The 55,132-nt window shown below is 68.8% G+C and carries 57 protein-coding genes; 41 read left to right on the forward strand and 16 right to left on the reverse strand.

Translation table 11 applies throughout. The annotated features are described in order from the left end of the window. Positions 1–215: 215 nt before the first annotated feature. The 6 genes from AAFN86_RS26730 to AAFN86_RS26755 form a co-directional block, all read right to left on the reverse strand. Positions 216–605 (reverse strand): hypothetical protein, encoded by a 390-nt coding sequence (locus tag AAFN86_RS26730; protein ID WP_347546670.1) that lies wholly within the window; start codon positions 603–605, stop codon positions 216–218. Continuing rightward, entirely contained in the window at positions 602–1,954 is a 1,353-nt protein-coding gene (locus AAFN86_RS26735; protein WP_347546671.1) for a recombinase family protein, read from the reverse strand. The genes AAFN86_RS26730 and AAFN86_RS26735 overlap by 4 nt, the downstream gene beginning before the upstream one ends. After that, a complete protein-coding gene (locus AAFN86_RS26740) occupies positions 1,951–2,469 on the reverse strand; it encodes a DUF2924 domain-containing protein (RefSeq protein WP_347546672.1) in 519 nt (172 codons plus the stop codon). Before AAFN86_RS26740 ends, AAFN86_RS26735 begins: the two co-directional genes overlap by 4 nt. Positions 2,470–2,707: 238 nt before the next feature. Next, entirely contained in the window at positions 2,708–3,478 is a 771-nt protein-coding gene (locus AAFN86_RS26745) for a hypothetical protein (RefSeq protein WP_347546673.1), read from the reverse strand. A 2-nt stretch (positions 3,479–3,480) separates the two neighbouring features. Continuing rightward, positions 3,481–3,762, reverse strand: coding sequence for a helix-turn-helix transcriptional regulator (locus AAFN86_RS26750; protein WP_198370151.1), 282 nt, complete (start codon positions 3,760–3,762; stop codon positions 3,481–3,483). Beyond that, a complete protein-coding gene (locus AAFN86_RS26755; RefSeq protein ID WP_347546674.1) occupies positions 3,759–4,490 on the reverse strand; it encodes a hypothetical protein in 732 nt (243 codons plus the stop codon). The genes AAFN86_RS26750 and AAFN86_RS26755 overlap by 4 nt, the downstream gene beginning before the upstream one ends. A 288-nt stretch (positions 4,491–4,778) precedes the next feature. Between AAFN86_RS26755 and AAFN86_RS26760 the strand changes: the two genes are divergently transcribed. The 12 genes from AAFN86_RS26760 (at position 4,779) to AAFN86_RS26815 (ending at position 14,854) form a co-directional block, all read left to right on the forward strand. Then, a complete protein-coding gene (locus AAFN86_RS26760) occupies positions 4,779–5,411 on the forward strand; it encodes a sigma factor (protein WP_347546675.1) in 633 nt (210 codons plus the stop codon). Next, positions 5,404–5,811: a hypothetical protein gene (locus AAFN86_RS26765; RefSeq protein ID WP_347546676.1), complete on the forward strand. Its 408-nt coding sequence runs from the start codon at positions 5,404–5,406 to the stop codon at positions 5,809–5,811. Before AAFN86_RS26760 ends, AAFN86_RS26765 begins: the two co-directional genes overlap by 8 nt. Continuing rightward, complete coding sequence (locus AAFN86_RS26770; RefSeq protein ID WP_347546677.1) at positions 5,811–6,347, forward strand: hypothetical protein; 537 nt, start codon at positions 5,811–5,813, stop codon at positions 6,345–6,347. Before AAFN86_RS26765 ends, AAFN86_RS26770 begins: the two co-directional genes overlap by 1 nt. Further along, complete coding sequence (locus tag AAFN86_RS26775; protein ID WP_347546678.1) at positions 6,347–7,186, forward strand: ATP-binding protein; 840 nt, start codon at positions 6,347–6,349, stop codon at positions 7,184–7,186. The genes AAFN86_RS26770 and AAFN86_RS26775 overlap by 1 nt, the downstream gene beginning before the upstream one ends. Before the next feature lie 80 nt (positions 7,187–7,266). Continuing rightward, positions 7,267–7,935, forward strand: coding sequence for a hypothetical protein (locus AAFN86_RS26780; protein ID WP_347546679.1), 669 nt, complete (start codon positions 7,267–7,269; stop codon positions 7,933–7,935). A gap of 7 nt (positions 7,936–7,942) precedes the next feature. Beyond that, the gene (locus AAFN86_RS26785; RefSeq protein WP_347546680.1) at positions 7,943–8,401 is read left to right on the forward strand and encodes a DUF6511 domain-containing protein; all 459 of its coding nucleotides are present in this window, start codon (positions 7,943–7,945) and stop codon (positions 8,399–8,401) included. Between the two features lie 8 nt (positions 8,402–8,409). Beyond that, the gene (locus tag AAFN86_RS26790; RefSeq protein ID WP_347546681.1) at positions 8,410–9,183 is read left to right on the forward strand and encodes a hypothetical protein; all 774 of its coding nucleotides are present in this window, start codon (positions 8,410–8,412) and stop codon (positions 9,181–9,183) included. Beyond that, positions 9,180–10,472, forward strand: coding sequence for a DEAD/DEAH box helicase (locus tag AAFN86_RS26795; RefSeq protein ID WP_347546682.1), 1,293 nt, complete (start codon positions 9,180–9,182; stop codon positions 10,470–10,472). The genes AAFN86_RS26790 and AAFN86_RS26795 overlap by 4 nt, the downstream gene beginning before the upstream one ends. After that, the gene (locus tag AAFN86_RS26800; RefSeq protein ID WP_347546683.1) at positions 10,465–13,398 is read left to right on the forward strand and encodes a toprim domain-containing protein; all 2,934 of its coding nucleotides are present in this window, start codon (positions 10,465–10,467) and stop codon (positions 13,396–13,398) included. The genes AAFN86_RS26795 and AAFN86_RS26800 overlap by 8 nt, the downstream gene beginning before the upstream one ends. A gap of 127 nt (positions 13,399–13,525) precedes the next feature. Next, a complete protein-coding gene (locus tag AAFN86_RS26805; protein ID WP_347546684.1) occupies positions 13,526–14,074 on the forward strand; it encodes a hypothetical protein in 549 nt (182 codons plus the stop codon). Beyond that, on the forward strand, positions 14,071–14,301 hold the full coding sequence (locus tag AAFN86_RS26810; protein WP_347546685.1) for a hypothetical protein: 231 nt from the start codon (positions 14,071–14,073) through the stop codon (positions 14,299–14,301). The genes AAFN86_RS26805 and AAFN86_RS26810 overlap by 4 nt, the downstream gene beginning before the upstream one ends. After that, the gene (locus tag AAFN86_RS26815; RefSeq protein ID WP_347546686.1) at positions 14,291–14,854 is read left to right on the forward strand and encodes a DUF6456 domain-containing protein; all 564 of its coding nucleotides are present in this window, start codon (positions 14,291–14,293) and stop codon (positions 14,852–14,854) included. Before AAFN86_RS26810 ends, AAFN86_RS26815 begins: the two co-directional genes overlap by 11 nt. On the opposite strand, the gene AAFN86_RS26820 is transcribed toward AAFN86_RS26815, so the two are convergent. Then, entirely contained in the window at positions 14,835–16,073 is a 1,239-nt protein-coding gene (locus AAFN86_RS26820) for a hypothetical protein (protein ID WP_347546687.1), read from the reverse strand. The two genes, AAFN86_RS26815 and AAFN86_RS26820, sit on opposite strands and share 20 nt — an antisense overlap. A gap of 339 nt (positions 16,074–16,412) precedes the next feature. On the opposite strand from AAFN86_RS26820, the gene AAFN86_RS26825 reads away from it, so the two are divergent. Both AAFN86_RS26825 and AAFN86_RS26830 read left to right on the forward strand, forming a co-directional pair. Next, a complete protein-coding gene (locus AAFN86_RS26825) occupies positions 16,413–17,882 on the forward strand; it encodes a site-specific DNA-methyltransferase (protein WP_347546688.1) in 1,470 nt (489 codons plus the stop codon). A 16-nt stretch (positions 17,883–17,898) separates the two neighbouring features. Next, on the forward strand, positions 17,899–19,137 hold the full coding sequence (locus AAFN86_RS26830; RefSeq protein ID WP_347546689.1) for a DNA methyltransferase: 1,239 nt from the start codon (positions 17,899–17,901) through the stop codon (positions 19,135–19,137). A 655-nt stretch (positions 19,138–19,792) separates the two neighbouring features. Here the strand turns inward: AAFN86_RS26830 and AAFN86_RS26835 are convergent. Further along, complete coding sequence (locus AAFN86_RS26835) at positions 19,793–20,680, reverse strand: DUF3489 domain-containing protein (RefSeq protein ID WP_347546690.1); 888 nt, start codon at positions 20,678–20,680, stop codon at positions 19,793–19,795. Positions 20,681–20,855: 175 nt separating this feature from the next. Here AAFN86_RS26835 and AAFN86_RS26840 point away from each other — a divergent pair, with 175 nt between their 5' ends. From AAFN86_RS26840 to AAFN86_RS26865, 6 genes are read left to right on the forward strand one after another with little or no spacing between them, the layout of a single operon-like run. Further along, positions 20,856–21,434, forward strand: a complete 579-nt coding sequence (locus AAFN86_RS26840; protein WP_347546691.1) for an elements of external origin — start codon at positions 20,856–20,858, stop codon at positions 21,432–21,434. Further along, positions 21,434–23,392, forward strand: coding sequence for a phage terminase large subunit family protein (locus tag AAFN86_RS26845; RefSeq protein ID WP_347546692.1), 1,959 nt, complete (start codon positions 21,434–21,436; stop codon positions 23,390–23,392). Before AAFN86_RS26840 ends, AAFN86_RS26845 begins: the two co-directional genes overlap by 1 nt. Positions 23,393–23,406: 14 nt before the next feature. Then, positions 23,407–23,760 carry a hypothetical protein gene (locus AAFN86_RS26850; protein ID WP_347546693.1) on the forward strand — a complete coding sequence of 118 codons (354 nt, stop codon included), beginning with the start codon at positions 23,407–23,409 and terminating at the stop codon, positions 23,758–23,760. Next, on the forward strand, positions 23,757–24,362 hold the full coding sequence (locus tag AAFN86_RS26855; protein ID WP_347546694.1) for a hypothetical protein: 606 nt from the start codon (positions 23,757–23,759) through the stop codon (positions 24,360–24,362). Before AAFN86_RS26850 ends, AAFN86_RS26855 begins: the two co-directional genes overlap by 4 nt. Next, positions 24,362–24,598 (forward strand): phage head-tail joining protein, encoded by a 237-nt coding sequence (locus AAFN86_RS26860; protein WP_347546695.1) that lies wholly within the window; start codon positions 24,362–24,364, stop codon positions 24,596–24,598. The genes AAFN86_RS26855 and AAFN86_RS26860 overlap by 1 nt, the downstream gene beginning before the upstream one ends. Then, positions 24,598–26,043 carry a phage portal protein gene (locus tag AAFN86_RS26865; RefSeq protein ID WP_347546696.1) on the forward strand — a complete coding sequence of 482 codons (1,446 nt, stop codon included), beginning with the start codon at positions 24,598–24,600 and terminating at the stop codon, positions 26,041–26,043. The genes AAFN86_RS26860 and AAFN86_RS26865 overlap by 1 nt, the downstream gene beginning before the upstream one ends. Positions 26,044–26,068: 25 nt before the next feature. On the opposite strand, the gene AAFN86_RS26870 is transcribed toward AAFN86_RS26865, so the two are convergent. Then, positions 26,069–26,971 (reverse strand): hypothetical protein, encoded by a 903-nt coding sequence (locus AAFN86_RS26870; RefSeq protein ID WP_347546697.1) that lies wholly within the window; start codon positions 26,969–26,971, stop codon positions 26,069–26,071. 165 nt (positions 26,972–27,136) lie between these two features. On the opposite strand from AAFN86_RS26870, the gene AAFN86_RS26875 reads away from it, so the two are divergent. From AAFN86_RS26875 to AAFN86_RS26920, 10 genes are all read left to right on the forward strand, one after another. Beyond that, entirely contained in the window at positions 27,137–29,242 is a 2,106-nt protein-coding gene (locus tag AAFN86_RS26875) for a prohead protease/major capsid protein fusion protein (RefSeq protein WP_347546698.1), read from the forward strand. Between the two features lie 89 nt (positions 29,243–29,331). Beyond that, on the forward strand, positions 29,332–29,682 hold the full coding sequence (locus tag AAFN86_RS26880) for a DUF2190 family protein (RefSeq protein WP_347546699.1): 351 nt from the start codon (positions 29,332–29,334) through the stop codon (positions 29,680–29,682). Continuing rightward, complete coding sequence (locus AAFN86_RS26885; protein WP_347546700.1) at positions 29,682–30,080, forward strand: M15 family metallopeptidase; 399 nt, start codon at positions 29,682–29,684, stop codon at positions 30,078–30,080. Before AAFN86_RS26880 ends, AAFN86_RS26885 begins: the two co-directional genes overlap by 1 nt. Further along, the gene (locus AAFN86_RS26890; RefSeq protein WP_347546701.1) at positions 30,080–30,469 is read left to right on the forward strand and encodes a hypothetical protein; all 390 of its coding nucleotides are present in this window, start codon (positions 30,080–30,082) and stop codon (positions 30,467–30,469) included. The genes AAFN86_RS26885 and AAFN86_RS26890 overlap by 1 nt, the downstream gene beginning before the upstream one ends. Continuing rightward, entirely contained in the window at positions 30,447–30,635 is a 189-nt protein-coding gene (locus AAFN86_RS26895) for a hypothetical protein (RefSeq protein WP_347546702.1), read from the forward strand. Before AAFN86_RS26890 ends, AAFN86_RS26895 begins: the two co-directional genes overlap by 23 nt. After that, on the forward strand, positions 30,632–30,940 hold the full coding sequence (locus AAFN86_RS26900) for a hypothetical protein (RefSeq protein WP_347546703.1): 309 nt from the start codon (positions 30,632–30,634) through the stop codon (positions 30,938–30,940). Before AAFN86_RS26895 ends, AAFN86_RS26900 begins: the two co-directional genes overlap by 4 nt. Before the next feature lie 9 nt (positions 30,941–30,949). After that, positions 30,950–31,270, forward strand: coding sequence for a phage holin family protein (locus tag AAFN86_RS26905; RefSeq protein ID WP_347546704.1), 321 nt, complete (start codon positions 30,950–30,952; stop codon positions 31,268–31,270). After that, on the forward strand, positions 31,267–31,995 hold the full coding sequence (locus AAFN86_RS26910) for a DUF6441 family protein (RefSeq protein ID WP_347546705.1): 729 nt from the start codon (positions 31,267–31,269) through the stop codon (positions 31,993–31,995). Before AAFN86_RS26905 ends, AAFN86_RS26910 begins: the two co-directional genes overlap by 4 nt. A 2-nt stretch (positions 31,996–31,997) precedes the next feature. Then, positions 31,998–32,438, forward strand: coding sequence for a hypothetical protein (locus AAFN86_RS26915; protein ID WP_347546706.1), 441 nt, complete (start codon positions 31,998–32,000; stop codon positions 32,436–32,438). Between the two features lie 34 nt (positions 32,439–32,472). Beyond that, positions 32,473–33,429, forward strand: coding sequence for a phage tail tube protein (locus AAFN86_RS26920; RefSeq protein WP_347546707.1), 957 nt, complete (start codon positions 32,473–32,475; stop codon positions 33,427–33,429). Between the two features lie 86 nt (positions 33,430–33,515). On the opposite strand, the gene AAFN86_RS26925 is transcribed toward AAFN86_RS26920, so the two are convergent. Next, on the reverse strand, positions 33,516–33,959 hold the full coding sequence (locus tag AAFN86_RS26925; RefSeq protein ID WP_347546708.1) for a hypothetical protein: 444 nt from the start codon (positions 33,957–33,959) through the stop codon (positions 33,516–33,518). After that, positions 33,959–34,408: a hypothetical protein gene (locus AAFN86_RS26930; protein ID WP_347546709.1), complete on the reverse strand. Its 450-nt coding sequence runs from the start codon at positions 34,406–34,408 to the stop codon at positions 33,959–33,961. Before AAFN86_RS26930 ends, AAFN86_RS26925 begins: the two co-directional genes overlap by 1 nt. 118 nt (positions 34,409–34,526) lie before the next feature. Here AAFN86_RS26930 and AAFN86_RS26935 point away from each other — a divergent pair, with 118 nt between their 5' ends. After that, positions 34,527–34,904 (forward strand): hypothetical protein, encoded by a 378-nt coding sequence (locus tag AAFN86_RS26935; RefSeq protein ID WP_347546710.1) that lies wholly within the window; start codon positions 34,527–34,529, stop codon positions 34,902–34,904. A gap of 164 nt (positions 34,905–35,068) precedes the next feature. Next, on the forward strand, positions 35,069–35,215 hold the full coding sequence (locus AAFN86_RS26940; RefSeq protein WP_347546711.1) for a hypothetical protein: 147 nt from the start codon (positions 35,069–35,071) through the stop codon (positions 35,213–35,215). 67 nt (positions 35,216–35,282) lie between these two features. Here the strand turns inward: AAFN86_RS26940 and AAFN86_RS26945 are convergent, their stop codons facing one another. Further along, complete coding sequence (locus AAFN86_RS26945) at positions 35,283–35,927, reverse strand: EcsC family protein (protein ID WP_347546712.1); 645 nt, start codon at positions 35,925–35,927, stop codon at positions 35,283–35,285. Positions 35,928–36,012: 85 nt separating this feature from the next. Here AAFN86_RS26945 and AAFN86_RS26950 point away from each other — a divergent pair, with 85 nt between their 5' ends. Genes AAFN86_RS26950 through AAFN86_RS26980 form a run of 7 tightly spaced genes read left to right on the forward strand, consistent with a single transcriptional unit; the run spans position 36,013 to position 44,286 of the window. Then, positions 36,013–38,181, forward strand: a complete 2,169-nt coding sequence (locus AAFN86_RS26950; protein ID WP_347546713.1) for a tape measure protein — start codon at positions 36,013–36,015, stop codon at positions 38,179–38,181. A 15-nt stretch (positions 38,182–38,196) separates the two neighbouring features. Next, positions 38,197–38,886: a hypothetical protein gene (locus tag AAFN86_RS26955; RefSeq protein ID WP_347546714.1), complete on the forward strand. Its 690-nt coding sequence runs from the start codon at positions 38,197–38,199 to the stop codon at positions 38,884–38,886. Beyond that, positions 38,883–39,491, forward strand: coding sequence for a hypothetical protein (locus AAFN86_RS26960; RefSeq protein WP_347546715.1), 609 nt, complete (start codon positions 38,883–38,885; stop codon positions 39,489–39,491). The genes AAFN86_RS26955 and AAFN86_RS26960 overlap by 4 nt, the downstream gene beginning before the upstream one ends. Next, positions 39,488–40,066: a hypothetical protein gene (locus AAFN86_RS26965; RefSeq protein WP_347546716.1), complete on the forward strand. Its 579-nt coding sequence runs from the start codon at positions 39,488–39,490 to the stop codon at positions 40,064–40,066. The genes AAFN86_RS26960 and AAFN86_RS26965 overlap by 4 nt, the downstream gene beginning before the upstream one ends. Beyond that, entirely contained in the window at positions 40,066–40,419 is a 354-nt protein-coding gene (locus AAFN86_RS26970; RefSeq protein ID WP_347546717.1) for a DUF6950 family protein, read from the forward strand. The genes AAFN86_RS26965 and AAFN86_RS26970 overlap by 1 nt, the downstream gene beginning before the upstream one ends. Positions 40,420–40,440: 21 nt before the next feature. Further along, a complete protein-coding gene (locus AAFN86_RS26975; RefSeq protein ID WP_347546718.1) occupies positions 40,441–42,447 on the forward strand; it encodes a phage tail protein in 2,007 nt (668 codons plus the stop codon). A gap of 12 nt (positions 42,448–42,459) precedes the next feature. Continuing rightward, positions 42,460–44,286 (forward strand): hypothetical protein, encoded by a 1,827-nt coding sequence (locus AAFN86_RS26980; RefSeq protein ID WP_347546719.1) that lies wholly within the window; start codon positions 42,460–42,462, stop codon positions 44,284–44,286. Between the two features lie 96 nt (positions 44,287–44,382). Here AAFN86_RS26980 and AAFN86_RS26985 read toward each other — a convergent pair whose 3' ends face one another. Genes AAFN86_RS26985 through AAFN86_RS27000 form a run of 4 tightly spaced genes read right to left on the reverse strand, consistent with a single transcriptional unit; the run spans position 44,383 to position 50,853 of the window. Next, positions 44,383–46,293, reverse strand: coding sequence for a caspase family protein (locus AAFN86_RS26985; RefSeq protein ID WP_347546720.1), 1,911 nt, complete (start codon positions 46,291–46,293; stop codon positions 44,383–44,385). A 26-nt stretch (positions 46,294–46,319) separates the two neighbouring features. Then, positions 46,320–48,236 (reverse strand): C1 family peptidase, encoded by a 1,917-nt coding sequence (locus AAFN86_RS26990; RefSeq protein ID WP_347546721.1) that lies wholly within the window; start codon positions 48,234–48,236, stop codon positions 46,320–46,322. Further along, the gene (locus AAFN86_RS26995; RefSeq protein ID WP_347546722.1) at positions 48,233–49,480 is read right to left on the reverse strand and encodes a hypothetical protein; all 1,248 of its coding nucleotides are present in this window, start codon (positions 49,478–49,480) and stop codon (positions 48,233–48,235) included. Before AAFN86_RS26995 ends, AAFN86_RS26990 begins: the two co-directional genes overlap by 4 nt. After that, complete coding sequence (locus AAFN86_RS27000; protein WP_347546723.1) at positions 49,480–50,853, reverse strand: N-acetylmuramoyl-L-alanine amidase; 1,374 nt, start codon at positions 50,851–50,853, stop codon at positions 49,480–49,482. Before AAFN86_RS27000 ends, AAFN86_RS26995 begins: the two co-directional genes overlap by 1 nt. A gap of 232 nt (positions 50,854–51,085) precedes the next feature. Between AAFN86_RS27000 and AAFN86_RS27005 the strand changes: the two genes are divergently transcribed. After that, positions 51,086–54,028 carry a hypothetical protein gene (locus AAFN86_RS27005; RefSeq protein WP_347546724.1) on the forward strand — a complete coding sequence of 981 codons (2,943 nt, stop codon included), beginning with the start codon at positions 51,086–51,088 and terminating at the stop codon, positions 54,026–54,028. Beyond that, positions 54,025–54,531 (forward strand): hypothetical protein, encoded by a 507-nt coding sequence (locus AAFN86_RS27010; RefSeq protein WP_347546725.1) that lies wholly within the window; start codon positions 54,025–54,027, stop codon positions 54,529–54,531. The genes AAFN86_RS27005 and AAFN86_RS27010 overlap by 4 nt, the downstream gene beginning before the upstream one ends. The last annotated feature ends 601 nt before the right edge of the window (positions 54,532–55,132 follow it).

Below are 55,132 nucleotides of genomic sequence, written 5' to 3' on the forward strand. Positions count from 1 at the left end.
CATCCGCGCCCACGCCGCGTCATCCAGGATCAACCGATCCAGCACGCCCATCCGCCGCCTCCAAAAGGCAGCTTTGAATCATGCTTCCATCAGCCAGGGAATCCCTAGAGTCCACATGACCTAACGCTAGAACCGCCCATTTTTGCTCCAATGCCTTGCCGGATTGATCGCTAGGACTAGGAAGGGCGCCACGCGGGCAACCACCGGTGGCGCCCTTACGCGCGCGCCAGAAGCTCCTTCTGGTGTTCCCAGTCACTAGGAAGCAGCTGCACCACGTCCGGAGGAGCCAGACTATGCCTAGCGCGACCGTTAAGGAGCTCCTCGACAATTTGCGGCGCGAGAAGCGTCAGCCTAAGCAGACTGCCCAGATATCCCCGCTCGATCTTCTCCGCCGCGGCCATCTCGGTGATCGAGCCATACCGTCCGTCATCGAGCAGCCGCTGATACCGAAACGCGCGCGCCAGCGCTTTCACCAGCGCCGGGTCGGCGCGCGTTGGGATGGGATCCTCGCCGTCGCCACGGACCGGCGTGACCACCGTCTTCCGCCCCGGCCGCCGCCGGATCTTGAGCGGCACCCGCACCGTGATGCTGGTCGCGGCGGTCATGCTACGTCCCTCAGCGTTTCGGGCGCGATCGCCGTGAGGTCGCGGACCAAACCGGCCAGCCCCTCAACGCGGAGCCGAATGTCGGCGCCGGTGGGTCCAACCACCACGCGCTCCACCAGCGCCCGTACGATCCGCGCCTGCTCCGCCGGGAACAGTTCCTCCCACAGGGGATCGAGCCGGTGCAGGGCATCCTGTACCTCGCGCTCGGTCAGGTCCGGCGCCTCGCGTCGTGCTGCGAGCCAGGTGCCGATCACGATCTCCGGCTGTCGCAGCAAGGCACGAACCTGGCTGATCACCGCGCCTTCGATCTGCGCCGCCGACACGCGCCGCACGATGCTGTCGTCGCGCTGGGCGTCGCACTTCAGCACCCGCTGCGCGACATAGTAGCGGTAGAGCCTGCCATTCTTCACGGCATGCGTCGGCGACATCGCACGGCCGTCAATCCCAAAGATCAGCCCCTTCAGCAGCGCCGGCGCGTGCTGTCGGTTCTGCGCGGCGCGGGCGCGCGGACTGACCTGCAGGATGGCGTTCGCCCGGTCCCACAGATCGCGCGGCACGATCGCCTCGTGCTCGCCACGAAAGACGTTCCCCTTGTGTGTGATCTCGCCGATGTAGGTCCGCAGGTTCAGCGCCTTGTAGACGTCACCCTTATTGAGCAGCCGGCACGACTTGCTGGTGATGCCCTCCGCCTGCAGTCGGCGCACTGTCTCGACGCCGGAGCCCGTCTCGATGAACAACTCGAACACCCGCCGCACCCGCGCGGCTTCGGTCTCGTTCACCACCAGCTTGCGGTTGGCGACGTCGTACCCGAGCGGCACCTTCCCGCCCATCCACATGCCGCGCGCCTTCGAGGCAGCGACCTTGTCACGGATACGCTCTCCGATCACCTCGCGCTCGAACTGCGCGAAGGAGAGCAGGATGTTCAGCGTCAGCCGGCCCATGCTGGTCGTGGTGTTGAAGGATTGCGTGACCGAGACGAAGGTGACGCCGTGCGCTTCCATGGTCTCCACCAGCTTGGCGAAATCCATCAGGGAGCGGGACAGTCGGTCGATCTTGTAGACCACGATGACGTCGACCAGGCCCTGCTCGATATCGGCCAGCAGGCGTTTGAGCGCGGGGCGCTCCAGCGTGCCGCCGGAGAACCCGCCATCGTCGTAGCGGTCGCGCACCAGCAGCCAGCCCTCGGCCCGCTGGCTGGTGATGTAAGCCTCACAGGCATCGCGTTGTGCGTCGAGGGTGTTGAACTCCTTGTCGAGCCCCTCGTCCGTGCTCTTGCGCGTGTAGACCGCACAGCGGAGCTTCTTCGTGGTCGCCGGCATCACCTCACCGGCGGGCGCTTTCCGCCTCATGCGCCACCGCCCGGCTGGCGCAACCCGAAGAATGCCCAGCCATTCCAGCGCGTGCCGGTGATGTGCCGCGCGATGGCGGAGAGGGACCGGTAGGGCCGCCCCTCATACTCGAAGTCATCGGCGCGGACGGTGACGACATGCTGCACGCCGTCATGCTCGCGGATCAGCCGCGTGCCAGGCAGCGGGCGGCTGTCGGCGCGGATGCGGCGTAACACCACGTTCCCGCCGTCCAAGTGCTCGCCCAGCGCCTCGAGGCGCGCCCGTGTCTCCGGCTTCAGGCCACCATAGGCGAGTTCCTGGATGCGATAGGCGAGCCGGCTGGTGATGTAGCTGCGGCTGAATGGGGGCGGTTCCTTCCCGAACAGTTCCCGCCACTGCTGCTTCAGCTGGGCGATCGGTGCCGTCTTGAGGGCAGCCAGTCGCGGTAGCACCTGCGCCGGTGGGACCTTCGGGATGGTGGGCGCCGGCGGCGCAGCATCGTGCTGCCTCGCCTTCGCGGTCGATCGTCTGGTCATGCGACTCCCTTTCTCCTGGGGTTCGCATGACGGCGCTGCCTGGCGGTCGAGTGTAGGCGAACGTCTCCATGCTCCTCGACCTGGGCGGCATCCCGCGCGAGATCCTCGGCAGCGCGGCTGCGCAGCCGCACCAGGCCGCGGGCGAGGATGTCGCAGACCTCGCGGAGGTGGGGCGGGAGGTAGGCGTTGGTGGTCGGCAGGGGCATCGTGATCCAGCACGCATTGTCCTGCCTCCCCTTTACGTATTCGCGCGACCGTTCTTCCCATGGGCCGGCGCAGGTCCGCGGCGGCGTGGCGGCGGTGGCACCGCGCTACGAGGATCGTCGCCGCGGAGACGATGGTAGAACCGGCTGACTCGCTGCTTCACCGCGCTCTCGCTCGGGACGTTCTCCGGCCCGTAGGTGGTCGAGAACCAATCCATCATCCGCCGCACCAGGGGTGCCTGCGTCTCAGGTAGGCCCTCGTCATGGGCGATTGCACCGAGCTCACAGAGACACTCTTCCCAATCGTGCCGAGCCGGCGCGCCGCGCGCCGCTGGCGTCGGCCATGCAGGAGGGGGCACGGGGGCTGATGGCAGCGGCTCACTGGCCTGACCGAGATCATGCTCCATCTCGAAGCGTTCCAGCTCGTCATGCCGAACGACCAGCTGGGCCCGCTTCACGAGCAACGCGTGGTGCTCGCCGGCGTCGTCGATCGGCTCCAGCAACTGGCCGGCCGGGCTCAGAAAGCGCGCGATCTGGCCCGCACCATTCTGCAGGACCGCATAGGCATCGATGCGCGACAGATCGATGGGACCGACCTGGTGCTGGCGCCCCTTCGGCTCGACCCGGATCCGGCCATCCGCGGCCTGATGCGTGTCGCTCACCTCCATCAGTAGCGCCGCAACGGGCAGGGACAGACTGAGCTCGCCCTCCAGCACGTAGGCGGAGATGTCGTCGGCATCCATGGCCCACCGCGCATAAATCTCCCGCAGCGTGTAGTAGGGTTTTCGCCGGTTTGTCTTGGCCACGATCACCTCCGCTCGATCGCGCGCAGGCGCCGATAGGCCCGCACCACCTTCGCCATGTCCTGCCGCATGTCCGGCGGCAGGCGCCGGGCCTCGACGTACAAGTCGTCCATCTGCACACCGAGGATGGCCGCCGCGCGTTCGATGAGCTGGTCGCGTGGCGGGCTCTCCAGGTCCCGCTCGATGCGCGACCAGTAGGCGGCGGAGATGCCGAGACGCTCGGCCATGTCGGTCAGACCGATGCTGAGCTCGGTCCGCCGCTCGCGCAGGATGCTGCCGAAGCTCACAGCCGGCCTCCCTCGATCAGGCGGTAGCGCTGCAGGCGCACGACAATGAACCGGTCGGACACGCCGAAATCGCCCGCCAGCGCGGAGATGACGCCGCCCACTGCCTCCGGTGCCGTCTGGCGTGCCAGAACCCGGGAGCCGACACGGCCATGATGAGGCGCATGGACCATGCGCAGCCGTTCGGCGCGCGCATGGGCCACCAGGCGCAGATGCAATGGGACCGGCGGCACCAGCAGGGCTCCCATGAACTCATTGGCACGACGCTCCTCGCGCACGGTGGCACCATCGAAGCTGTGCGGCCCGGCGCTGACGGACCGGTAGTGCCGCGCCGGATGGCGCGCGGCCGCGGGGACGTCGAACACGACATGCCCCAGCTCATGCGCCACGGTGCTCAGCATCAGGTCCGGGCGATTGGCCAGGAGCGCCGTGTTGACCGAGACGAGGGCGATGCCCGGCGCGGTCGGATCCGTCTCGCAGATGCCGAGCACGGGCTGGCGGTCCTCGTCATGGACAGCGTGGGCGAAGTCCCAATGCACGTCCACGCGATGTCGATTGACCTCCAGCCGCGTGGCGGCGGCGACCAGGTCCTTCGGGTCGAGCGCCCAAGGACTGTCGCGCCGCGCGACCGCCTGACGCAGTTGCGCCGCGACCGCCCAGACGGTCCCGGCAGCCAGGGGGCGGGGCGCGTTCGATGAGGGGTCATGCGGGTAGGACAGGGAAACCGACATGGGCGGGGGCCTCTGGTGTTTGCGCGTCTGCGTAACGCGATGTTCTGTTTATGTTCCACTGCGCGACTGAGTCCAGCGTCCTGTCCTGAGGCCGGTCAATAAATGGCCGAAACGGTGTCCGTCACCTGATGGGTGGGCCGTAACCTACTGAACTAGAACGCTGTGGTGGCGGTCAGGAAATCCCGGCAATTCCTGACCAGGAATACCTACCCGTTGCAGGCTGACTGCCCTCCTATCCGCGTGGCCCCCTCCCGCCGTCGCCATCACCCGGCGCCGGAGGAGGATCAAATGACCGCGCAACGTGCCAATGCGCCCCCACAGCTACTCTCGTGGGAGGCGCCCGAGCTTCGGGGCGCCCTGGCCACCGCCACCATCCAGGCGGCGCGCGCCGCCCGGCGCCAGCACCTGCATCGCGCTGACCGCGACGACTTGCGGCAGGACATCCTGGTCGCGCTGCTGGAACGGCGGGAGCAGTTTGATCCGGCGCGGGGTGCATGGAGCACCTTTGCCGGCGTCGTCGCCCGCACGGTCGTCGCCGACCAGATGCGTGCGCGGCAACGGCAGCGGGTCACCTGCCTGCCGCTCGACCTCGACCTGTTCCCGACAGGGGCGTCGGTCACGCAGCAGGACTGCGCCGATGCGGACCTGACCCTCGATCTGCGGCGGGTCGCGGCGGAGTTGCCCCTGCAGCCGGCCGCCTTGCTGCGGCTGCTCGCGACGCTGGGCGACGTCGCTGCCGCACAGCGCACCGACGCGCGCTCCTGCACCGCCTTCTACCGCGCCGTCGCCGACCTGCGCTGCTGGCTGCGGGCGTTGGGCATGCGCCCGGCTGCTCCCGGCGAGCGTCGGCAGCCGCCTCCGACCCGGTGGGAAAAATCGCCCCTCGTCTCCGTAGAGAAGGAGATACCGAACCATGCGTGACAGGGAGAGCCGAACGGTGCGCTTCACATCCCCCGAATTGCTGTCGAACGAGATCCTGCTGAGCATCGAGGATCTGATCGACGTCGTGCTGACCGAGAATGGGCTGTGCGACCGCTACGTCGATGCGTCGCCCGGTGAGGCGGTCGTCTATCACATCGGCCTGCTCGCCCGTGATCGCGACAAGGCCGCCACTGATCTGTCACCCGAGCGCCGCGAGGATCTCGAAGCCGTCGCGCGGCGCGTCTGGGCGATGGCGGAAGCCGGTCTCGGTCATCTCGCGCAGCGCCGCGTCGCCGAAGGGCGCTGCGCCTATCTGCTGATCGTGCGGCCGCGGCCGCTCAGCGCCCGGAGCGCGGCCGGCTACGTGCTGGCCGACCTGCTCGGCCGGGAGGCGGCGTGATGGATGTCGCCCGCCGCAACCACCCGACGATCGATGACATGCGCCTGCTGCCGATTGGCCAGGTGATCAACCTGTCGGCCGAGCATCTCGCCCTGCTGCAGGAGGAGGCGCGCTCCCGCTTGGACACCGCGAAGCGCGCGTTGGACTGGATCGAGGGCGCCATCGCCATGCGCTACGAGCAGCGTGCCATCGGTGCTCGTGCCGCGGCCGGCAAGGACACCGGCACGGTGCGCTTCATGGACGGCGCGGTCGAAATCGCCGCCGATCTCCCCAAGAAGGTCGAATGGGACCAACGGCGCCTCGCTGCCCTGGCCGAGCAGATCCGCGCCGGTGGCGAGGATCCCGAAGAGTATGTCGAGGTCAGCTTCAAGGTGGCTGAGCGCGCCTATGCCGCCTGGCCGGAGCGCATCCGCAATGCCTTCGAGCCGGCGCGGACCGTGCGCACCGGCAAGCCGACCTACCGCCTGACCATCTGCACCGAACGCGAGCTGCGCGACGGCGGCATCGCCATTCCCTTCACCGGGGGGATCGGCTGATGGCGCTGCGCATTGTTACCGCCGATGAGCGCCTCTCGCGCGCGGCCAACAAGACCACGCTGGCGCTGTTCGGCTCCAGCGGCGTCGGCAAGACCACCCAGCTCAAGACCCTGCCGCCGGCCGAGACCATCTGCATCGACCTCGAGGCGGGGATGAAGTCGGTCCAGAACTGGCCGGGGGATAGCATCCCCGTGCGCTGCTTCGAGGACGCCATCGACATCGCCTGTCTCGTCGGCGGCGTGAATCCGGCCGCCGATCCGAACGGCTTCTTCTCGGAGGGGCACTACCAGCACCTCGCCGCGGCGCATCCGGACCTGGTGCGGCTGCTCGCCGGGAAGTCGATCGTCTTCCTGGACAGCATCACCGACCTCACACGCCAGGCGATGGCCTGGGCGAAGCTGCGGCCCGAGGCCTTCTCCGAAAAGACCGGTAAGCCCGACACCCGCGGCGCCTATGGCCTGCTCGCGCGCGAGGTCATCGGTCTGCTCAAGCATCTGCAGCACGCGCCCGGCAAGACCACCATCATGGTCGGCATCCTGGAGAAGGTCACCGACGAGTTCGGCAAGGTGACCTGGCAGCCGCAGATGGAGGGCGGCAAGGCCGCGCGGGAACTGCCCGGCATCGTCGATCAGGTCGTCACCATGGGGCTGTTCGGCCGCGAGGGTGACGCCTGGCGCTACGACCCCGAGCGCGGAACGGAACGCCGGCTGGTCTGCCGCGCCGGCAATGCATTCGCGCTGCCCGCGAAGGACCGCTCCGGCCGCCTCGACGAGACCGAGCCGGCCGACCTCGCCGCCCTGCTTCGCAAGATCAACGCCCACACCAGCGCCCAGGGGTGATGCCCATGTACGACATGAACGATGCCGAGCTGCCACGTGGCTCCGACCTCATTCCCGATGGCAGCTTCGCCAAGGTGATCATGGCCATCCGCAAGGGCGGCCTCGACGGGCAGGGCGAGGTGGATCGCGGCCTCCTCAAGGCGGCGCGTAATCCCGAGAGCGACGTCCGCATGCTGGATTGCGAGTTCACGGTGGTGGTCGGGCCGCACATCCGTCGCAAGTTCTGGCAGACCTTCACCGTCGTCGGCGGCAAGGTCGACGAGCAGGGTGTCTCGATCGGCTGGAAGATCTCGAAGGGCATCTTCCGGGCGATGATCGACAGCGCGCTCGGCCTTGATCCGCAGGATATGAGCGAGGTGGCCAAGGCCAAGCGTGTGCTGCGGGGCCTGGCCGACCTGCACGGCATCACCTTTGCCGCCAAGGTCCGGGTCGAGCCTGCGAGCGACTCCCGCTACAGCGACAACAACCGGCTGGATCGGGTCGTGCTACCGGGCGAGCCGGAATACCGCCGCATCATGGATGGCGAGGCGGTGCCGGCCTCGCCCAGCCATCGAGCGGCACGCCCGGCCGCACCCGCCACGCCGGCCAGCACGCCGCCGGCCTGGGCCACGCCGCCCGCGCAGCCGGCGCCTGCCACGTCCGCCCGCAGCTGGGAGCGGGCGGCGCCTTCTGCCCCCATCCAGGCCGCACCGCCTCCCGCCGCGGCGTCCGCACCTGCTTCGAGCGGCCCGGCCTGGCTGAACGGCTGATGGCGGTATGGCCCGACGACGCTGGGCAGGGGCGCGGCCGACACCGCGCCCCGCGGCCGCAACCCTGCCACCGCTCCCCGGCTGCACGCCAGCGGACCAGGTCCGCCGCCTCACCTGCGCGCTCTGCAGCCGCGAGGCCAAGGGCTTCGGCTATGTGCATGAGCTTCGCCTCGGCATTCATCCGAAGCTGTCCTTCTGCTCGATGCGCTGCTGCGACGCCGGCTGCGCGCTGGCACGGCGGAGCGGCGGCGTGATCGACAAGACGCCGATGGAGGCGCGCGCCGTGAAGGATGCGCGCCGGCCGCTCGCTGAGGTGCTGGTGGAGCTGGACCTGATGGCGCCGTTCCACGACCGCAGCGCCGCGGAGATCGACCGCATCATCGAGGCCTGCGTCGATGGCTTCCAGACCTCGATGCAGCGGCAGGCCGCGGAGCGCGACCCGCTCGACGACCCGATTCCATTTTGAGGACGGCGATGATCCTCGACCTCAACCATCAATCTGGCCTGGTTTACGGTCGCGCCGCGTCTGTCGGTGCCGATGCCACCGCGCGCATCAACGCGCATCTCGATGCCGCGCTGGTCGCGCGGAACCGGCAGCAGCGCCCGCGCGACTATCTCGGTGGTAGCCGTGTCGGCGAGGCCTGCGCACGGAAGCTCGTCTACGAGGTGGCCCACACGCCGAAGGACGTCGGCCGCGACTTCGACGGCAGCATCCTCCGCATCTTCGACGCCGGCCATCAGTTCGAGGCGCTGTCGATCCGCTGGCTGCGGCATGCGGGCTTCGATTTGCGCGATCGCGGCGCAGATGGCGAGCAGTTCGGCTTTGCTGCGGCCGGCGGAAAACTCCGCGGCCATGCTGACGGCGTCATCGTCGCCGGGCCCGAGGTCGGCATCCGCTGGCCGTCCCTCTGGGAGCACAAGGCGCTCGGTCAGAAGTCCTGGACCGATCTGGTCAAGCGCGGCCTGCGCCTGTCGAAGCCGGTCTACTTCGCGCAGGTGCAGCTCTACATGGCCTACCTCGAACTCGAGGTCGCGCTGCTCACCGCGCTGAACCGCGACACGCTGGCGCTACACCACGAGGTGGTGCCCTTCGAGCCGGACGAGGCCCAGCGCCTCTCGGATCGCGCCGTCGACATCCTGCGCGCCGCAGAGGCCGGGGAACTGCCGCCGCGCATCGCCGTGGCACGCGATTTCTACCTCTGCCGCTTCTGTCCTTATGCCAGCCGCTGCTGGGAGACGCCCGCATGAGCTTCACCCCATCCCTCCAGCAAGCTGAGGCGATCCGCGCAATCGTGGATTGGTTCCAGAACCGCTCCCACCAGCAGCAGGTGTTTCGGCTCTTCGGCTTTGCCGGTAGCGGCAAGAGCACCGTCATCACCCACGCCATCCAGGCGCTGGGCATCGACGCGGCAACCAGCTGCGACGAAGAGCATGCTCCGCGCCGCCGCATTCTCTTCGCTGCCTTCACGGGCAAGGCGGCGCTGGTGATGACCCGCAAGGGCACGCCCGCCTCCACCATCCACTCGCTCATCTATCGCGTTTCGGAGGCGACGCCCGAGGAGATCGACCGCGTCGAACGAGATCTGCTCGACCTCCAGCGCGGTCTCGGGCGCATGGGACCCGCCGAGCGGGCTTTCGCGGAGATGCAGATCAGCAAGCTGCAGCTGCGCCTCACGGATATCCACAAGCCCACCTTCCTGCTGAACGAGCAATCGCTGGTGCGCGATGCCGACCTCATCGTGCTCGACGAGGTGTCGATGGTCGGGCCCGAGATGGCCGCCGACCTGCTGGCCTTCGGCAAGCCCATCCTCGTGCTGGGCGATCCCGGCCAGTTGCCTCCCATCAAGGGCACCGGCGCCTTCACCGAGGCGGTGCCGGACATCATGCTCACCGAGATCCACCGCCAAGCCGGCGAGAGCGCCATCATCCGCCTCGCCACCATGGCACGGCAGGGCATCGACATTCCGCCCGGCGAGCACGATGCCCATGTCTGGAAGCTGCCGCGCAATGTGGTCAGGCCAGATCAGATGCTGCGCGGCGGCCAGGTCATCTGCGGCCGCAACGACACGCGGCGCTGGCTCAATAGCCAGATCAAGCAGGCGGCCGGCTTTCCCGCGCCCTATCCCGCGGGCCAGGACGAGAAGCTCATCTGCCTCAAGAACCGGCACGACCTGGGCCTGGTCAATGGCATGTTCCTGTCGCTGGCAGAGATCCGGCACGAGAGCGAGCTCGCCTTCTCGGCCACCATCACGACCGAGGATGGCGTCGCCATTTCCGGCCGCCACCGCTTCTACAAGGGCCATTACGACGACCACGTCCGCTACGACCGGGAGCGGCTGACCCGGGACTACCGCGAGATGCGCGGGCTGGTCGAGAGCAGCTGGGGCTATGCCATCACCTGCCACAAGGCCCAGGGCAGCCAGTGGGAGAATGTCGTCGTCTATGACGACGGGCTGAGCCGCACGGCCGAGGATCGCAACCGCTGGCTCTACACCGCCATCACGCGCGCCGAGCGCGGGTTGGTGATCCTTGATTGACCTGAACGACGCGGCGCCGCCAGCACTCGCTCTCCGCTACGATCTGGACGCCATCGCGTCCAGGCTGCGCGACACGGCCCATGCTTGGGTGCCTGGGCTGTTCCCCAACGGGCGGCGCCAGGGCGATGAATGGCGTCTCGCCAACATCCAGGGCGCGCCGCCGCGGCAGTCCGGCTCCTGCGTGATCATGCTGGCCGGGGATCATGCCGGTGACTGCCACGACTTCGATGGCGCCCAGGGCGGTGGGCCGTTCAGCACGCTGGAGCATGGCACCGGCCTCACTGGCCGTATGCTGTTCGCCGAGGCTGCGGCGCGTGCCGGCTGGACGGGCGATGCACCCGTCAGGCAGGAGCCACCGCCGGCGCGCAGGCCCGAGCGCGACATGACACATGAGATTGGCTTCGTGCGGGAGCATGCGGTGCCGATCGAGGGGACGGCCGGGGAGACCTATCTGCGTGGCCGTGGCTTGGCGGTGCCGCCCGACGCCGACCTGCTGTTTCATCCCGACCTGACGAACTTCGAGACGAAGGCCGGCTATCTGGCGATGATCGGCCTGGTCCGTGATGTCGCGGGCGAGGTGATCGCGCTCCATCGCACCTATCTGCAGCAGGATGGCGAGGCGGTCCGCAAGGCCGATGTCCCCAAGCCGCGAATGATGATGGGCAAGGTCGGTGGCGGCGCGGTGCGCCTGGCGCCGATCGGCACGCATGGGGTGATCGGGCTCTGCGAGGGCATCGAGACCGGCCTCGCCGTCATGGCGGCGTGCCCCGGCCTGCCTGTCTGGGCCGCTCTCTCCACCTCTGGCCTCGAGCAGGTGCAGCTGCCGCCCGAGGCCCAGCGCGTCGTCATTCTCGCCGACCATGACACCTCCGGCGCCGGCATGCGCGCCGCGGACGCTCTGGCGGGCCGCCTCCGGCGCAACGGCATCGTCACGACCATCGCCTTGCCACCGCAGGAAGGCGACGACTTCAACGACATGTTGAGCCGGGATGGTCCGGACGCGCTGGCCGCTCTGGTGGATGCTGTCCTGCGCGCTGCCGCCACGCCTCCACCACCCGCGGAGGATGAGACCGGTCGGCACCTGCCGCTGGGCTTCCTGGAGCCGGCTGCGCCATTGCCCGTGCTGCGCGCCGATGAGGGCAATCTCCGCCGCGCCACCGATCGCGCCTGGAGCGCCATCCTCGCCTCCAATCGCACGCCCTGGCTATTCCGCCTCGGCGGCCTGCCCAGCTGGGTCACGCCGGATGATGAGGGCCGGCCAGTCGCCGCCACCGTCTCGGAGGAGCGGCTGCGCCACATGCTGGCCAAGCTGGCGGATTGGCGGAAGGTCAACGCCAAGGGCGATGCCATCCCCGCGCCGCCACCCACCGGCGTGGTGAAATCGCTCCTGGCCACCCCGGATCCCGGACTGCCCATACTTGCCGGCATCGTCACCACGCCGGTCTTCGGGCGGGGCAGCGTCCTGCTCACCGAACCTGGCTACCACCCCGACGCCCGCCTGCTCTATCGCCCGAGCGCGGGCTTTCGCCTGCCATCCATTCCCGACCGTCCCTCGGGCCAGGACATCGCTGCCGCGCGCTCACTGCTGCTGGATGACCTGTTGGGCGACTTCCCCTTCACCAGCACCGCGGAACGCGCCCATGCGCTGGCCCTGCTGCTGCTCAGCTTTCTCCGGGCCATGATCGATGGCCCAACGCCGCTGCATCTGATCGAGAAGCCCACCCCCGGCACCGGCGCCACGCTGATGGTGGATGTCATCGCCACCGTGCTGACCGGCGTCGGCGCCTCCGTCATGACCGAAGGCCGCGACGATGAGGAATGGCGCAAGCGCCTCACCGCCAAGCTGCGGCAGATCCCCTCGCTAATCCTGATCGACAATCTGCGCGAGCAGTTGGACAGCTCCGCCCTCGCCGCGGCGCTCACCGCGCCCTTCTGGGAGGATCGCATCCTCGGGCAGTCCGACATGACGCGGCTGCCCATCCGCTGCGCTTGGGTCGCGACCGGCAACAACCCCACCTTCTCGAACGAGATGGCGCGACGCCTGGTCCGCATCCGGCTCGACGCGCACACCGACCAGCCCTGGCGCCGCGACAGTTTTCGCCACCCTGACCTCATGGTTTGGGTGCGCGCCAATCGCGGCCGGCTCGTCGCTGCCTGCCTCACGCTGTGCCAGGCATGGATCAAGGCAGGCCGGCCGCGCGGTGGCCGCAGCCTTGGCAGCTACGAGATCTGGGCGCAGACGCTGAGTGGCGTGCTGGAGGTGGCCGGCATCGAGGGCTTCCTCGGCAACCTCGACGAGATGATGGCGGCGTCGGACAGCGAGGGCGGCGCGTGGCGGGCTTTCGTGCAGACCTGGTGGGATCGCTTCGGCACGGCGGAGGTCAGCGCCAGCGATCTCTTCGGGCACGCGAAGATCGCGGACCCTCCGTTGTCGCTCGGCGGCAAGGATGAAAACGCCCAGCGCATCCGCTTCGGGCTGGCGCTCAAGAAGCTCCGCGATCGTGCATTTCGCATCAGTGACCGCATGGTCCATGTCCGCCCCGCCGCCACGTCCCACAATGCGCAGCGGTGGCGTCTCACGCCGTCTCCAAAAGGCGACACCGGACAACCCTCCCCACTCTCCCCGATCACCGCACCAGAGGGGAGGGTTGAGGGCTTCCGCGGAGGGTTTGAATTCAACCCTAGTGTTGAAACGACCCAGGTAAAACCTGGCCCCGGGGAGGGTGGGGAGAGTGGGGAGGGATTTTCCAACCCACACACATGCGCACGCGCGCACACGCACATGAATGGCCCAGGGGCGGGAAAACCCTCCCCACTCTCCCCACCCTACCCAAACCCTGATTCCACCTGGGTTTCCGGCGGGGAGGGTTCAAAACCAACGCTACCAACCCTCCCCTTGCCTTCCTGGCTGTATGGCGTGCCGTGATCCGCCGTCCGCACAGCACCGGCCCGCCCAGGCCGCGATCGACTGAAAGCCGGGCAGCGACGGCGAGCTCCGCCAAGAACCGCGCCGTCGCCGCCCTCACCAGGACGATCCCCTCTCGGAGACCACCATGGCAGTTGCGACTCTCACCATGCCCGCTGCGCATGCAAGCGGCCCCCCCATCGCCCTCCCGCACGGGATTAGCCTGGCGCACCACGCAGTGCTCGCGCTCGATCTCGGCACCACCACCGGCTGGGCACTGCGGTCGCGTGACGGCGGCATCACTTCCGGCACCATGACCTTCAAGCCGACCCGGTTCGAGGGTGGTGGGATGCGCTTCCTGCGCTTCCGTGGCTGGCTGGCAGAGGTCGCCGCGCTGTCCGGCGGTGTAGCGCGGATCGTGTTCGAGGAAGTCCGCGCACATGCCGGCACCGACGCGGCGCACATTTACGGCGGCTTCCTCGGCACGTTGACCGCCTGGTGCGAGGAACACGAGGTCCCCTACGAGGGCGTCCCGGTCGGCACGATCAAGCGCTACGCCACCGGCCGCGGCAATGCCGACAAGGCGAAGATGGTCGCCGCCATCGAGGCCCGCGGCTTCGCGCCGGCCGACGACAATGAAGCCGACGCCATTGCCTTGCTGCTCTGGGCGACCGAGCCCACGGGAGGCCGCGCATGAGCATCTACGGCGCACCGCTGCCGCCCCGCTCCTGCCTCAACCGCGGCACGCGCAGCCCGACCAACGACAGCGAGGTCAACGCCATGCGCGCTGCCGCTTGGCATCGGCACGGCGTCGCGGCCCTGCCGGTCGCCGACATTACGGACGACTGGCTCCGTCAGGCCATCACCAACGAAGCCAATCGGCGCTGGGGGCGTCGCAACGGGGAGAACCATCATGGCCGGTAAGCGCAAGCTCAAGGCGTCGAAGCCGAAGCTCGACGATCGGGCGAAGCCGTCGAAGTGGCGGCTGCAGCATGGTGGATTTTCGGAACCGATCCGCGAGGCGGATCCGGAAACCGGCAGCCCGGTCCAGCATCGCCGCGCCGTGGACACACTCGGGCTGATGCTGGCCAACGGCAACATCACGCCGCAGATGCACGAGGCGGGCTGCATCTTTCGCACGCTGTTCCGCAGCGCGGCAATCGACAGCATGTCCACGTCGCAGCTGATCCGCCTGCCAGGCTCGACGGCAGACCGAATGTCCAACCGTCAGCTCGACGCGCGTCGCCGTGTGCTTGCGGCGATGGATGCGCTGGGCGGTCACGAAAGCCCGGCCGGCTCTTGCATCTGGTTCGTCGTGGGGCTGGAGATGTCGGTCCGCGAATGGGCTGCGCGTCGAGGCTGGAGCGGCAGGCCAGTGCCGCAGCCAATCGCGGGTGGCATGCTGGTGGCGGCGCTTGGCATTTTAGCGACACACTTCGGGCTGATACCGCGGGGCCTTAATCGTCGCGCACTGTAACGTAGACAGAAATGCCCAGTTTCTCCGACAGCGCCTCCGCAGCTGCCCTGCACATCGTCTCAGCATAGTAGATGTCACCAGAGCCCTTCGGACCCGGGTAATCGATCCACACCTCGCCGTCGAATGGGCCCGACGCCTTCCCGATCGTTATCAAATATTGAACGATTGGATGCGTCACGTCAGTTGTCGTCGCATGCGCGTATCCGAATCCGCTGAACGATTTTCCGTGCTCAGCAGCGAAAGCGGCGTCTGCTGTCTTCACCGCTAAACCGGCAGCGGCGATTGCGTCCTCGATGATCTTCTCGGCGTCAGTTGGCACATCCGTGATTGTGATGGGCTGCAGCAATTGTGCCTGCGCCAAGCCCTCGATTGTCTGCGCATTCAGGTTGCTGCCGCGCTCAACTGCGTCGACAACGTCCTGGAGGATAATGATATGGGACCGCTCGATCAGTTTTTTATCGAAGGGCGTATCGTAGTTGTTGGATCCAGCGAGATAGATTCCCGTAAGCTGCCGCCTGATCTCGTCAGCCTCTTCGGAGGACCAAACAATAATACAGACGCGCGTAAAAGGACGACCTCCGAGTAATCCCTTAAAAATCGGCATAGCGGGGGTCGGCCCAAGCTTACCGAAATTGTCTTTCACCCAAATCTGATCCAAATCGACATTTTGGGGAATCCAGCGCCACTCCCTCTCATGACTCCAATCTATACGTCCAGTCAGACCTACCGGGTTATGAGCGACATACCGGAACTGCTCTCGTTGCGGGAGCACCGCCTCATCAATGATACGGCACGTGGCGGTGTTTTGAACGTAGTGCACATTGCTAGTGGACAGCCCATAAATCGCCGGGCGCCCCCCGGCAGCGTAAAACTCGGATTTCAGGAACGAGATGCCGTAAGCGGACACATTGCCGGCCTTGGCTCTTTCGCGCGCGTAGGTGGCGAAAGCGTAGAGTGGCATCTCGGTTGCGCAGACGGCAGGCTGGCCGCCGTAAATCGTAGTGCGCCCTTTCCGAAACGAGTATCCGGGCATTATTCCGCCGAGCCGGATGATCGTCTTCAGAACGTCGAACGCCCGGGCGTCCCACTCAAGTTCTCCGCCAGCGTAGTGCCCGCATTCGTCCTCGTCCTCCCCCGGGAAATCCTGCTCGGCGCGCCGATCGCGAACGAAGTGCGTGAGCCAGGCGGTGTGGTCGTGACGCCTCGGATTGGTGGACAAGCTGGTCTCCGATACTTGATGATCTGGCAGTCAACCTGTGGGTACGAACCGCCGAACTGGCACCCAAGGCCGCTGTTACATTAGACCCTATGGCGGCGCGCAAATCGAGTTAGCTAAGATGGTGACACGTCGAGAAGGTGCGTCGAGCACCGCGGCTCCCGAGCCACTCGCCCGCTGATCAGCCACTGTGGCTTTCGAGCCGCGGGGTCCTTCCTGGCCCCGCTGTATGCGGGGGGCGGAAGCGCGCAAGGCGCCTAGCGTCAGCCCCGTTTTCCAGGTTGCCAGCGCTGCCAGGTTGCCAGCCGCGGCGCCTTTCATTCGAACATCACGCAGGTGCAGATGCTCCAGGCCCCATGGGCTGCGAGCGCCGTTGAGGCGCGCGCGGTCGCCTCCCTGCTGCCCTATGCCGGCAATGCGCGCACGCATTCCGCCGAGCAGGTGGCGCAGATCGCGGCCAGCATTCTCGAATTCGGCTTCGTGGCGCCGGTGCTGATCGACGAGCGCGGCGAGATCATCGCCGGCCACGGCCGGCTGCTGGCCGCGCAATCCCTCAGCCTCGAGGTCGTCCCCACCATCATCCGCGCGGGGCTGACCGACGCCCAGAAGGCCGCGTACCGCCTCGCTGACAATCGCATTGCACTGAACGCTGGCTGGGACGAGGCGCTGCTCGCCGCCGAGGTCGCCAAGCTCCACGACATGGGCGGCATCGATCTCGCTCTCACCGGCTTCGATGGCACCGAGATCGACCGGCTGCTGGCGGGACTGGAAACCGAAACTGGCAACGTTGCCACCCCGGCGGTTGCCAGCGGTGCCGAGCCTGCCGCTGGCAACCCGGCCGCCGATCCGGGGACCGATAGCGAGCCGGATCCCGCCGACGCGGACCCTGATCCGCCGCGCCAGGCGGTCACCCGCCCCGGCGATCTCTGGTTGCTCGGCGAGCACCGGCTGCTCTGCGGCGACAGTACCGATGCCACCAGCGTCGCGCGCCTGATGGGTGACGAGCGCGCGGCGCTGCTGTTCACCTCCCCGCCTTACGGCAACCAGCGTGCCTACACCACCGGCGGCGTCTCGAATTGGGACGCGCTGATGCAGGGCGTGTTCCAGCATGTCGACGTGGCCCTGCGGGGCGACGGTCAGGTGCTGGTGAACCTCGGCCTGATCCATCGCGACGGCGAGTGGCAGCCCTACTGGTCGGGCTGGCTCGACTGGATGCGCGCCCGTGGCTGGCGCCGTTTTGGGCTCTACGCCTGGGACCAGGGGCCGGGCCTGCCGGGCGACTGGAACGGTCGCCTGGCGCCGGCCTTCGAGTTGGTGTTCCACTTCAATCGCGAGGCGCGGGCGCCGAACAAGATCATCCCCTGCAAATGGGCCGGCACGCCGAACAAGGGCAGTGGGCTGCGCGCCGCCGACGGCGAGGTGAAAGCCTATACCCATGTCGGCCTGCCGGTGCAGGAGATGCGCATCCCGGACAGCGTGCTCCGCATCACCCGCCACAAGGGGCGGGGGATCGAGACGGAGCATCCGGCGGTATTCCCGGTGGCGATGCCGGAACTGCTCCTGCAGACCTATGCCAATCTCGGCGATGTGGTGTTCGAGCCCTTCACTGGCTCCGGTACGACGATCCTCGCCGGTCAGCGCACGGGCCGGAAGGTGCGGGCGATCGAGCTCGCGCCGGCCTATGTCGACCTCGCCATCGCGCGCTACCGCACGCTGTTCCCTGAGTTGAGCGTCGCGCTCGACGGCGACGGACGCGGTTACGACGCGGTTGCCGTCGAGCGCGCGGCGGAGGTCACGGCGAATGCAGCCTGATCTTCGTGTCGAGACCATGCCGGTCGCCGCCCTCGCGCCCTATGCCGCGAATGCCCGGCTGCACCCGGCCGAGCAGGTAGCGCAACTCGCCGCCTCGATCGCTGAGTTCGGCTTCAACGTGCCGGTCCTGGTGGACGATGCCGGGGTGCTGATCGCCGGGCACGGCCGGGTCCTGGCTGCAAAGGCGCTCGGGCTGCAGGAGATCCCGGCCATCCGCCTCGGCCATCTGACCGAGGCGCAGGCGCGGGCCTATCGCCTGGCGGACAACCAGCTCGCGCTGAACTCAACCTGGGACGAGAGCCTGCTGGCGGCCGAACTGCGATCACTGCGCACCGAAGAGTTCGACCTCGGGCTGATCGGCTTCGATGGGGCGATGCTGGATCGGCTGCTCGTTGACGCCGCGCCCGAGGCGCCGGCCGCGGCGGGTGGCGATCCCGACGCGCCGGCGCCGGAGCCACCGGTAGCGCCCGTCACGCGCCCCGGTGACCTCTGGCTGCTCGGCCCGCACCGGCTGCTCTGCGGTGACAGCACTTCCGCAGCGGACGTCGCGCAGCTGCTCGACGGGGCGCGGCCGCACCTGATGGTCACCGACCCGCCCTATGGGGTGAACTACGACCCGGAGTGGCGGAACGAGGCCGGCGTCTCAGCGACGATGCGTACCGGCAAGGTGGCAAACGATGATCGTGCCGACTGGCGCGCTGCCTGGTCGCTGTTCCCCGGCGACGTCGCCTATATCTGGCACGCCGGTGTGCACGCCCGCACCGTGATCGAGAGCCTCGAGGTGGCCGGCTTCGCGGTGCGCAGCCAGATCGTCTGGGCGAAGTCGCGCTTCGTGCTGGGACGGGGCGACTACCACTGGCAGCACGAGCCCTGCCTCTATGCGGTACGCAAGGGCGCGACGGGACACTGGCAAGGTGCACGCGACCAGGCGACGCTCTGGGCGATCTCCAACGGCGGCGACGAGGACGCGGCGACCGTGCACGGCACGCAGAAGCCGGTCGAATGCATGCGCCGGCCAATGGTCAACAACAGCGCGGTCGGTGATGCGATCTACGAACCGTTCTCGGGGAGCGGCAGCACCATCATCGCCGCGGAGACGATCGGGCGGCGCTGCTACGCGATGGAACTCGATCCCCGCTACGTGGACGTCGCCGTGCTGCGGTGGCAGCAAATGACGGGACGGCGAGCTTCGCTCGCAGGATCGGGCCGGGCGTTGGAGACTGTCACAGCGCCCCGTGCGATGGCTCGTGGGTGAAATTCTCTGGCGGCGCGGATGAGATCACAGAGACAGGCTTAACGAAGACAGCCATCGACAATCGTTCGGCCGGGACGTGCTCCGAGTGCATCCCTCACGTTCGCCAAGGAAAACTGCTGGCGCCAGCCAACCTCTGGGATCTCTGCGAGGAAGGTGCGGGGGTTGCTCCTGATGAGTGCATGCGCCGCGTTGACGATGGCGGCCTCGGCGGACCGTCCCCGCCCAAGCGAGAAGCCGTCGTTCAGACCGAGGGGAAAGTTTCGGCCATCAATGACGAGTTGCAGGGTGGTTTGGCCTCTTGGTGTGCGGCCTCTCACTTAGACCGAGACGGATGGAGCTGGATCCATTTGCCCCCCTGGACAGGCGAAGGCGACATACGAATCATCTGCCGAACGAATCATTGCTTCGACGGTCCCTTGAGCGAAGCCGCTCGCCCACCTGAATTGCACCGTGCCCTGCTGAGCGACCGCTGGCGCCGCAAGGGAAATGGCTGCGACGAGCACCGCACTGAACCGTAAGCGCGTGGACAGCAAGAAACGCAACGCGGACGCCAAAACGCGATGATCAACGAAAGCAGCTGACATGCAATACCTCTTGCGATGGCCGATATAGGCTGCCCTACTCGGTAGCCTACCGGAATACCGCACGCTGCCAATCAGTCTGTCACTTGGTACACAGTGTAGGACCCGCGCGCGCCTTCCTTGTTCGGGCCGACCTGGCGGACCCGCTCCAGCACTTCGACGGCGATGCCCTTCTTCTTCAGTCCCGCAAAGAACCCACGCACGGTGTGCTGCGCCCAGCCGGTTGCCTCGGCGATCTGTGCCACCGTGGCCCCCTCAGGCCGGCGGAGCATGGCGAGCACCGCCTCCTGCTTGGTTCCCCCGCGCGGCTTGCGCGGCGCGCCCGCCTCGCGTGTGGGTCGGCCCGGCTTCGTGGCCAGCGCGGCGCGCAGGGCGTCGATCGCGCTCGGCAGGTCGGCGCGCTGGTTCTCCTCGTCGTCCCAGGCATCGAGGACGCGCTGCGCGACCTCACGCAGCGTCGCTTTGCGCGCCGGGCGCGGCGTGGCAAGGGCCTGGTCCAGCAGCGCCACGTCCTCGGTCCGGGCGGGGTAGAGGGCCGCCTCGGCATTCGCTGCGGCAGGGGCCCGCGGCGGGACGTCCGCCCCGCCCGTCGGCGCCGTGTCGGCAACCGCGACGGGGCAGGCAGCCTCGTCGTCACCGTCAATGAGGCGGGGATCCACCCCCTTGCGCTCGTCGCGCGGCCGGGTGTCCTCGACCTCCTCCGCCTCGCCCTCCGGCGTGACGCCGATGGCGCGCAGACCGGCCTCGGTGATGCGTAGCAGCCGGGTCCGGCCGTCGATCTGCCAGGCGTCACGCGCGTCGGTGGCGCTCGCGTGCTCGTCACAGACGAGTTCCTGCTTGATCAGGGACTTCGCCACCGTCTGCCGCGCCGCGGCGGGAAGGCGCTCCGGCGGGATGGCCAGCCGGTCGTCGCGCTGGCTCGCCTGGCTGAGGATGATGCGCTGGGTGTCGGAGAGCGTCATCTCGGGGCTCCTGGTTCGGCACCCGATGATCCGGGTGCTACTGCCCCGAGCCCCATGCGGGGCGATGCGCCGCCGAACCTCGGCGCGTGACGCATGCTTCGCGCTGCGGCGGGGGCTGAGCCAAGCGCCATCGGCGCTGCGTTGATGGCGTTGTTCGAGGGATTTCGATCACATCATGATCGCCACCGCGCCGCCGGGCCGCGTGGCCTCGCAGCGCGAGGTGGCACGCCGCCTCGGCATCTCCCACACTGCTTTGCAGAAGGCGCAGCGAGCCGGGCGCATCGCGCCGGAAGCTGACGGCGCCTGGGACGTCGAGAAGGTCCGCGCCGGCCTCGCCGACAGCAGCGATCCCGTCCGGAAGACGGCCACGCTGGCGCCGGCTCCGCCGGCAACACCGCGCCCTCCCGCACCATCGCCCGTCGCCACAGTGGCGCCGGCGGCCGATCCGCTCCCGCGCGCAGCCCAGAACACCTTTCACGATGCGCGGACGGCGAACGAGGTCCTCAAGGCGCAGGAGCGGCGGCTGCGGCTCGACGAGCGCAAGGGCAAGCTGGTCGACAAGGCCCGCGCGCTGCTGCTCGTGCACCGCCTCGCCAAGGAGGAGCGCGACGCCATCCTCGCATGGCCGGCTCGTATCGCGGCGGAGATGGCAGCCGAGCTCGGCGTCGACGTCCATCGGCTGCAGACGATGATGGACACGCGGCTCCGCCAGCATCTGGCCGCGCGGCACGATGTCCGGGTGAGTGTCGGCTGATGGCGGGCGAGCATCTGCTGGAGGAGCTCGGCCGTTTCGACGGCGACGCCGAGATCCTGCAGGCCTGGCGTGACGGCATGGCGCCCGAGCCGGCGCTACTGGTTTCGGAATGGGCCGACCGCCACCGCCTGCTCGGCTCACGGGGCTCCGCCGAGCCGGGACCCTGGCGCACCGCGCGCACGCCCTATCTGCGCGAGATCATGGATGCCCTGTCGCCGGCCCATGCGGCGCGACGGGTGGTGTTCATGAAGGGGGCCCAGGTCGGCGGCACCGAGTGCGGCAATAACTGGATCGGCTACGTCATCCACCACGCGCCCGGGCCGATGCTCGCGGTGCAGCCGACCACCGAACTGGCGAAGCGCTTTTCCGACCAGCGCATTGACCCGCTGGTCGAGGAGACACCGGCGATCCGCGAACGGGTCGCGCCGGCGCGGTCGCGGGACAGTGGCAACCGCCAACTCAGCAAGGAGTTCCCCGGCGGCCAGCTGGTGATGACCGGGGCAAACAGCGCCGTCGGCCTGCGCTCCATGTCGGCGCGGTTCCTGTTCCTCGACGAGATCGACGCCTATCCCGGCGATGTCGAGGGCGAGGGCGATCCGATCGCGCTGGCCGAGGCCCGGGCACGCACCTTCGGCTGGCGGCGCAAGATGCTGCTGGTCTCGACGCCGACTATCGCCGGCCTGTCGCGCGTCGAACGCGAATACCTGGCGTCCGACCAGCGGCGCTATTTCGTGCCCTGCCCGCATTGCAGGGCGATGCAGTGGCTGCGCTTCGAGCGGCTGCTCTGGGATGACGGCGCGCCCGACACGGCAAGGTACCTCTGCGAGGCCTGCGACGCCCCGATCGGCGAGCAGCACAAGGCGGCGATGCTGGCCGGTGGTGCCTGGCGGGCGACCGCGGAGCCCACCGATCCCCACGCGGTCGGCTTCCACATCTCGGCGCTCTATTCGCCGCCCGGCTGGATGCCCTGGTCCGAGATCGCTCGGCTCTGGCTCGCCGCGCAAGGCGACGATCGGGCGATCAAGACGTTTCGGAACACGGTACTGGGCGAGACCTGGCAGGAGGCGGGCGAGGCACCCGACTGGCAGCGGCTCTACGATCGTCGCGAACACTGGGCCGTCGGCACCGTCCCCCTTGGCGGGCTGCTGCTGACCGCCGGCGTCGATGTGCAGCGCGACCGGCTCGAGGCCTCGATCTGGGCCTGGGGGCCGGACCGCCAATCCTGGCTGATCGAGCACCGTGTTCTGGCGGGAAACCCGTTCGAGGCAGCGGTGTGGGAGGAACTCCGGCTGCTGCTGGGAGAGACCTGGCGGCACGCCAGCGGCCACCGCCTGCCCATCGCCATGGCGGCGATCGACAGCGGTGACGGCATGACCACTGCGGAGGTCTACGCCTTCGTGCGGCGGGCCGGCGCCGGCCGCGCCATCGCGGTCAAGGGCCAGGACGGACTGCGCGCCGCGATCGGTCAGCCCGCGGCGACGGAGGTGCGGCGGAACGGGCGCAAGCTCGGTGGGCTGAAGGTCTGGCCGGTCGGCTCGTCCTTCCTGAAGGCCGAGACCTATGGCTGGCTGAAGCTCAATCGCCCGACCGAAGAGAGCGGGGATCCCTTCCCCGCCGGGTTCCTGCACCTGCCGATCCATGCGGCGGGGGAAGAATTCTGTCGGCAGCTCACCGCCGAGCAGCTGGTCGCGCGCGCTGGCCGCAACGGCTTCCGTCGGCTCGAATGGGTCAAGGCCAGGGAGCGCAACGAGGCGCTGGACTGCCGCGTCTATGCGCGTGCGGCCGCCGCCGCGCTCGGCATGGATGGCTGGGGCGAGGGACGCTGGGCGCGGATGGCCGACGCGCTGTCGCTGCCGGCCGACGAACCATTCTCCGCGGCGGCGCAGACATCGTCCGCCGGTGCACCGCCGACCCGCCCCCGCGCCTGGCTTGCCCCGCGTGGCGGCTGGCTGCGCTGAACCTGGAGATCTCCATGACCGCCATCGTCCCGGTGCGCACCAGCATCGCCGCCGGCCAAGCGCTGAGCGGACCCGTTGCCACCGTCGGCTATGGCGTCTGCCTGCTGCTGCTGCCCGCCGCCTGGACCGATGCGCCGCTCACCTTGCAGGGCTCGCTCGACGAGGGTGAGCCCACCGTTTGGGCCGATCTCTACGACCACCTGGGCAACGAGGTGGTGCTGACGGTCGCCGCCGGCCGCGCGCTCACCCTGCCACCCACGCTGCTGCTCGGGTGGCGCTGGCTGCGCCTGCGCTCCGGCCTCGCCGCCGCGCCCGTGAATCAGGCCGCGGAACGCCTGATCACCCTCGGCATCCGGCCCCTGGCATGACCGCGCTGTTCCAGCACTACCTGCCGCAGGCGCCGGCGATGCTGCCCTACGTGTCGGGGCGCTTCTACGCCTCGCAGCATGCGCGCGCGGTCGGCGGCGCGGTCGCGATGACGGCGAACCGGCTCTACTGCGTGCCCTACGTGCTGGCACGTCCCGGGCTGTTCTCGGCTATGGCTGTCAGTGTGACGACCGGCGCGGCCGGACTCCTGCGTATGGCGCTGGCCGCCGACAACGGCGCCGGCCGGCCGGGGGCGGTGATCGAGGAGCCGGTGACGGACGCCGACACCACCTCCGCCGGCAATGCGCTCTGCCCCTTCGCGCAGCCGCGCTGGATCTCGGCCGGAGTCTGGTGGCTGCTGCTGTGCTTTTCGGGGGCGCCCTCGGTGCGCGGCACCAGCACACAGGCGTTCAGCGGGGGGAACACGCTGCTGCTCGGCTCGGCTGCAGCCGACGGCGGCGCCGGTGGCGGCACCGGCAGCGAGAACGGGTTCTTCGCGGCGCTGACGCATCAGGCGGGCGTGCCAATCATGCCGAACCCGCCGAGCGGGCTGTCCTATCTGGCCAACGCAGCGACGCCGCTGCCGACGCTGCGGGCGGCCTGATGGACCCGACCGTCCTGGCCTGGGCGCTGGCGCAACCGGCCGGCAGCCGCGCGACGGTGCTGGCCGCTGCTTACACGGGCGGCACCACGCGCTTGACCTTCGACGGGCGCACCGTCGAGTACCGCTCGCTGGATGAACTCGGGCGGGCGCTGGCGGTGCTCCACGCGGCGGAGAACAGCGCCGCGCGTCGCCCCAGCGTCACCTTTGCCAGCTTCTCGCGCGAGGGAAGCAGGTGATGGGCCGTCTCCGTGATGCATGGAATGTCCTGCGCGGCTACGCCGCGGCGCAGGACCAGCGCGGCTCGGCCTGGGCGCCGTCGGGCGGCAGCGCCAATGCCGAGGTCGGCGTGGCCGCGGCGACGGTCGCCCGCCGCGCGCGCGACGCCGTCAGGAACGATCCCTATGCCAGCCGCATCGTCGACCTCTGGACCGGGAATGCGATAGGCGCCGGCATCACCACCCGCTGGCCCGAGGACGCGCATGGTCGCGCCTGGCAGCGCTGGGCGGAGAGCACCGCCTGCGACGCCGAGGGGCGGCTCGATCTCTACGGCCTGCAGGCGCTGGTGATGCGGGCGGTGGTGGAGAGCGGCGAGTGCTTCGTTCGCTTCCTGTTGGTGCCACCGTCGCCATCGAACCCGCTCGGCCTTCGCCTGCAGGTGCTGGAGGCGGACCATCTCGACACCGCGCGCAACGGCATGGTCGAGGGCGCGCCGACCATCCAGGGCATCGCGCTCGGCGAGGCCGGCGCACCGATAGGCTACTGGTTGCATCGCGTCCACCCTGGCGCGGCCTGGATCCTGCCAGGGGCGACCTGGCAGAGCAGCGAGCGCATTCCGGCATCGGAGGTGCTGCACGTCTATCGCAAGCGCCGCCCCGGCCAGCTGCGCGACGTCTCCTGGCTGGCGCCGGTGCTGCTCCGCCTGCGCGACCTCGGCGACTATGAGGCCGCCCTGCTGATGAAGGCCAAGATCGAGGCCTGCCTCGCGGCGGTGGTCACCGAGGAGGGCGACGAGGCGCTGACGGGTGCCGCTGCGGGCCTGCTCCGCGACGCGCAGGGCCGCACGGTCGAGAGCTTCGAGCCGGGCATGATCCTCTACCGCCGCGGCATGGGCTCGGTGGAGGTGGTGAACCCGTCCGGCGGCGGCAGCCACGCCGCGTTCGCGCGCCGTGCCCTCGAGGCCGCCGCCGTCGGCGCCGGTCTCACCTACGACCAGGTCTCCGGCGACCTGACGCAGGCGAACTACTCGTCGCTCCGCGCCGGCAAGATCGAGTTCCGCCGGCTCTGCGAGCAGGTGCAGTACGGCATGCTGATCCCGATGCTGGTGCGTCCCATCGCCGAGCGGTTCCACGCGCAGGGCGCGCTGCTGGGCCTCTGGGGGGCGGACATGCCGGACGGCGTCAGCCATGTCCCGCCGGCGCATGAGATGATTGATCCGCTCAAGGACACCACGGCGCTGATCGCCCAGGTGCGCGCCGGCTTCGTGCCGCAGCCCGAAGCGGCCGGGGCCTTCGGCTACGACTTCCGTGCGGCGGTGGAGATGATCCGCGAGGCGAACGCGCTGCTCGACGAGGCCGGCATCTCGCTCGACACCGATCCGCGCCGTGTGGCGAAGTCCGGCGCGGCGCAGGACGCCGCGCAGATGGCTGCGGTCGAGATCGCAGCCACCGGGGCTGCGACGTGATTTTCCGCTAGGCCACGACGCCACCTTATGCGCCGTCTTGCAGCCGTCGCGGTACGCCGTGTCGGAGCCAAGCACGGACAGTCGACACGAACTCATCTACTGGGATGTAGTTTCGGCTCGGTGCCTCCCGAGCGTAGCTGACCGCATAAAGGCGGACTGTTCCGCCAGAGGTCACGACGTCGTCTTGCAGAAGTCTCCATACAGCGCGACCCACTCCCACGTAGCCAATGGGAGATTCTTGTGAGCTATGCGCCTCGAGAATTTCTGCAGCTGTCATGCGCGAGTCCGCGTGGTCATCCTTCGTACCAGCCACTGCCCGAAGCCAACACTCCCAGCCCAGAGCATGGCGCAGCAGTCGAACCCAATACGAGGCGGCCGCCACGTCACGGTAATCGTAAGCGATCTCTTCCCAAGTGAGAGTCTGATGCGCGGGGGAGTCGGGCAAGAGCCGCCGGATGCCTTCCGCGAGCGACGCAGGTACCAGTGCAATTTGGAGAGCATCGCAGCCGCCGACAATCTCCTTGAGTGGCTCGACAACGTATTCCCGCTGGCGACGAAGCTGCTCGGCCATATTCTCGGGAGTTCCCGAGCTAAAGAGCTTCGCTTCGAGCACAAGGAGCAGCGGGTTGGGCGCATCGATTAGGATGACGACGTCAGGAGTATCGCCGGTCAGCTGCGGGAGCAGGTGACCGTGCGGTGAGTTGCGCCGCCCGCGGATCGCATCGCGGAGATCATATTCAGTGAAGAGCTGGGTGTTGGTCGAGTCGGGCATCAGGTCAGCCCTGACATCTGACCGACCGAGGCGCTGGAGCAAGCGCTGCAGCCCATCCGTGCAGATTATGCCGGGCAGTACCGTTGCCGCGTAGTAGCGCTCCTTTCGATTCAAGGGCAGCCGATCATCGCGCGCAAAGAGATCCTCTAGCGACACTGCGTGTCCTTCCAAACTCACTGCCAGGCCGGTGTAGCCCGTATGGGGACCGCCGTACCGATGAACTCTGCATTGCGCAGTGGGGCGACCCTCAGTGCTGATGCCGCAATCGCGGGCTCTCAGATCCGTCGACCCAGCGCAGCCAAGCATTAGGACCAGAATGGGATGAATGAGGCGACCGCTGTGAGCGGCGATGACGCCGTGTGCGCCGGCCCCGATGCACCGGCCGCTAGGGATTTTCCCTTGGTCGCGCAGCGTGCCATCACCGCGCCTGCCACCGTCGACCGAGCCGCCCGCACCGTCGAGGTGGTGTGGAGCACCGGCGCGCGCGCCCGCAACTTCGTCCCCGCCCTCGGCCTGATCACCGAGGAGCTGGAGATGTCGCCGAACGCGGTGCGCATGGACGCGTTGCGCTCCGGCCGCGCGCCGGTGCTCGACACCCACCGCCGCGGTGGCGCCCGCGACGTGCTCGGCCGTGTGGTTGCTGCCCGCCTCGAGCGTGGGCGCGGCTACGCCACGCTGCAGTTCAGCACCGCCGCGGACATCGAGCCCGTCTGGCAGCGCATCGCCGACGGCACGCTGCGCGCGGTCAGCGTCGGCTATCGCGTGCATCGCTACGAGCCGCGGCCCGACGCCGCCACCGGCGAGACCGTCCACCGCGCGGTGGATTGGGAGCCCTTCGAGATCTCCGTCGTGCCGGTCCCGGTGGATCGCGATGCGGCGGTGCGGGGTGAGGCGCCGCAGGGCGCGCCCGCCATCGCCATCGAGCCCGCCCTGCCTGATGAGGATTCACCCATGCCCGAGACGACGCCGGAGACCCCGGCTGCTGCCCCGTCGGCGCCGCCCTCCGCCGCGCCGTCCAACCCGCCCCAGGAGACCACGGTGACCACCACACCCAGCCCCGCGCCCAGCGCCCTGGCACCCACCCGCGCCGCACCGGACCTCGATGCGGTCCGCGCCGAGGCCCAGCGCGCCGAGCGCGAGCGCATCGCCGGCATCGACGCCGCGGTCGACGCCGCCCGCGCCTTGCTGCCGGCGGACCGCATCACCCCGGTGCGTGCCGAGGCCATCGCCCAGGGCTGGACCGGAGACCAGGCCCGCCGCGCCCTGTTCGACGCCCTGGTGGCGCAGGGGCCGCGTCCCTCCATCCCCGCCCGCCCCGAGACCGGCCCAGGCCACGATGACCCGGCGCAGATCCTCGACGCCATGGCCGAGGCTCTCGCTGCCCGCGCCATGCCTGGCTACCAGCCCCAGGGGGAGAATGGTCGCTCGGGCCGCCACGCCGAATTCATGGGCTGGCGTCCCTCGGACATGATCGGGGAGCTGCTCCGCGCCCGCGGCGAGCGGAGCGTGCCCCGCAACCCGACCCTGCTCGCCGAGCGCGCTTTCCACACCAGCTCGGACTTCCCGCTGCTGCTCGCGGCGGCCGCCAACAAGATGCTGCTCGCCGCCTACCAGCCGGCGCAGCCGACTTACCGTCAGGTCTTCCTCCGGCGCGACTTCCGCGACTTCAAGCCGCACCGGCACCTGCGCATCGGCGACTTCCCGACCCTGCTGCCGCTCGCCGAGAACGGCGAGATCCAGGTCGGCACCATGTCCGAGAGCCAGGAGATCGTCCTGCTGCAGACCTTCGCGCGGCGCATCCGCGTCACGCGGCCGATGCTGGTCAACGACGACCTCGGCGCCTTCACCGACTTCGCCGCCGCCATCGGCCGCCGCGTTGCCGAGTTCGAGAACGCCACCGCCTACAATCTGCTGAACAGCGCCAATGGCGAGGGCCCGACGCTGACCACCGGCAGCGCGCCCGTGTTCGCCACCGGTGCGGCGCGCGCCAACAAGGCCAGCACCGGCACGGTGCTCGACACCACGACCATCGGCGCTGGCCGCACCGCCGTCATGAAGCAGCGCACGCTGGACGGGCTGCCCATCTCCATGGGGCAGACCATGCGGCTGCTGGTCGGGCCGAACCTCGAGCTCGCCGCCCGCCAAGCGACGGTGGTCGTGCAGGCGAGCGAGATCGGCAAGGCGAACGTCTTTGCCGGCTTCGTGCAGCCGGTGATCGAGCCGCTGATCCAGGCGAACCGCTGGTACCTGTTCTCCGACCCGGTCGCGGCACCCGTCTATGTCTACGGCTACCTCAACGGGGCCGAGGGGCCGCAGGTCACCACCGGCCCGGTGCAGGGCGCAGACGGCGTCGAGGTCAGCGTGATCTTCGACTTCGGCGTCGGCGCCATCGACTGGCGCGGCGCCTGGTTCAACCCGGGCACCTGATCCCGCCGCTCCATTCCATTCCATCCGTAGCGCGCCAGGGCGCCGCCGGAGCTCCGGTCGGCGCCCTGGCGCTTTCAGGAGACCCTCCCATGCGCAACTGCATCCGTCCCGACGCGCGCTCCATCCCGATGGTGGTGCCCTATGCCGGGGGCATCCTCTCTGGCCAGGGCATGCTGGTCGGCGCCTTCTTTGGCGTGGCGGCGTCCGACGCCGCGCAGAATGCCAGCGTCGACTGCGAGACCCGCGGCGAGTTCGAACTCACCAAGGAGCCCGCGCTCGCCATCAGCCAGGGCGTGCGGGTGTTCTGGGACAACACCAATCGCCGCATCACTACCACCGCGACCGGCAACTTCCAGGTCGGCCTCTGCACGGTCGCGGCGCTGGCGGCCGATGCCACGGTGCGGGTGATGCTGGCCCGTGTGCCGGCCTCGGGGGCGTGATGGCCACGCTCCTGCCGCGCGACCGCGCGCGCCTTGAGGGCGTGCACCGCGACCTGGTGCGCGTCGTCGAACGGGCCCGGCTGGCGGTGCCCTTCATCGTCACGGAGGGGCTGCGCACGCGCGAGCGCCAGGCCCGGCTGGTCGCGATCGGTGCCTCGCGCACCATGAACAGCCGGCACCTCACCGGTCATGCCGTCGATCTCGCCTACTGGCTCGACGACGGCGACGGCTCGGTGGAGCAGGGCGAGATCCGCTGGGATTGGCCGCTGTACGAGCAGATCGGCACGGCGATGAAGGCCGCGGCGAAGGAGCTCGGCGTGCCGATCGTCTGGGGCGGCGACTGGGCCTCCTTTCGCGACGGGCCGCATTTCGAGCTCGACCGCAGGGCCTATCCCTGATGGGCGCGGCGATCCTTGCGCTGCTCGGCCGGCACGCGCTGCCGATTGGGATCGCGGCAGCAATCCTGCTCTCCGCCGCGGCCGCCTGGCACTTCCGGTCGCAGCGCGACGCCGCCCGCCTGGATGCCGCGACGGCCACGCGCACCGCCGAGGCCAATGCGGCGGCGCTGGTCCGCGCCACCGCCGAGCACGCCCGCCACATCGCCGCGCTGACCGGCGAGGCCGAACGCGCCCGCGCCCAGGCAGCCCGCCTCGGCGCCAATCTGGAGGCCCTCCGCCGTGATCCGAGCCACGCTGCCGGCGCTGCCCCTGTGCTGCGCGATGCTGTCGAGCGCCTGCGCGCCAACCGCGCCGCCGGAGATCCGGTTGCTGCCGCTCCGTCTCCCTGACGCGCTGCTGGTCTGCGCCGCGGCGCCGGTTCTCCCTTTCGGGGATGGCCTGACCCAGGGGCAGGTGGCGGAGCTGCTGCTGGCCTATGACGCCGCCCATGCCGACTGTGCCGGGCGGCTCGCCGCGGTGCGGCGGCTGAACCCCGCCGACGGGGGCGAGCAGTGAACGCCTTCACCGACGCGATGGCGGCCCTGGTCGCCGATCCGAACCTGGGGGCCGACGCCGTCTACCGGCAGGGCGGCAGTGGCCCACCCATCAGTCTCCGCGTCCTGCGGTCGTCACCCGACCGTGTCGCCGACGCCTTCGGCACCGAGATCCTCTCGGCCACCGACATCCTCTCCGTCGCCATCGCTGTCCTGCCCGACCTCGCCGCCGGCGACAGCTTCGTCCTCGGCCCGGATCTGCTCACCGTCACCCATGCCGAGCGCGACGCCTCCGGCACCGCCTGGCGCGTGCTCTGCCAGCGATAGGAATCCGCCATGCCGCAGAACGCCCTCACCCTGCTGGAGATCCTGCGCGACCTGCTGCTCGGCGCCGCCGCCGGCCTCGCCGGTGGCTTCGTGCGCTGGAACAACCCCGAGCGCCGGCGCTTTGGCTGGTGCCTCGCCTGGGAGGTCCCCTCCGCCGCCCTGGTCGGCAGTGCCGGCTATGCGCTCGGGGGCTTCGTCGAGCTCAACGAGTACGGCCGGTTCCTCTTTGCCTTCGTGTTCGGCTACCTCGGCCAGGCGGCGCTGCACGACCTCGCCGTCGCCATCATCCGTCATCGCACCGGCCTGCCGCCTGACGGCGGCACGCCATGAGGCTCGCCGCCAGAATCGTCGGCGATCTGCGGCAGGTGCTCGCCGCCGAGGTCCGCGCCGGCGAGCGCGCGGCGATGACAGCGATCCGCGCCGAGACCGAGCAGGTCAAAGCGGAACTGCGCCGACAGGTCACCAGCAGCTTCGGTGGCAATGCGCGTGGCATCGCCCATGCCTGGCGCTCGCAGGTGTTTCCTCGCTCGGGGCAGTCACTGCGTCCCGCTGGGCTGGTCTGGACCAAGGTGCCGAATGTCATCGACGCCTTCGAGCGCGGTGCGCTGATCCGGGCCAAGGGCGGGCGGAAATTCCTGGCGATCCCTACGGGCTTCAATGCGGCGCGGGGGCGCCGGGGACGCGGCGAGAAGGGCCTGCGGGTGACACCGGCGCAGATGGTCGCCTCCGGGCAGGGCTTTCTGCGGCCGTTCCAATCCGGGCGCGGCTTCGTGTGGTGCCTGCCGCTACGTCAGGGGGAGCAGACCGGCCGACGTCGGCGCACCCGGCTGGTCGCCGGTGGCCTGGCCGAGATCGGCACCGGCAACCGCAAGGGTCGCGAGGCCTGGGCGCGCGGCATGCTCGCCCGCGGGATGGTGCCGATGTTCCTGCTGCTGCCGCAGGTGAAGCTCGCTAAGCGGCTCGACGTGAAGGGTGCCGCCGAGCGCGGCCTGCGCCGGCTGCCGGGGCGCTTTGTCGCGGCCTGGGAACGCGAGAGCGGGAGGGCGGCGCCGTAAGCATGCGGGAGGCTGCGATCGCGGCGCTGCACAGCCGGCTGGCCACATCCTTGGCCGGCAGGAATCCGGCGCCGCTGGTGCTGCGCGGCGAGACCGTGCCGCAGCGCCTGCCGCCGGGCGGGCTGGTCCTCATCCGCGATGGCGAGACCGTCGACGAGACGGCATTCCTCTCGCCACTCGCCTGGGCGATCGAGCACCGCGCCGAGGTCGAAGTCACCGTTGGTGGCGCGACGCCGGCGGCGAGGAATGCTCTGCTCGATGCGCTGCTGGTGGACCTCGCCGCCGCTATTACCGCGGATCGCACCCTCGGCGGCGCGGTGGAGTGGGCGCAGCCCGGCGCGCCCGAGTTCGAGGACGTCGAGTTCGAGGGCGCGGCTGCGGCTAGGGCTGCCTCCATCCCCGTCGCGCTGTTCTTCACCGTCGCCGGCTCGCCGCTGGCCTGACGCTGCTTCCTCCCGCTGATCCCGGAGACACCCGATGCCCCGTGCCATCGGCGCCAATTGCCGCCTGCTCATGATTCCCGAGGCGACCTACGGCACCGCGCCATCGGGCGACTGGCTGCGCATGCCGTTCCTCTCCTGTGACCTCGGCGCCGAGCAGCCGCTGCTCGATGCCGACGTCATTGGCGTCGGCAGCAGCCGCGATCCCGCGGCGCCGTTCCTCGACACCGTCACCGTGCAGGGCCAGGCGGTGGTGCCGGTGGACCTCGTCAACATCGGCCACTGGCTGCGTCTGCTGCTCGGCCCGCCGACCACCACCGGCACTAGCCCCAATTTCATTCACAGCTTTGGCTCGGGCGCCGCCTCGCTACCTTCGAACAGCATCGAGATCGGCTATCCCGACGTGCCGAACTACGACCTCTGCACCGGCGTGCGCGCCGACACGCTGGAGATCGATTTCTCGCCGACTGGGCCTGCGACGGCGACCTTCGGGCTGATGGGGCAGGGCTCGGTGCGCGGTGCCGCAAGTTCGGGCGGCACGCCGACCAGCGCCGCATACACCGCCTTCAACAAGGCGCAGGGCGCGATCAGCCGGAACGGCTCGGCACTCGCACAGGTGACCGGGGCGCGGCTCACCTACGCCAATGGCATGGAGATGGTCCGCACCATCCGCGCCGACCGGAAGGTGGAGGGCGTCGATCCCGGCATCGCGCGCGCCACTGGCCAGATCACCGCGCGCTTCGCGGACACCGCGCTGCTGACCCAGGCGCAAAACAACGCGCCGGCCGAGTTCGCCTTCAGCTACACGATCGATGCGAACCGCAGCCTCACCTTCACGCTGCACGAGGTGTATCTGGCGCTGGCGAAGACCCCGGTCGAAGGGCCGGGCGGCGTCGAGGCGAGCTTCGAGTTCCGCGCGGCCTTCAACGCAACCGCGACGCGCATGATGACCGCAGTGCTGAAGAACCAGCAGGCAGGGGCGGAGTACGCGTGATGCTCATCACGCAGCCCTCGGGCGGGCAGCGACCATAGAGTACGTGCTTCAGAAGCCTGACCTCCGCTCGATCAGCAAGCCGGGTCTTAGTGCATAAGCGTTCCGCGCGGTGGGCGCAGCAGCCCCTCGATCTTGCGCAGTGGCTTCCGGCCGAGATCACGGGGAGGGCCCCAGGGCTTCTTCTTGGTGAACTTTGGCGACAGTCGGACGGCGGGACGCTTGAGGCCAATCTCCTCGTAGAAGTGCGCAACCATAGCAGCGACTCCTACCGCCTTCGATGCTGGCACCGTGAAATGCTGGAAGGGGAACCTCCGCGCGCGCTCGTCTGTCCACCCTGTCAATGTGCTGAAGAGCCCGCACTTGCTGACAGCGCCGCGATTGAACGTTGCGTGTGCGATCGTCGGAGCGGGGATGATCACTTGCTGGAGAGCAAGCTTCGGCAAACGCGTGCGCGCTCGCAGTTCGACCGACATCGCCGGAGGCGCTGCGGGCTTCGATTTCCTTGCTGCAATGTCGAGACGCGGAGCCATCAGTCCTTCTCTCCTTCGGTGGGATCAGCGGTTATTGGAACCAGCAGTGCGTTGCCGCTCGCTGCCGCAGCGCGAGCCGCCGCACGTAGATTGGCAGGAGCACGGCGGAGGCTCTGGTGCTGCTTCGCCTGCTGGATCACCACGTACGTGTCCATCCGGACGAGATCGAAACCGGCCCTCGCAAGGTGCATTGCCACCTCGTCTAGGAAATGTTGGCCGAGCACCGGTCGACCAGTGATCTCTCGCACGCTGGCATGTGCAAGCCGAAAGCGGCGGCCTGCTGGCTGCCCGCCGAAGGGCGTCTCGTGGAGGAAGATTAGGGCAGCCGCCGTCTGCTCCGCGTCAAGGACGACTGACCCAGTGTCGACCTTGGCAGGTGCTGCGGGAAAACGTTCGTCTTCCTTCGGTTTCGGAAGTTGCGCTGGCTGACGGGCCACCAAACTCACCATCAATGTTGATCAGGTTAATGTGAAAGGTTGATCGGATCAACATCAATGTCAACAGCCCGAGCGCAGCGCCGCTGCGCTGCTAGCCGGCGCAGATCAAGGCTAATGGATGGAGTCGCCCATGCTCACCCTCGACCTCCCGGCCGAGCCGTACTGGCTCGACCTGCCGCGCGGCGTCCGCGTGGAGATCCGACCCGTCACCACCGCCGTCATGGCGGCTGCCCAGGCCACCGCCGCGCGCCGCCTCGCCGCGATACGCATCGCCGACCCGGACCTCGACCCCGACATGTCGCGCGGCCTGTCCTTCGCCTTCCTGGTCAAGGCGCTGGCCCGCCACGCCGTGACCGCCTGGGAGGGTGTCGGCGATGCCGCCGGTAAGCCCCTGCCGCTCTCGCCCGAGGCGGTCGAGCGCCTGATGGACCTCGACGACATTGCTGCCGCCTTCTGGGACCGCGCCACCGCCCCGGTCGCCGCCGTGGCGCTGGAGGGAAACGGCTGAGGGCCCGCGCCGCCTGGCACTTCGGCCGCGGGCCCGACTACTGCCGCGGCTGCGCTGCTCTGGAGCGCGATTGCGGTTTGGCCTGCCCCTACGCCGCGCAGGCCCCCACCAGCCTCGAAGGCCACGCCTGCTGGTCTGCTGGCACGGCCTGCGCTGAGGCCACCATGGCCGGCCTGACGCTCGATACCGCCGGCGCGCTCGCCGCGGCGCGGGAACTGGGCGCTACGGGTTGGGCGGCTTCCGAGCTGCTGCTCGCCATCCGCATCGGCATGGCCGAGGGCGCCATCGATCGTCGCAATTCAAAGGCGTGACAGGACAAGTCCAGCTTAGGACTAGTTACGTTGCTAAGCGTGTGACCCTCTTCGGGAGAGTTGGTCCTCAGTCGTTCGGCTGAAGCAGCCGCTTCGCTGTCTTCCCCACAATGCGCGTGCCGATCGCATTCATGGTACCGCCCACCACTCCCCCAGCGACGGGCACGAGCTTCACGAGATTGATCGCGCCCTTTTGGCCAAACTTCGTTGCAAGGCGAAAGCCTACCGCCTTGTTGATCTGCGTTAGGACCGTGCCTGGCATTCGGCGTAAAGCGGTCTCCGCGCTCCTTGTCGCGATGGTCACGCCCACCTTGCCCAATGCCTCCTGGGCACCGCTGCCAAGAAGCGATGCATAGCAGAGAGTGCGAACACGATCCTCCTTTGGATCGAGCCCGAAGATGAGCGCGGTCGCGGCGACCATTCTCAACTGCACATACCAGAGCGCGGTCAGGTCGAGTGGTACTGTCACGGGCATGGCGAGCAAGCCCGGCAGGCCGTTAGCAAAACCGGAAAGACCGGTCTTGCCGCACTGCCAGGCGATGAGGTTGTCGACGGCCTTTGCGGGCGATTGGCCTCGCCGTTGGTAGTCCTCGGCGAGTTGGAAGCAGTTCTTCTGAATGCCGCCCAGCGTCGAATTGAGCGTGAGATCGTAACAGTAATCCAGGCTGCGGCCCACCCAGTTGGATGGGCTCTCGCCGTCGTCGTTGTCCATAGCACGGCCCCAGTACTTTAGGTCGATGCTGCAACGTGACGCTGACCGCAGCAAGCGGCATCGATTGCCTCTGTGGAGCTTGCTGATGGCCGACGCCACCCGCCGCGTCTCGGTCCGCCTGTCGCTGGACGACGCCGCCCGGGTCAAGGCCGGGCTGCGCGAGGTCGGCGAGACCGGCCAGCGCTCCCTCGACCAGATCACGGGCGGCGCCGAGCGCGCCTCCCGCTCGCTCGAACTGCTGGACGTTGCCACCCGCGGCATCCAGATCGCCGGCGTGGCAGTGGCCGCGCGTGCGCTGGTCCAGGCCGGCGACGCGCTGACGCAAAGCCTGTCCCGCCTGCAGAACGCCACCGGCTCGGTGGAGCGGGCGAGTTCGGTCTACGAGGTGCTGTACCGCAACGCGCTGCAGACCGGCGTCGCCGTCTCCGAGAGCGTCGACGCCTTCCAGCGCTTCTCGATCGCCGCGCGCGAGATCGGCGCCACCTCCGACCAGGTGGTCCGCCTCGTCGGCGGCCTGCAGCGCGTCGCCATCGTCTCCGGCGCCTCCACGCAGGAGATCTCCTCCGCCACCCTCCAGCTCGCCCAGGCCCTGGCCTCGGGTGTCCTGCAGGGCGACGAGCTGCGCTCCATCCTCGAGGCCATGCCGCTGTTGGCCGAGGGGCTGGCCAAGGAACTCGGCGTCTCGATCGGCGAACTGCGCAAGCTCGGCTCCGAGGGCAAGCTCACCGCCGAGCGGGTCTTCCCCGCCCTGCTGCGCGCGACCGAACGCCTCGGTGCGGAACTCGACCGCGCCCCGCTCTCCCTCGGCCGTGCCTTCGGGCAGCTGACGGCGTCGACGGAAAACTTCCTCGGCCAGCTCGACCGCGCCATCTGGCTGTCCAACGCATTGGCCCGGGCGCTGTCCGCTGCCGCACGCGCCGTGGACGGCGTCCGCCAGGGCGCCGGCCTGCTCAGCGAGGAGGAACGCTTTGCCGGCATGCGGCGCCAGGCCGAGGCGCTGGCGGCGCAGATCGCTCGGCTGGAAAGCCAGCAGGACGGCCGCGCCAGCCTCAGCGCGTCGGTCCGCCGCGGCAGCATCCGTCCTGGCTTGGTCGGCACCGCGGAGCAGCAGGCCGGGGTCGATCGCGCGGCCCGGCTGGAGGAGCTGCGCCGGCAGTACACGGAGCTCCAGGCCGAGATCACCCGCGGCGAGCAGGCCGCCGGCGAGCGCCAGCGGACGGAGCAGGAGACCGCCGCTGCCGCCGCGGCCGATGCCCGCGGTCGCCGCGCGACGCAGGACGTCCAGGAGCTCACCCGCGACCTCGACGACCGCTTTCGGATCAACCGGGAATACGAGGAGCGGGTCCGCCGGCTGCGCGAGGCGGAGGCCGCCGGTGGCGTCACCGCGGCTGAGCGCACCCGCCTCGAGACGCTGGCGCTGCAGGAGCGCGACGAGGCACTGCGTCGCCTCGAACCCCGCGTCGCCGCGGTCCGCCGCGCCAGCAATGAGGGCGCGCGGGAGGCGCGCGAGGCCGAGCGGGAGCTGAACGAGCTGCTGCGCGAGCGCGAGCGGCTGATCCAGAACAACGAGACCGCCTATGAGCGCTACCAGCGCCGCCTCGCCAACCTGTCCAGCCTCGTGGAACGGGCGGAACGGGCTGGCCGGGCGGTGCCCGACGAGACCATCCGGCGCGAGGCGGTCGCGGCGATGGAGGAACTGGAACAGGCTGAGGAGCGTGTGCAGCGCGGCGCGGAACGCACCTCCGACACCGTCCGCGAGTTGGGCCTGACGTTCTCCAGCGCCTTCGAGGACGCCATCGTCAAGGGCGAGAAGTTCTCCTCCGTGCTGGAGGGCCTGCTGCAGGACATCACGCGCATCCTCGCCCGCAAGGTCATCACCGAGCCGCTCGGCAATGCCGTATCGGCGGGGCTGTCGAGCATGGGCGCGGGAAGCTGGCTCGATTCCATCGGCGCCGCGATCGGCGGCCTGTTCCGCGCCGAGGGCGGGCCGGTCACCGCCGGCCAGCCCTATGTCGTCGGCGAGCGGGGCCCCGAATGGTTCGTGCCACGCCAGGCGGGGACGGTGCTGCCGAATGGCACCGCGCCGGGCGGGCCGACCATCCACACCAGCATCGCGATCGACGCGCGCGGCGCCGACGCCGGTGTCGAGGCGCGACTGCGGCTGCTCGCCGGCCAGATCGCCGGCCAGGCCTCGGCCATGACGCTGGATGCCATCCGCCGCGGCGGCGCGGCCTACGACACGGTGCGGGGATAGCGGGGAGGGGCGCGCATGACCGAATACGCCTGGCCCACCGCGCTGCGGCCGTCGCGGCTGAGCTTCTATCTGCAGCACAACACGCTGCGCTTCGTCTCGCCGGTCAGCCGCGCCACCCAGGTGCTGCGCCGCGACGGGGCGCGCTGGATCGCCGAGGCCAGCTTCGATCCGCTCAACCGCATCCAGGCCGGCGTGCTGGAGGGGCTGCTCGCCGCCCTGGCCGGATCCGCCAACACCATCCGCATTTGGGACTGGCGGCGCGAGTACCGCACCGGCGATCCGCGCAGCCAGGGGGAAGTGCCCTCCGGGCCGTACTCCTTCTCGGACGCCACCATCTTCACCGATGGCACGGGGCTGATGGTGGGCAGCGGCACGCCGTCGCTCGCGGCCGGCGCGGCGCGCGGGGCGCTGTCGCTCTCGACCCAGGGCTGGTGGCCGAACGCGGTGGCGGTCGGGGCGGGGGACCATATCGGCCTCGCCGGCCGGCTCTACATGGCGACCGAGCCGGTGGTGGCCTCCGGCACCGGCACGGCAACCATCCCGATCGCCCCGCCGCTGCGCGCCGCGGCCTCGCTCGCCGAGCCGCTGGTGCTGACCACGCCGACCGTCGCCATGCGCCTCGCCTCCGACGACGAGGGGGCGAACCCCACCCGGCCGGGGCGTTTCACCGCCATCACCATCCGCCTGGAGGAGGCGCTGCCATGAGCGAGGGCATCGCCGCCACGCCGCGCCTCTCGCCCCAGGCCGCGGCCGCCGCCACCGCGCCGGTCGCCAGCCCCGTCGTGCTCGTCGAACTCGCCTTTGCCTCCGGCCCCATCCGCGCCTGGACCGGGCGCGGCCCGCTCCATTGGGCGGGGGTGACCTACGAGGGCATGGGCACCATCGGCGCGGTCTCCGACATCGAGGAGACCGCCGAGCTCCGCGCGGTGCGCATCACGCTCACCCTCTCGCCCGTGCCGCAGGAGGTGGTGGACATCGCGCTGGCCGAGCAATCCTTCCGGCTGCGCCCGGCGCGGCTGTGGGGCGCGCTGCTCGATGCCGAGGGCGCCTTCGTCGCCGACCCTTTCCCGCTCTGGGCCGGGCTGATGGACACCATGCAGGTGGTTGACGGCGCGGAGGCCAGGATCTCGCTCACCTGCGAGAGCCGCCTCGTCGACCTCGAGCGCGCCGCGGCGTCGCTCGCCGAGCCGCTGGTGCTGACCACGCCCACTGTCGCCATGCGGCTCGCCTCCGACGACGAGGGGGCCAACCCCACCCGGCCGGGGCGCTTCACCGCCATCACCATCCGCCTCGAGGAGGCTCTCCCATGAGCGAGGGCATCACCGCCACGCCGCGGCTCTCGCCCCAGGCTGCGGCTGCCGCCACCGCGCCGGTCGCCACACCGGTGGTGCTGGTCGAGCTCGACTTCGCGTCCGGCCCCATTCGCGCCTGGACCGGGCTCGGGCCACTCCATTGGGCCGGCGTCACCTATGAGGGCATGGGCAGCATCGGCGCCGTCTCCGACATCGAGGAGACTGCCGAGCTGCGCGCCGTGCGCATCACCCTGACGCTCTCGCCGGTGCCGCAGGAGGTGGTCGATATCGCGCTCGCCGAGCAGTCCTTCCGGCTGCGCCCGGCGCGGCTGTGGGGCGCGCTGCTCGATGCCGAGGGCGCCTTCGTCGCCGACCCGTTCCCCCTCTGGGCCGGGCTGATGGACACCATGCAGGTGGTGGACGGGGCCGAGCCGCGGATCTCGCTGACCTGCGAAAGCCGCCTCGTCGACCTCGAGCGCGCCGAGGTGCGGCGCTACACCGACGCCGACCAGCAGGCCGAATATCCGGGGGACCGCTTCTTCGAGTTCGTCCCCGCCCTGCAGGAGGCGGAGATCCGGCTGCCGGCCAACTGATGGCCCGGCTGCCGGATTGGCCTTCGCGGCTGGCAGCGCTGCTCGCCGCGGCGGAGACGCGTCCCTTCGACGCCCATCGCTGGAACTGCGGGCGGTTCGCGCTGGCGGCGGTGCTGGCAATGACCGGCCGTCGGCCGGGGTGGCGCAGCCTGCCGACGCTGGAGGCCACCGCCGACAGCGCGGGCTTCCCGCGCATCCCGCCCAGTTTCGCGCGGGCGGGCGACGTCGTCCTCGCCGGCGACCCGCCGCGGCTCGGCGTCGTGGTCGAGGGCGGCCGCGCCGCCTTCGTTGGGCCGCGCGGCCTGGTCCGCATCTCTCTGACCGATTGCACCACTGCTTGGCGCATCGACTGACGCCTCGGAGGGCCGCGCCTGATGCCTGCCGCTGTCCCGCTCATCGCTGTCGCCGCTGCCGGCGTGGCCTCCGCCGCGCTCGGCGGCGGCATCATCGGCGCCGTGGTCGGCGCTGGCGCTGCCTTCATCGTCTCGGCCATCGGCCAGTCGGTCTTTCCGCAGAAGCAGAAAAAGCAGGCCAGCCTCAGCCCGCAGGCGGCGGCAATCGCCGGCTTCGACGCCGGCCAGCCGGGCGCCGGCCGCACCCAGGCCTTCCGCCAGCCGGTCACCGAGCATCAGATCGTCGTTGGCCGCTGCAAGGTGTCGGGGCCGATCGTCTTCCTGCACTCGGCGACCGACGACGAGGGCCGGGCGGACGGCTACTTCTATTCCGTCGTCGTGCTGGCGGCGCACCGGGTGCGGGCGATCGGCGAGGTGTTCCTCGGCGACAAGATCGAGAGCGACCCCTCGCTCGCCGGGCTGGTGCGCATCGACCGCCATCTCGGCGCCCCCGACCAGGCGGCCGACGCCAACCTGATCGCCGAGACCGGCGGCCAGTGGACCAGCGCGCATCGCGGCCGTGGCCGCGCCTATGTCGCCGTGCGCCTGAAGCTCACCGCCGAGGCCTTCCCCGCCGGCCCGCCCAACATCGCCGCCATCGTCGAGGGCGCCGACACCATCCTCGACCCGCGCACCGGTGCGGTGGGCTGGTCCGACAATCCCGCCCTGCTGCTCGCCTGGTACCTCACCGCGCCCTTCGGCTGGCGCGCGTCGTGGTACGATATCGACATCCCGGCGCTGATGGCGGCGGCCAACATCTGCGACGAGTTGGTCGGCACCCGGGCCGGGGTCTATGAGCGTCGCTACATCGCCAACGGCGTGCTCTCCCTCGCCGAGGGCAAGATCGCCATCACCCGCAAGCTCGCCGCCGCCATGGCCGGCGCGCTGGTGGTTTCGGGCGGGCGGTTCTTCATCCATGCCGGGGCGCCCGCGCTGCCGGCGGCGACGCTCACCTCCGACGACCTGCGCGGCGATGTCACCATCCAGGGCGCGCGGCCGCGACGCGATCTCTTCAACGGGGTGCGCGCAGTCTATGTCGAGCCGGCGGCCAACTGGCAGCCGACCGACGCGCCGCCGCTGCTGGCCTCCAACTACGTCGCCCAGGATGGCGGCGAGATGATCTACCGCGACCTCGAGTTCCCGCTGACCACCTCGGTCGCCACCGTGCAGCGGCTGATGAAGGTCGAGCTGGAGCGCAACCGCCGCCAGCGCACCGTGGCCTTCCCCGCCAACCTCTCCGCGCTGCGGCTGCGGCCGTGGGACGCGGCGACGGTGGCGCTCGACCGCCTCACCCCGTTCCCGGCGCGGGTCACCGCCTGGTCGCTCGCCGCCGAGGGTGGTGTCGACCTCACCCTGGAGGAGGAGGACGCGGCGGTGTGGGACTGGAACCCGGCGGTCGATGAGCGCGCCACCGGGAGTAACCCGGCCGTGGTGCTGCCGAACCCGGGCGTCATCGCCGCACCGGCCGGCATCACGGTGGAGACGCCGCAGACCACCGCCTTTGCCGTGCTCTCCCTGTCCTGGGCTGCGGTCGGCTCCTCGCACCTTGCCGGCTACCAGGTCGAGTTCCTACCGGCCTCGGTCGCGGCCTGGCAGGGCTACGGTGGGTCGTTGGGCGCCACCGCCGCCGCCATCCCCACCGCCGAGCCGACCGGCTTTCGGGTGCGCGCCGTGGCGCGTAGCGGCGCCGTGTCGGGCTGGCGGCAGGCGCTGGTGCCGGCCGCGGTGGCGGCGCCCACGGCGACGGGAATAGCCGGTGGCATCCGCCTCTCCGGCGGCTTCCCGCCCGATGCTGTCCGCCTGCAGGTGTTCGAGGCCAGCAGCAACAGCCTGGCTGCCGCGGTGAAATTGGCCACCGAGCCGACCAGCCTCTTCTGGGACCGCACCGGCCTCAGCGTCGGCGACACCCGTTGGTACTGGCTGCGCGCCGTCTCCGCCGAGAGCAACGTCTCGGCCCTCGTTGGGCCGGTGACAGCGACCGCGCTGTAAGGGTCATCTCCCATGCCTGCCCGCATCGACGACCTGCTGGTGCTCGACACCGCGGTCAGCAAGACCGACCTCGCCAAGTACCTGCGCGACCGCGAGACTGTGCTGCCCTCCGACTTCGGCGGCCTCGGCGACGGCGTCGCCGATGATCGCAGCGCCATCCAGGCGGCCTTCGATCGCGCGGCGGCGGACCAGAAGTTCGCGGTCATCCCGCCCGGCACCTGGAACGTCTCCGCCGGTGTCACCCTGGGCGGCGGCGCCCGCGGCCTGATCATGCACGGCGTCATCCGCTACACCGGCGCTGCCCCGGCGACCGTCCTGACCCTCGGCGACGGCGGCACCACCCGCAATGGCGAGAAGCACTATGCCGGGCTGCAGGTCATCCGGCAGATCCAGTCCGACTGGCTCGACGAGGCCGACATCGGCATCTTGGTGCGCAACATTGACGCCTCGGTGGTCGAGCTGCGCTTGGTCGCGGGCTTCACCATCGGCATGCGGACGCTGGGCGACGGCCGCGGCGTCGAGGACAGCACCTTCCATCTTGGCCGCATCCTCAACAACCGCATCGGCCTCGATATCCACTGCGCCACCGCGACCGCCTGGAACACCTCGATCCGCTACTATGGCGGGCACTTCGCGATCGCGACCGGGATCAATCCCGGCCTGGATCGCTTCGGGATCCGGCTGTCCAAGGCGGATGGCGCCTATTCCAACCACAACCGGCACGTCTTCGACGCGCCGAATTTCGAGCTGCGCCAGCTCGACCCCAATGTGGCGATCCCCTTCCTCAACGAGACCAGCGGCTCGGCAATCATCGGCCGCGCGCTGCGGATGGAGGCCTGCTCGCCGATCGTCGCCCGGCACACCGCCGCGGCGCAGGATTACGAGTACGAGGTCGCCTGGTCCAACACCTACCAGGTCGGCATCGACTACACCGCAACCGCCACCCGCTGCGGCAACACGGTGCTCAACCGCCATCGCGCGCCCGCCTCGCGACATCTGCGGCTGCTGGGGGCTGTGCCCAATGTCCGGGCCGCGGCCTTCCGGCACAGCGCCACCGAGATCGGCGTCGAGGGGCTGGCGGTGGTCGCGACCTCGACCACCAGCGCCACGACGCTGGCCGGGCTGTCCTTCAACGGGCTGGACGACATCACGCCCACCGCGCGCGGGCTGCTGCTTGAGGCACAGCGGGGGCTGGCCTTCGTGGTGGAGTGCAGCCAGGCGAAGGAGTTCGCCCTGGTCCATTCGCTCGTCGGCGGCGCCGACGGGGGACGGATCTTCGTGCGCTGCTTCGATGCGGCGATGAATGCGCGGGAGAATGTCGCGGGGGACGCGCTGGCCTCGATCACCACGCTGCTGTGGAATGTTCCGTCCAAGGCTTGGACCGGCGGGGCGGCAATGGCCGACGCCTCGCTCAACAAGCGCATGACAGTGCGGCTGGGGGCAGGGGTAGCCTTCGCGCAGATCGGCATCGTCGGCTTCGACGGGCAGATCGAGGTCGAGGCGCTGCGGCTCTACGGGTTGCCCGAGGCGGCACCGGCGCTGCTCTGCGGCACGCCCGCCCTGCCGGTGGGGCAGCGGGAGTTCGCCGCGGAGGTGGCGTGGGACCTGCCGTCGCTGGCGCCAGGGGCGACCAGCCTGCTCGACGTCACCGTCACCGGCGCACGGCAGGGGGATCTCGCCCACGGGGCGCTGGCTTCCTCGACGCGCTTCATCGAGCTTGATGCCGCAGCGTGGTCCAACAATACCGTGCGCGTCATGGCCAGGAACATCTCGCCGGCCACCTTCGACCTGGGTTCGGCAGTGCTGTCAGTACACGCAACGAAGCGGCGCCTGCCCTGAAGCGTGAGATAATCCGGAGCCGAGCCATAGCTGCGACGTCGCGGTGGTCCCACCGGTTCAGCGAACGGGCTTGACCGTGTTCCCTCTATCCAGCCTTCAGATCTCGAAGGGCTGTTGGCCGTCGAACGCTGCGTCTTTGCGGCCGACAACCCAGTGATTCGGGGTCTGACTGCGGGGCATCCGCTTCACAATCTCTTTGTGGAAGGCCGCATAGTCGCCGCGGAAACCTTGCTCCAGAACCTGCAAGAGCCGGCTCGTGAAGAGCCCGTTGATATCGCCGTCACCCGAGGTCTGGTTGTCCATGCAGCCCGACAGCAGCCTGACGCTGCATCCCAGCGGATTGGCGGCCTGCCGGTCGCTTCGCGGGGCGAGGCCGCCGGCCTGGCCCGCGCTGGCGGCGAGGCCCCGGGCGATGCTGCGGTAGAGCGCCTGGTGAGTCACATTCACCTGCCGCCGCACGTCATCGGGCAATGTCCGAGCGCGTGGGCCGGCGTCGAGGCTCGCCGTCGCGTCGATGGTCACCAGCCCCGCCGCCGTCGCGCGGATGACGGAGCCGCTGTGGCAACTGTCCGACACGACAAGGACGCGGACGCCTTCGCGGAACCCCAGCCACTCGGCATAGAGCTCGTCATCGAGAAGCTCGCGGTCGAACAGGCACCAGGTCTCGTCCCTGCCATCGTCCAGCTCGTCGCCGCTGTAGTCCGGGACGCTCGAGCCGTGGCCGGCATAGGTGATCAGGAAGATGTCACCGGCGGACAGCTCCTTGGCCGCCTTTCGGATGGCCGTCTGCACGGCCTTCACGGTTCCCGCGTGGTCGAGCAGCACGCCCATGACGTCATAGCCGCTTTCCGTGGCGATCGAGGCCATCGCCTTTGCATCGTTGTGACAGCCATAGAGCGTCTGCGGCCCACCGTAATGCCCCGGATCCACGACGTTCAGCCCGATATGCAGCGAATAGCCCCGGTTGACCCGGGTCGGCACCTTGAGGCCCCTGCGCGGCTCGGGCGCGGCGGCCGATTCCTCGGCCGCCTTGCCGCGGCCGCGCTTGGCGGAAGGCGCCATCGTCACGCTGCGGGAGCGGCTCGCGGCCGTCTTGATGGCGGCGTCGAATTTCGCGGCGACCTTCTTGAACCCGGCAGGGTTGGGATGAAGCTCGTCCGTCCACTCATCGTCCGCGACGGTGTCGCGGTTGTCGAGGAAGACGACATGGGGATAGCGCGCGGCAAGCCGGCCTATCGCCAGCGTGAAGCGGTCGATGAGCTCCTTCACGATCGCGCGCTGGAACGCCGGGGCGGCGATCCCCAGCTCCAGCATCGGGTTGCCCAGCCACTTGCCCTTGGCAGGAATGGCGTAGTCATAGCCGTGGCAGATCGCCGTGACGCCCGGCGCCTCGCGCGCGATGCGCCTGAAGATCTGGTCGAACTGCTTCACCGCGCCGTCCACCAGCGCGTTGAAGGAGGACTTGACATGCTGCGCCGGCGACAGGCCCGCATCGAACGACCGCAGATGCACCTTGAGGTTGCCGCCGCCCAGCGCGTCATTGCCGCCGCCCGAGAGCAGCAGGATGCGCGCGCCGACACGTTGCGTCTCCTCGAGGTATTCGTCCTGCTCCAGCATCTGCGTCAGCGTGTCGCCCGCCGCGGCGAGATGCGAGATCGCATACCGGTCGTTCAGCGCCCCGATCACATCGAGCTTCGGGTAGGTGAACCAGGAATCGCCCTCGGCCACCAGGACCGGCCCATCATAGCCGCCGATCATCTTCAGTTCGAACTGCCCGCGCCGCATGATCCGCACGAGGGCATTGAACCCCGGCAGGGCGACCGCCGCACGCTGCCGCGCCTCGGCGGTGCCGCCCATGTCGATCAGCGCCGTGTCGTAGACCACCTTCAGCTGGAACGCGGCCGACTCGTCCGGCACGATCTTGAAGTACTGTGCGAACTCCTCGATCTTCGCGCCCGGGGCGTAGAGCCGCCGGATGAGTTCGTCCGCCTTGATCTTCTTGGTCATGAGCGAGTCCTCCGGGATTGCGGATACTATCGGCGTGCCTGCTTGATCGCGTCGCGCACATGCTCCGACGCGGCACAGTGCTCCAGGATGTCCAGGGAACCGAGATCGCCGCTCCGCCGGGCGGGCGGCGGAAGCAGGACGATCTGCGGGCACCCTTTCAGCGCGTCCTTGAATCCCGGTGCTCCGACGATCTCGGTGGGACCTTCCTCCAGGGCCTTCCGCACCAGGTCGGTCCACGACCCGCTGTAGGCGCCGACGCATAGTCGCTCGTCGAAATGGCGATCCGGCTTGAGGATCGCGGCACGCAGCCCGCGCGTCCTGGCCCAGTGTTCGAGGAAGGGGCCGATCGTCTCGTCGAAGTCCCGTTGCGTGTTCAGCGGCGCGACCAGCGTCAGGCTCGCGAGGACCGTGGCCAGGACGTCGTTCTCGGCGCGCCGCGCGGATTCGGTCCGCAACAGCTCCGCGAGCAGCAGGGAGCCGGTTCCTTCCGTCACGATGTGGAGGCGCTTGGATTGCGCCGCGCACAGCGCCGCGATCCCGGCGAGTGCATCCGCCGCGTCACCCCCTGGCTTGCCGGCGATCTGCGCCGCCCGCTTCACGTCGCGCCACAGGGCGCGTCCGACCGGCCTCACCGACAGCTCGATGCGCTTGTCGGCGTCCCGCCGGTTGCCCTTGGCGATCAGGAGCGCCTCGTTGAACAGGGGCGCCAGCGCTGTCGAGGCCCCACGCAACAGCGCGTTGGCCCAGACCAGCGAGATGCCGTGGATGCGCTCGCGCTTGTCGTCCGGAATGCTGCGCGCCGCGCGTGCCATGACGTCGTCGGTGGCACTCGTGTCGCCATGCAGTGTCAGGCGGATGTCGTCATACTTGCCGGCGCCGCCCGCCTCTCCCTCCGTCCCGAGATGCTCGAGCGTGGTCGTCAGGCTTTGCCGCGAACTCGGATAGGATCCGGTGTGGACATGGCGCCCGTCATCCAGGTGGATGTAGCGGCCGAGCACCACCTGGCGGCGGACCGAGGGCGCGCCCAGTGCGGGCTGGCCGGCGCCGAAGGCGGCAGCACCCTGCTGGTCCACGGTGTGGCGGAATGAATCCGGCGTCGGCACCGCAAGGCGCAGCGCCCAGGCGTCGAGGACGCAGCTGGCCCAGTCCTCGTATGTCCAGAGCGCGATGCCGGGGAGCCCGGCGCGGCCGGCGAAGGCGTATCCGCCCCATTCCTCGCCCCAGGAGTTGAGGACGAGGAAGCCGTCCCGTTCATAGCCCACGATGACGAGGGCGTGGCCGCCCTCGATCACCCGGCTTGTCGTGCACCGTCTGATCACGCCGCCTGCCGGCTTGTCCCATCCGTCGTGCAGCTCGGCGGAGACGTACAGCGCGCCTGCCTCGACCAGGGCCGCATGGTAGTCGTTGATGAAGGAGCGCACGCGGTAATACGCCCCGAGCGTCACGTTCCGTGCCTCGCGCATCGCCGCCACTGTCGCCACGTCGAATTGCGCCCGGTCATGCGACAGGGCCGTGGTTCTCCAGAGTTCCTCCGTACAGACACCCGTGTTGTAGAAACCCTTCAGCCCCGATCGCAGGCTATAGATCTCGCCTCTGCCCCCCTCCGCTGCGCTGCCTTCGATCTCCAGGGCCATGGCATGCAGCATCGGGCCGCTGGCGGGCAGGACCGTCCGCGCGGCCTCCGACGTGGTGCGGAGCTTGTGGAGTGTCTCGATCCGCTGGATGTCGATGAGGGCGGCCAGTGCCTCGCCGATACAGCTCGGCTTGCTCCCCTGATGGCGGATCTTCAGGATCCTGGGGACGCCGCTTTCCGGATCGACGGCCGCGCACAGGAACCTCGCCGGCAGCAGGCCGAGCGATGGCCGGTAGATGAGGTCGCGGAGATCGGCCACATCGGGGATGATGCGGCAGGTCGGCGGATCGGCGGCGCAAGCCTCGATCACGGCTCGGTCCGCCAGTGGAAGCTGCCGCGACGGTCCGAAAGTCGCCCGGATCGCACCACGTCCTTGATGCGCTGCGCGCGGCCATCCGAATCGGTCATGCTGGTTCCGCGGCGCAGTTCCAGATAGTGCGCGAGCGTCGCGCGCTCCTCAGCATCGGACCAGCCGGCGGGATCCGATTTGCCCGTGGCGGCGATGACCGCCGTGATGGCCGCCGCGATCGTCTGTGGCACGTGACCGGGACGGTTCACATGCTGGTCGAGAAGATGGGCGACGGCCTCCTCGGAGCTCATGAAATCCCCGATCGTCCGGCCGTCGAGGGCCGCGACTGCCGGTCCGTAGAAGACCGGAATGCGGTCGATCGCGACCCTGACATAGGCGCGCCGTACCGCGGCGTCATGGGCGGCGCGCCAGAACCGGTACGCCCACAGGTGGCCGCGCAGCGGGGCCTTCAGTGCTTCCGTGTCGAGCGTCCTGCCATGGAGAATGAAGTGGCCACGGCCGACTGCAAATGGCTTGGGCTTGGACACGGCAACATCGAGCCCGAGGCTGCCGAAGTATGTCGCGAAAGCCGCCGGCGCCCGCTCCTTGAGGACGGACAGCGCATAGGGCAGTTCGCCCGCGCCCGTGCCGGCCGCGACTGTCCATTGGTAGATGCTGCAGGAGAGGATCGAATTGTCCCAGGTGTTGATGGCCTCGATCTTCCCCTCATTGGCGGAGACCGCACGCATCACCCGCTGAACGCTCGGGGAAAGGTCAGGAAAGGCGTCTGGATCCTCGTCGAAGAAGGTATCGAGTCCGGTCCTGCCGTAGTTGACGAGCCCGAGCTTGTGGATTTTTCCGAAGACGATGCCGTTCGGTCCAAGCACCTTGCTGCCCACCACCTTTATGTCGCCTGGCCCGGCGTCAGGCGGCATGGCGGGCGCGCCGGAGGGTGTCCCCCTGCTCGCGCGACGCGCGGCCGGCGCGTGCCCCAGGCGGAAGCGGCGCCGCGAGAGGACGCCTTCCATGCCATTCGCAGCCACCTCGACCCAGTCGCCTTTGCCTGCCTTCACCGCAATCGGCGTCCCGCGCGGCAGCCGGGCGATCATCGCGCCACCCGGTGCAGCGCGCAGGATGGCGGTGCTGGCCGCAACGACGCCTTGGCCCGTGACACCCTGCGCCCGCAGGTGCGGCGACGCCTTGGCCTTCTGCCTTTTCGGGGGATCGTGTGCGACCGTGGAGCGGTCGGCCGGAGGCTTGGGCATCAGGGGCCCGACCAGTCGGCGACGCTGCCGCGCGTGTCGATATGGACGAAGTTCTGCTTCGGATACACGCCGATCCCGCCGGTGAAGCGCGGGTCCTCGGACCGGAGGCGCGCGGCGATGCGGCGCCAGATCTCGGGCGTTCCGGCCAGGCAGGTGAAGTCGATGGCGTTGAACTGGGAATGCAGGCTGTTCGGCTCGCCCTTGACGCAGGCGTTGTAGGCGGGACTCCGGTAACAGCTCGTGATGCGGATGCTCGCCCCCATCTCGGCCCGGATCCGGTCCAGCATCAATGCCGTATTGGCGATCCGCGGCCAGAGCTCGCGCGGGGGAAAGGCGTTGAGACCCTTGCAGGTGCCCGCATTGTTGCTGGCACCCAGTTCCAGAAACTCGTCCGGATGGAAGTGAGTCAGCCCGAGTTCGCCGATGAAGGCGACGAAATCATCCTTTTCCGTCCAGCCTAGCGCGGCAGGCGCGATCGCGAAACGGCCGCGGGCACCACGTACAAAGGCTCGGGGAAATGGATTGCGCGGTGGCGCGCTGCGTTCTCCGGCTTCGCCTGGAACAGCGCCGCGGGCACGCACGGTGGCGACCGAATCCAGGCTGAGAAACTGCTCGATGCGCGCGCTGCTCGTGGTCCCCGCCTCGCTCTCGATGGCATCGCCAAAGCTCGCGGCCTTGCCCCGTGACCGCGTTGCGGTGGCAAGATAGGCGGTCACGCCGTCAGCGATCGCCTTGGCGATGGCGTCGCGGTAACGCTCGTCGCGCAGACGCTCCTCCTCGTCCGCGCGGTCGAGGAAGCTGATTTCCGCGAGGCAGGCCGCAGTTTCAGGATCATGATCGGCGAGCTTCAGGACGCCGAGGGCCTGTGGCTTGATCCGCGTGGCGGCATCGAAGCTCTTGTTCCTGTCCCGCAGGCCTGTCACCGGCAGCAAGGCATCCTGCACGGCGAGGCTGAGCCGCGCCGACCTGGATGTGTGATTCAGCCCGACCAGCGTCTCGGTGCCCTGTGCATCATGGTTTGTCGAGCCGTTGAAGTGGATCGAGACGAAGGCGTCCGCCTTGCGGGTCTTGGCCACCTTGGCGCGATCGCGTAATCGCAGGTTCACGTCCGTCGTACGCGTTGCCGTCGCGTCATGTCCGGCCGCCGCAAGCAGGGCTTTAACCTTGAGCCCGATATCCAGGGTCAGGTTCTTTTCTAGCGTGCCTTGTGGCCCGACAGCGTTATTCCAGGTGGAGTCCCCTTGAATGGTGGCCGATCCGCCGTGCCCCGGATCGATGACAATAACAGCCATGTCGGTTCCCCCGGGCCACGACGCCAGCGTCTGAAAAGATCTTATTTCGAAGTTGTAGCAATAATCGCTTTTCCAGAGCATCGTCCAGTACGATTATTCAGTTGCCCGACAAAATGAGGCAATTCCGCTCCGGTCTCGAGGAGAACAGCCGTGATACGCCGCCACACCTGCTTCCCATACTCCAAGCTTGGCTACGACCAGTGTGCGTCGGAAATCAGATGGCCGTGCGGTTGGCCGGCGGGCACCGGAGCCACCAGAGCATCAACAGCAGTCGATGCGTCTCGGGTGTCGAGTACGTCGCGAGCTTCTTGTCATGATCGATGATGAAGAGCCGGGCATGACAAGCGATGATCTTCGTCGCGAAGCCTGGTTGCGCGTGGCGGATGCTGTCAGCAGCATCGTGGCGAGCCAAGAAGACATAGCCGCGGTCGAAGACCTCCTAGCTCAATCATCAGAGGCACGGCGGCGGCGCATTTCATCTTTGTCTGCCGGCGCTTGGGCGATCATAGCTCGGGCGGTCGGCAGAGCGGGCCCCCAACCGACAGCGGGCCTTTGGGCAGCGACTTTTGTCGCCGCAGTTCCCAATTCCTCCAGCGATCTCCATTTGGTCGGTGCCGCACTTGCCGCTTTCGCGCTGCTTTCCGAAGCTGACGCAACATCGGACGCTGCGGCGGCTCGATGCATCTCACACATGGTAGCTCCAACCGAGGCACAGGGCCGGTCTGATCTCGCATACGATCTTGTCGCGATCGCGCTTGAACTCGCCTCGGATGATCCGACCGAGCGTCTTGGTTTGGCCCAACGCGGGTTGGCGCTGGGGCAAGCGGCAGGCAAGGCACATCAAGCGGCCGCTTGTGCCACCGAGGCCGCCCTCTGCCTTGCACAACTTGCCGCGGTGGATCCCGGCCGGCGGCTGGCCGCCTTCGACGCCACCGACCTTGCTGTGGAGTGGATACTTGCCTCCGACATGCCGTTCCGCGAGATATTCGGCGATCGCTTGGCTACAGGTCTCCGGGAACCTGCCAATGCCGGCTTGCGCATTCTTGGCGATCTCATGATGCCCCATCTAAATCCGCAGGCGAAAGCCGAGGTAGAGGCGCAGCAGCGCGGCTATCCCTGGCCGCGTCGGGTCGAGGTTGCCCCTCGCGAGCGAATGCCGGAGTACGTCTTGGGCCAACTTGGGCCCATGACCTGCGATATCGAGGTCTATAGGCAGCGGCTCGCCCTGTTGCCGTCTGCTACACGCCGCAACCCCACGGCTGACTGGGTGGACTGGACGCTCGCTCATCCAGGCTATCTCCAGGCCGTCCCGCACAACCACTCATTCTTGCGCGAGAAGCATGCGCGCGGGAATCTTTTAGATCTAGCGCACGAGATCACGCATGTCATGACCCTACTCGGTGGTATTGGTGGAACCCTGACCGCACTGCGTGCCGCATTGCTGATCAGGCAGGCTGCACGATGGTCGGCTGCCGCGCGTGACATGGCGGAGGTTGATGAACTGATTCGGGTTGGCTCGGCGTTGCCGCCGCTCGATGCAGCGGAGCCACGAAACTTGCCGCTAGTGGAACTCTCGCTTGAACTGCTGTTGAAGTCGCAAGCGCTTCAGGATTCTTGGACGCCATGGTTTGAGGGGCTCGCGGTGTTTGGCGAAACCGCCGCCGACCCGGCACTTGATCCAATTGGAATCCACCCGGTGGCGGAAGCGCTGCGCGCCCTCGTGGACTATCGACATCCGGAGAGTTCTAACGACGCGGCGCGAGAGGCCAAGTTAAACGAACTTGCGACCGACTTCGAGACGCACGTTAGCGAAGCAATGCAAACGGCCGCGCCGTCGAGGCTTCGCCACCTGCTGGGCCAGCGCGACGTTCCCTATTTTGCCGGCTACCTTGCCGTGCGTGCTGTTGTGGCGTGCTGGCGCCGGACGATGGGTCAGCCGTTGGATGGTGCCAAGGCGTTCGGAGCCCTGCTTTACTTGACCCGGTATGCGGTAGAGGAGGCGATCCCTGACTTATCGCTCCACAGCGCGCGCTTCGCGCAGGAGGCCGAGTCGTCGATGAGCCAGTGGGCAGCTGCGATGGCGTCTCTGCCGGCTGAATCCCTCGCCCTGATCTTGCAGGGCCCATCGGCACCCAATGAGGCGGGCCCGCGTTTCTTATGGAGTGGCGGCAGGCCGCAAAGCGTGACGCCAGAGCAAGGCGAAGAAATCGCACTGCAGCGCCTCCGCCAACGAGTCATCGAGGCATTGAGAGGGTCGCGCGGGTCAGTCGACCTCGCTCGTCACGGCCCTCCAGGAACTCCTGCTCGCGAATTGGCAGAGGCGGCGATGCCAGACCTCGAAAAAGCAGACGAGGATACACAGTATGCGCGGACGATCGAGAACACGGTGCAAATGGCAACAGCCTGGCTGGGTCACGGGCAGCTACTCCCGATTGGACGCGCCGACGCGAGATTTTTTCTGCTGCTCGATTCCGACCCTTCCGCGAGTATCGCCCGCCTTACGCTTACCATCCGCACTGCGGAAATGAATGCTGACGGATCCGGCGCGAGCGTCAATGGCATCTCAATCCCGTTGCCTGCAGATGTTGCGCGCCGATTGGCGAAGGCTTTCGAAGCGCGGCGAACACCGACGATGGAGGTGGTGCGTGTCGTTGATCTTAGTCAGCGGTTCGTCGACAGCATGTGGCCAGTTCTGCTGCTGCGTTACGGCGACTGGGTGCACGTTGAGGGGCCAGCGGGCATGCTTCCGACTGAATTGGCTGAGAAGCCCGAGGCACGGCAGAACTTTGCCAATCAACTGCGGCAGCGTTTGTGGCCGGACGATCGCTACGGCTTAGATGCGGTCGGCCGCGGAGCGCTCCTGGCGAGGCAGGCGCTGGGATGGTTCGATGCTAGCAGCGGTTGGGCGCAGTCTGGGTCGCCTTTCGAGCCCTGGGCGTTCCATGTACGCGGGCTTGCGACATCCATTTTGGACGACTCCGTTCGAGCCTCTCGTCAGAAGCGAGCTGGGTGCGCGCTGCTCGCGGCGGTCGGATTGGATGCCTCGATCGAAACACGAGGCTTCAACGAACTTGTGCCCCCAGCGGATCGCGCTGAGACTGTCGCAGCGCTCTTCCGTTCTGCGCGGATGCCGATCTCCGACCCATGGCTGGACACCAACGCTCCGCGGCTTGCGTTACGCGGGTTCGATGTGTTTTCGTGGCAGAATGACATAGGCTGGGATGTACGGCCCCTTGGCGGGAGAGAGTCGTCATGAGCGTTCTAGTCCTCGGCACTCGGGCCGTGCTGCATCAAGCCGGGGTGGACGCTGCCGAGGCCGCAATCGACGTTGCCCGACTTCAACCTGGAACGCTGAACTCACCACTCCATGAGCAGGAAGGCCATTGGGTTCAGCGCTTATGGGACACCGCGTTGGGCGCGATCGAGGCAGCATGGGAGGGCGGTAGCGAGGCCGCTGGTGCGCTGATCAAGCGTTTCGAGGGAGAGATCGGCGAGCTGCGACAAGCCTTAGTTTCCGGTGCGCAGCGCGTCGTCGACGAAGTCGCAGAGCGCTTGGCCGGCTACGCCCGTGGTCTCACGTCACAGCTTCTCCGTCAGTTCCAGGACCAGCTATCGATCGGCGGCCGCGACTTCCGCGTGAACGGCCTGACCATCCAACAGAGATTTAAGATGACTGGTTCACTGAAGGCGTCCCTCAAAGAGATCTGCTCGTTGGTCAGTGAAGGCGAGCTCAGTATCTCGGCCACCTATGCTGTTTGACGGCTGCGGCGCCGCCAGCGGCCATGCTTGGCGAATCGGGTAACCGTTTGCTGGGTGCTCAGATCTCATCTGCCACCGCGGGAACCGGGTCTTATGGCTTAGCCGCCCAGAGAGAGTTGCGTTCTCGGTTCCCTTTGCTGCTCCATTCTTCTCTCTCACAACCTGTCTCTCCTGGTCAGGGCACCGCGCTGTCGCGCAGGTTTGGCCGGGGTTCGCGCGCGAACCTTGATGGTTAGCCGGCGCAACCAGCGCCGAATTTCGGCCGGAGAGAGCGGAGAGTCTCCGAACCTTGAGGGTGGGCTGATTTTACCCTCAAGCTTAAGCTATTGAATTTAGATTGTATTTTTGGCCCGCGTTTCCGAAATTCCGCAAAGCGATTGCCTCAGCATCTTATTCTTGCAGCAAACCGATGGTCGCATCGCAGCCAATCAGCGGGGGAGGGCAATTGGCTCGGGCTCGCCGAGGTCGCCGGCACCTAAGAGCCCATCCGGGAAGTTTGGATTCACATTGAGGGCGTTGCGGCGAGGCGCCGCAGCATGATGCGGATCATGGCCATGCGGACAAAGGCGGCAGCGATGCGGCAATGCCGCTCGAAATCGCG

The organism is Roseomonas sp. CAU 1739 (assembly GCF_039839775.1).
Lineage (GTDB): Bacteria > Pseudomonadota > Alphaproteobacteria > Acetobacterales > Acetobacteraceae > Neoroseomonas.

Excerpts from the sequence above, each read along its gene's own strand:
- AAFN86_RS26965 (WP_347546716.1), top strand. The coding sequence starts at position 39,488 with ATGAGCGAGGGCATCACCGCCACGCCGCGGCTCTCGCCCCAGGCTGCG.
- AAFN86_RS26880 (WP_347546699.1), top strand. The coding sequence starts at position 29,332 with ATGCGCAACTGCATCCGTCCCGACGCGCGCTCCATCCCGATGGTGGTG.
- AAFN86_RS26735 (WP_347546671.1), bottom strand. The coding sequence starts at position 1,954 with ATGAGGCGGAAAGCGCCCGCCGGTGAGGTGATGCCGGCGACCACGAAG.
- AAFN86_RS26755 (WP_347546674.1), bottom strand. The coding sequence starts at position 4,490 with ATGTCGGTTTCCCTGTCCTACCCGCATGACCCCTCATCGAACGCGCCC.
- AAFN86_RS27005 (WP_347546724.1), top strand. The coding sequence starts at position 51,086 with ATGATCGATGATGAAGAGCCGGGCATGACAAGCGATGATCTTCGTCGC.
- AAFN86_RS26765 (WP_347546676.1), top strand. The coding sequence starts at position 5,404 with ATGCGTGACAGGGAGAGCCGAACGGTGCGCTTCACATCCCCCGAATTG.
- AAFN86_RS26740 (WP_347546672.1), bottom strand. The coding sequence starts at position 2,469 with ATGACCAGACGATCGACCGCGAAGGCGAGGCAGCACGATGCTGCGCCG.
- AAFN86_RS27000 (WP_347546723.1), bottom strand. The coding sequence starts at position 50,853 with ATGCTCTGGAAAAGCGATTATTGCTACAACTTCGAAATAAGATCTTTT.
- AAFN86_RS26730 (WP_347546670.1), bottom strand. The coding sequence starts at position 605 with ATGACCGCCGCGACCAGCATCACGGTGCGGGTGCCGCTCAAGATCCGG.
- AAFN86_RS26840 (WP_347546691.1), top strand. The coding sequence starts at position 20,856 with ATGATCGCCACCGCGCCGCCGGGCCGCGTGGCCTCGCAGCGCGAGGTG.
- AAFN86_RS26925 (WP_347546708.1), bottom strand. The coding sequence starts at position 33,959 with ATGGCTCCGCGTCTCGACATTGCAGCAAGGAAATCGAAGCCCGCAGCG.
- AAFN86_RS26885 (WP_347546700.1), top strand. The coding sequence starts at position 29,682 with ATGGCCACGCTCCTGCCGCGCGACCGCGCGCGCCTTGAGGGCGTGCAC.
- AAFN86_RS26955 (WP_347546714.1), top strand. The coding sequence starts at position 38,197 with ATGACCGAATACGCCTGGCCCACCGCGCTGCGGCCGTCGCGGCTGAGC.
- AAFN86_RS26810 (WP_347546685.1), top strand. The coding sequence starts at position 14,071 with ATGAGCATCTACGGCGCACCGCTGCCGCCCCGCTCCTGCCTCAACCGC.
- AAFN86_RS26790 (WP_347546681.1), top strand. The coding sequence starts at position 8,410 with ATGATCCTCGACCTCAACCATCAATCTGGCCTGGTTTACGGTCGCGCC.
- AAFN86_RS26815 (WP_347546686.1), top strand. The coding sequence starts at position 14,291 with ATGGCCGGTAAGCGCAAGCTCAAGGCGTCGAAGCCGAAGCTCGACGAT.
- AAFN86_RS26985 (WP_347546720.1), bottom strand. The coding sequence starts at position 46,293 with ATGACCAAGAAGATCAAGGCGGACGAACTCATCCGGCGGCTCTACGCC.
- AAFN86_RS26975 (WP_347546718.1), top strand. The coding sequence starts at position 40,441 with ATGCCTGCCGCTGTCCCGCTCATCGCTGTCGCCGCTGCCGGCGTGGCC.
- AAFN86_RS26860 (WP_347546695.1), top strand. The coding sequence starts at position 24,362 with ATGGACCCGACCGTCCTGGCCTGGGCGCTGGCGCAACCGGCCGGCAGC.
- AAFN86_RS26915 (WP_347546706.1), top strand. The coding sequence starts at position 31,998 with ATGCGGGAGGCTGCGATCGCGGCGCTGCACAGCCGGCTGGCCACATCC.
- AAFN86_RS26920 (WP_347546707.1), top strand. The coding sequence starts at position 32,473 with ATGCCCCGTGCCATCGGCGCCAATTGCCGCCTGCTCATGATTCCCGAG.
- AAFN86_RS26805 (WP_347546684.1), top strand. The coding sequence starts at position 13,526 with ATGGCAGTTGCGACTCTCACCATGCCCGCTGCGCATGCAAGCGGCCCC.
- AAFN86_RS26760 (WP_347546675.1), top strand. The coding sequence starts at position 4,779 with ATGACCGCGCAACGTGCCAATGCGCCCCCACAGCTACTCTCGTGGGAG.
- AAFN86_RS26865 (WP_347546696.1), top strand. The coding sequence starts at position 24,598 with ATGGGCCGTCTCCGTGATGCATGGAATGTCCTGCGCGGCTACGCCGCG.
- AAFN86_RS26940 (WP_347546711.1), top strand. The coding sequence starts at position 35,069 with ATGGCCGGCCTGACGCTCGATACCGCCGGCGCGCTCGCCGCGGCGCGG.
- AAFN86_RS26775 (WP_347546678.1), top strand. The coding sequence starts at position 6,347 with ATGGCGCTGCGCATTGTTACCGCCGATGAGCGCCTCTCGCGCGCGGCC.
- AAFN86_RS26910 (WP_347546705.1), top strand. The coding sequence starts at position 31,267 with ATGAGGCTCGCCGCCAGAATCGTCGGCGATCTGCGGCAGGTGCTCGCC.
- AAFN86_RS26770 (WP_347546677.1), top strand. The coding sequence starts at position 5,811 with ATGGATGTCGCCCGCCGCAACCACCCGACGATCGATGACATGCGCCTG.
- AAFN86_RS26825 (WP_347546688.1), top strand. The coding sequence starts at position 16,413 with ATGCTCCAGGCCCCATGGGCTGCGAGCGCCGTTGAGGCGCGCGCGGTC.
- AAFN86_RS26995 (WP_347546722.1), bottom strand. The coding sequence starts at position 49,480 with ATGCCCAAGCCTCCGGCCGACCGCTCCACGGTCGCACACGATCCCCCG.
- AAFN86_RS26785 (WP_347546680.1), top strand. The coding sequence starts at position 7,943 with ATGGCCCGACGACGCTGGGCAGGGGCGCGGCCGACACCGCGCCCCGCG.
- AAFN86_RS26830 (WP_347546689.1), top strand. The coding sequence starts at position 17,899 with ATGCCGGTCGCCGCCCTCGCGCCCTATGCCGCGAATGCCCGGCTGCAC.
- AAFN86_RS26960 (WP_347546715.1), top strand. The coding sequence starts at position 38,883 with ATGAGCGAGGGCATCGCCGCCACGCCGCGCCTCTCGCCCCAGGCCGCG.
- AAFN86_RS26795 (WP_347546682.1), top strand. The coding sequence starts at position 9,180 with ATGAGCTTCACCCCATCCCTCCAGCAAGCTGAGGCGATCCGCGCAATC.
- AAFN86_RS26945 (WP_347546712.1), bottom strand. The coding sequence starts at position 35,927 with ATGGACAACGACGACGGCGAGAGCCCATCCAACTGGGTGGGCCGCAGC.
- AAFN86_RS26905 (WP_347546704.1), top strand. The coding sequence starts at position 30,950 with ATGCCGCAGAACGCCCTCACCCTGCTGGAGATCCTGCGCGACCTGCTG.
- AAFN86_RS26855 (WP_347546694.1), top strand. The coding sequence starts at position 23,757 with ATGACCGCGCTGTTCCAGCACTACCTGCCGCAGGCGCCGGCGATGCTG.
- AAFN86_RS27010 (WP_347546725.1), top strand. The coding sequence starts at position 54,025 with ATGAGCGTTCTAGTCCTCGGCACTCGGGCCGTGCTGCATCAAGCCGGG.
- AAFN86_RS26845 (WP_347546692.1), top strand. The coding sequence starts at position 21,434 with ATGGCGGGCGAGCATCTGCTGGAGGAGCTCGGCCGTTTCGACGGCGAC.
- AAFN86_RS26875 (WP_347546698.1), top strand. The coding sequence starts at position 27,137 with ATGAATGAGGCGACCGCTGTGAGCGGCGATGACGCCGTGTGCGCCGGC.
- AAFN86_RS26970 (WP_347546717.1), top strand. The coding sequence starts at position 40,066 with ATGGCCCGGCTGCCGGATTGGCCTTCGCGGCTGGCAGCGCTGCTCGCC.
- AAFN86_RS26890 (WP_347546701.1), top strand. The coding sequence starts at position 30,080 with ATGGGCGCGGCGATCCTTGCGCTGCTCGGCCGGCACGCGCTGCCGATT.
- AAFN86_RS26935 (WP_347546710.1), top strand. The coding sequence starts at position 34,527 with ATGCTCACCCTCGACCTCCCGGCCGAGCCGTACTGGCTCGACCTGCCG.
- AAFN86_RS26835 (WP_347546690.1), bottom strand. The coding sequence starts at position 20,680 with ATGACGCTCTCCGACACCCAGCGCATCATCCTCAGCCAGGCGAGCCAG.
- AAFN86_RS26930 (WP_347546709.1), bottom strand. The coding sequence starts at position 34,408 with ATGGTGAGTTTGGTGGCCCGTCAGCCAGCGCAACTTCCGAAACCGAAG.
- AAFN86_RS26850 (WP_347546693.1), top strand. The coding sequence starts at position 23,407 with ATGACCGCCATCGTCCCGGTGCGCACCAGCATCGCCGCCGGCCAAGCG.
- AAFN86_RS26950 (WP_347546713.1), top strand. The coding sequence starts at position 36,013 with ATGGCCGACGCCACCCGCCGCGTCTCGGTCCGCCTGTCGCTGGACGAC.
- AAFN86_RS26780 (WP_347546679.1), top strand. The coding sequence starts at position 7,267 with ATGGCCATCCGCAAGGGCGGCCTCGACGGGCAGGGCGAGGTGGATCGC.
- AAFN86_RS26980 (WP_347546719.1), top strand. The coding sequence starts at position 42,460 with ATGCCTGCCCGCATCGACGACCTGCTGGTGCTCGACACCGCGGTCAGC.